Here is a 57463-nt window from a genome sequence, read left to right on the forward strand (position 1 = left end):
CGCGAGGCACCCAGGCGGTCGATGCTCCCGACGTCACTCCCCGGTGGTCACCCACCTGCGCCAGTCGTGTGCGGCCAGAGTAGCGGTCAGGCCCGCCCGACCCGAACTCGCCGACCCTGCACCGTGAAGCCCTCGCGCGCCAACAGGCCGGTCACCTGCACGATGAGCTCACGCTCGTGCACCTTGATGCGCTCGTGCAGGGAGTCCTCGGTGTCGTCGGGCTCCACGGCGACGACCCGCTGCTCGATGATCGGCCCGGTGTCGACGCCGGCGTCGACGAGGTGGCAGGTCGTGCCCGTCACGGTGACCCCGTAGGCGAGCGCGTCACGCACCCCGTGCGCGCCCGGGAAGCTCGGCAGCAGGGCCGGGTGGGTGTTCACGACGGGCGCGACCGCGAGGCTGCGGGGGCCGAGGATGCGCATGAAGCCCGCCGTGACGACGAGCCGCGGGTCGTGGGCGGCGAGGTCGGCGGCGAGCGCCTCGTCCCACGCGGCGCGGTCGGAATGATCGCGCACCGACCGCACGAAGGTCGGGATGCCGGCCCGCTCCGCCCGCTCGAGGCCGTGGCACGGGCGGTCGGCCCCCACCGCCGCGACCGTCACGCCGTACGCCGGGTCGGTCGTGGCGTCGAGGAGCGCCTGCAGGAGGGTGCCCGAGCCGGAGACGAGGACGACGACGGATGCCGTGGAGCCCGGCGCCGTGGGCGCGTGCAGGGCGTCGGGGTCGCCCCTGCCGTCGGAGCCCTCGGGTCGCGGCACGGCGTCGCTCGTCACGACGGGGAGTGTAGCGAGCGCGTCGGCCGCTCCCCCGTGACCTGGGGCGGTCGCAGACGGGGGGAGGCCGGGCGGGGGCGGAGGGTTCCGGCGGATGCGTGAGAATGGAGCGCATGCCCGACCCCGTCGACCAGGCCGTCGCCCACGCCCGCGCCAAGGCGGCGCGCACCCTGCCCGTGTTCGTGGCCATGCTGCTCGCGGTCGTCGCGATGTCGCTGCCGCTACCGCGCCGCTTCGTCGCCGTCGTGCCTCTCGTGCTCGTCGTCGTGCTGACGGTCCGGCTGCTGCGTTTCCTCACCGACCGCAAGGGCTCGGAGAAGGTGGTGCCGGCCATGACGCTCGTCGTGGCCGGGGTCCTGCTCGCCACCCTCGGGCTGCAGGGGCTGTTCTACCCGCAGGTGCGCGACTACGAGGCGTGCGTCGCCGGCGCGCAGACCTCCGAGGCGCTCGCGGCGTGCGAGCAGCTGCGCGACGGCGTCTTCTGGGGCGCCCGCGAGCTCGGCTGAGCCCGGCTCAGTCGTCCCTGTCGTCGTCGGCACCGTCGACGTCGTCGTCGGCGTCGTCGTCGTCGTCGGCGTCACCTCGCCCGTCCGTGGCGGCCGCCGCGTCGCGCTCGGCGCGGCGCTCGCGCAGCAGCGCCAGCCCGACCCAGAGGCAGGCGCCGCCGACGACCTCGGCGAGCAGGGCCGGGACGAACGGTGCGAGCGGCACCCCGACGGCGGCGAGCCGCTCGACCCCGAGGGCCCCGTTGGCGAGGGCGGTCAACGCGAGCACGACGACGACGGCCAGGGCTGCGGCCGTGGCGACGGCGGCGAACCGGGCGCGGGTGTTGCCGAAGAACTCGAGGGCCGCGTCGACCCACCGGCCGAGCAGCGCCCCGACGAGGACCGGCAGCAGCACGACCGCGAGCAGCAGGGGCGGGTAGGCGGCCTGCTCGGGCAGGGCCGCGAGCAGCGGGACGGCCGGGTTGAGGCCGGGGTCGGCGGCGACGGGTGAGACGACCGAGCCGGCGGCGAGCGAGAAGCCGGGGCCGGCGACGAAGCCGAGCGCCCACGTCGCGGCGTTGCCGAGCATGAGCAGCTGGCCGGCGACGAGCACGGCGGCCCCGACGAGGTTGACCCGGTAGTCGGCCTGCATCGAGACGACCGAGCCCACGGTGAGGACCACCCGGGCCACGACGACGGCGGCACCGAGCAGCAGCAGCACCCCGGCGCCGCGCCAGCCGATGCGCCACACGGCGGGCAGCCACGTCGGACCCCGGCGGAACCAGGCCCGCACGAAGCCGGGGGCGTCATCGTCGTCGGGTCGCAGCAGCAGGGCCCCGACCGCGGCGAGGGGGACCAGCGCCGCCCCGGCCACGGCCAGCAGGCCCGGCCCGACCGGGCCGCCGAGGGCGAGCACGGCGATGACGGCGGCGGCGACGACGTAGCCGCCGACGAAGCCGGGGACGAGCACGCGCGCGAGGGTGCGGTCGACGCGCGAGGCCGGCAGCACCTCCCGCTGGGTCGCGAAGAGGCGGCGCGCGAAGCGGGCCGTGACGTAGACGTCGAGCAGCAGGAGCAGCACCGGCGTCACCGAGACGGCCACGCCGTCGCCGACGACGGTCTGGCCGTGCCCGACGAACCACAGTGCGCTGCCGACGGACACGGCGGTGAACCAGCCCAGGCTGCTCTCGGGGGCCGCGATCCAGCCGACGAGGGCCGGCAGCACGACGATCGCCCAGGTGGCGACGGCCGCGAGCAGCCCGGTGCGGACGGCGGCCACGAGCCCGCCGCCGCGCTCGTCCGGCGCGCTCGCCCGCGGGCCGCGGGTGCCGGCGCGCGGGCCGGGGCCCGCCGCAGGGCGGGAACGGGGGCGGGTGGAGGACGGGGCGGACGGTGGCACGACCCCATGGTCACAAGAGCGGGCGGCCAGATCGAGCGCCCACGCCGGGCGACCGGCATCCGACTCGCCGAGGGCGGGTGGGACGCACCGTGCCCGCCCACCGGAGAGCGGTGGGCGGGCACGGTAGGAGCCCGGGTGGCCCTGACGGGCCGGCCGGGATCAGGCGCTGAGGCTCTTCATGATGTCGCGCATGAGGTCGGCGGCCTCGCTCGGCGTCTTGCCGACCTTCACGCCGGCGGCCTCGAGGGCCTCCTTCTTCGCCTGCGCGGTGCCCGAGCTGCCCGACACGATGGCGCCGGCGTGGCCCATCGTCTTGCCCTCGGGGGCGGTGAAGCCGGCCACGTAGCCGACGACCGGCTTCGTGACGTGCTCCTTGATGTAGGCGGCCGCGCGCTCCTCGGCGTCGCCGCCGATCTCACCGATCATGACGATGGCGTCGGTGTCGGGGTCGTTCTGGAACGCCTCGAGGCAGTCGATGTGCGTCGTGCCGATGACGGGGTCGCCACCGATGCCGACGGCCGAGCTGAAGCCGAAGTCACGCAGCTCGTACATCATCTGGTAGGTCAGCGTGCCCGACTTCGAGACGAGGCCGATGCGGCCGGTGCCCGAGATGTTCGCGGGGATGATGCCGGCGTTGCTGACCCCGGGGGTGATGAGGCCGGGGCAGTTCGGGCCGACGATGCGCGTCGTGCCCTTGGCCTTGGCGTAGTTGTAGAACTCGGCGGTGTCCTTGACGGCGACGCCCTCGGTGATGACGACGGCGAGCGGGATGCCGGCGTCGATCGCCTCGACGGCGGCGGCCTTCGTGAACTGGGCGGGCACGAAGATCACGGACACGTTCGCGCCGGTCGCCTCGATGGCCTCGGCCACCGTGCCGTACACGGGGACGGACACGCCGTCCTCGAAGTCGACGGTCGTGCCGGCCTTGCGGGGGTTGACGCCGCCGACGATGGTCGTACCGGAGGTGAGCATGCGCTGCGTGTGCTTCATGCCCTCCGAGCCGGTCATGCCCTGGACGATGACCTTCGAGTCAGCGGTGAGGAAGATTGCCATGGTTGCTCGATTCTCTTTTCCTGTGGCCCGGGGTCAGTTCGCGGCGGCGGCGAGCTCGGCGGCCTTGCGCGCGGCGCCGTCCATGGTCGCCTCGATGGTGACGAGCGGGTGGTCGCGCTCGGCGAGGATGCGGCGGCCTTCCTCGACGTTGTTGCCGTCGAGCCGCACGACGAGGGGCTTGGTCGCCGCGTCGCCGAGGGTGTCGAGGGCGCCGACGATGCCGTTGGCGACGGCGTCGCACGACGTGATGCCGCCGAAGACGTTGACGAAGACGCTCTTGACCTGCTCGTCGCCGAGGATGATGTGCAGGCCGTCGGCCATGACCTGGGCGCTCGCACCGCCGCCGATGTCGAGGAAGTTGGCCGGCTTCTGGCCGCCGAACTCCTCACCGGCGTAGGCGACGACGTCGAGGGTGCTCATGACGAGCCCCGCGCCGTTGCCGATGATGCCGACGGAGCCGTCGAGCTTGACGTAGTTGAGGCCCTTCTCCTTGGCCGCGGCCTCGAGCGGGTCGGCGGCGGCCTTGTCCTCGAGCGCCTCGTGGTCGGCGTGGCGGAAGTCGGCGTTGCCGTCGAGAGTGACCTTGCCGTCGAGGGCGACGATCTGGCCGTCCTCGGTCTTGACGAGCGGGTTGACCTCGACGAGGGTCGCGTCCTCGTCGCGGTAGACGGTCCACAGCTTCTGCAGCACGCCCGCGATCTGGTCCTTGTCGGCGGCGTCGAAGCCGGCCGCGTCGACGATCTCGCGGGCCTTGGCCTCGTCGATGCCCGTGTTCGGGTCGACGGCGACGCGGGCGAGGGCGTCGGGGCGCTCGACGGCGAGCTGCTCGATCTCCATGCCGCCCTCCTTGGAGCACATGGCCAGGTACGTGCGGTTGGCCCGGTCGAGCAGGATCGAGAAGTAGTACTCCTCGGCGATGCGGGCGCCCTGGGCGACCATGACGGTGCCGACCGTGTGGCCCTTGATGTCCATGCCGAGGATGGCCTCGGCCGCGGCCTGCGCCTCGTCGGGGCTCTTCGTCACCTTGACGCCGCCGGCCTTGCCGCGGCCACCGGTCTTGACCTGGGCCTTGACCACGGTGACACCGCCCGACCGCTGCCCGATCTCCTCGGCGGCCGCACGGGCCTGCTCGGGGGTGGTGGCGGTGGCGCCGGCGAGCACGGGCACCCCGTGCTTCTCGAACATGTCGCGGGCTTGGTACTCGAAGAGATCCACGGGTGGGGTTCCGTCCTCGTCGTCGATTGCGGTGCCCGACCGCACGACGACACCCGGGCGGGCCGAAGGCGTCCACCGGGCCGGGGGCCGGGCAGGCGGCCGCAGCCGGGACGGGTGCGACGGCGCGATCGAACGGGCTGTCGCTCGAACTGTAGTGGCCGCGAGACCCACCCGTGACCGCCGGGCGCGCCCCGCCGCACCCCTCCCGGCACGAGAGGGGCCAAGATCACACCCCCGTCCCACGGGTCGGCGGATGCCGGGTGGCGCGGTCCCGCTCGGCGATCCCGTCGGCGTGTGGTGGACGACCGCGAGTGGGGCACGGACCGGCCGGGGTACGGTCGGGGCGTGGGAGCGCGAGCACGCGAGGCGACGACGCCGCCGAAGGGGTCGGCCGTACCGGTCGGCCCGGTGGGCGCTGCCGGCCCACCCCGCCGGACGGCATCCTCAGGCCCTTACGTGCCGGCGGCGGGACGGGCCGGTCTGCGCGAGGCCGCCACCGGCGCGGCCCGGGCCCTGCTGAGCCCGACCGGGGTGGCGGGCGCCGCCGTCGAGGCGACGTGGATGGCGCTGCACCTCGGGCTCTACCCCCTGGGCCTGCTCGGGTCGCGCGACAGCACGGCCCGCGACGGCTACGGCCTGCGCGACCTGACCCCGTCGCAGCGCGGGCTCGCGGTGCAGGACGTCGAGGCCGCCCACACGCCGATCCTGCTCGTGCACGGCATGGTCGACAACCGCTCCATCTTCACCGTGCTGCGGCGCGGCTTGGTGCGCCGCGGTTTCGGGCGCATCGAGACCATCAACTACCCCATCCTCACCGGCGACATCCGGGTGGCGGCCGCCCGGCTCGGCGACGAGGTCGAGCGGATCGCCGCCGAGACCGGCTACGAGCGCATCCACGTCATCGGGCACTCCATGGGCGGGCTCATCGCCCGCTACTACGTGACCCGGCTCGGGGGCGACGCCCGTGTGCACACGCTCGTCACCCTCGGGACCCCGCACCACGGCAGCTACCTCGCCTACGCGTGGGGCAACCAGCTGACCCGGCAGCTGCGCCCCGGCAGCGGGCTGCTCACCGAGCTGGCGCAGCCGGTCCGCGACTGCCGCACCCGTTTCATCGTCTACTCCTCGGACCTCGACCAGGTCGTCGTCCCCCACCAGAACGCCGCGCTCCGTCACGACGACCTCGACGTCCGCAACGTCGTGCTGCATGGCGTCGGTCACATGAGCCTGCCCATCACGCGCACGGTCGTGAAGGGGATCTCCGAGGCTCTGGCCCACCTCGACACGTCGGGCGCCACCGTGACGCCGGGAGTCAGCCCGATCGTCCATGCGCCGCGGTCACGCGACGGATCCGCCCACGCCTGAAGCGGTTCCGCCGCGGTGCATTCGAGCGGCCGCGTCGTGCCGGGCTCGCTGACGGGCCTGTGGAGGACGCCGGCGCCCGGTCGCGCGGACGCCGTAACCTCGGCGGACGGCCATACCCCGTCGCGACCCGGAATCAACGCTCTCGGCCCGATTCGGCCGGTGCTTGATTTTTGAATAACGAAACGGTCACGGTACGGTCGACGCTGCCACCAACCAGTGAGGTTCCTTCTCCGTGTCCCATCGCGTGACTGATCGCAGCTACACCGGCCGCCACCGGCCCGTGACCCCCGCGTCCCCGTCGTCGTCCTCCCGCGGACGTCGCCTCGTCGTCCCGATCGCCCTCGTCGCCACCACCGTGGCCGGCGGGCTCGTGATCCGCCAGGCCGGTGCCGCGACGCTCGGCGCCGAGGCCGCAGGCGGCACCGCCGTCGTCGCGGGCCAGTCCCCGGATGCCGCCCGCGTGGCCGCCGCTGCCGGTGACCGGGGTGCCGGGGCCTCGCGCGACACCGCGCGCTCCGCCCTCGCCGCCCTGTCGTCGGCCGGCACCGCCGCCGGTGACGAGGCCGACGAGGCCGCCACGGCCGCCGCCGCCGCCGCGAAGAAGGAGGCCGCGGCCAAGGCCGCCGCCCAGGCGGCGGCGAAGAAGGCCGCCGAGAAGAAGGCCCGGAAGGAGGCGGCCGACAAGGCCGCCGCCGCCCGCGCCGCCCAGGCGCGTGCCGCCAGGGCCGCCGAGGCCAAGGCCCGCCAGAACTCGCACCGCTGGGTGCCGCCGGTCTCGGGCTACAACCTCACGTCGGGCTACGGCTTCCGCTGGGGCAAGATGCACCCCGCGCAGGACCTCGCCGTCGGCGTCGGCAGCAAGGTGCGCGCCCTCTCGAGCGGCACCGTCGTCTTCGCCGGCTGGGACAGCACCGGCTACGGCAACCTCGTGCGCATCCAGTACTGGGACGGCACCGTCTCGTACATGGCCCACAACAGCCGCCTGCTCGTGTCGGTCGGCGAGAGCGTCGAGCCCGGCCAGCTCGTCGCCTACAGCGGCAACACCGGCAACTCGACCGGCCCGCACGTGCACCTCGAGATCCACCCGGACGGCGGCGGTGCCGTCGCGCCCCGCGCGTGGCTGGCCGCGCGCGGCGTCAACCTCTGAGCCGACCGACCGCCGCACGGCGTGACCCCGCGGTGGCGCGGGGGCTCGCTCCCCGGCATCCGTTCGCCCGAACCGCAGAGCCCGCCCCCGACCGGGGGCGGGCTCTCGTGCGTCCCGACGCTGACCGGGCGCTCAGAGCTTGACGAGCGGGGCGTAGCGCAGCAGCAGGCGCTTGGTGCCCGTGTCGGCGCCGAAGTCGACGTGGGCCATGGACTTCTCGCCGTCCCCCTCGACCCGCACGACGGTGCCGAGGCCGAAGGAGTCGTGGCTGACCTTGTCGCCCGCGTGCAGCGAGATGACCGGCCGGGAGCCGGGGCTGCGTACGCCGGGGCGGGAGGCGAGGGTCGCGACGGCCGGCTGTCCGGCCCCGCGCGCGCCACTGAACGAGGGCCCGAGGCGCCGCCAGTCGACGAGGTCGGCGGGGATCTCGTCGAGGAAACGTGAGGCGGGGTTGTACTGCGGCGAGCCCCACGCGCTGCGGACCGCGGCGCGCGAGAGGTAGAGGCGCTCGCGCGCCCGGGTGATGCCGACGTAGGCGAGGCGGCGCTCCTCCTCGAGCTCCTTCGGGTCACCGAGCGAGCGCAGGTGCGGGAAGGTGCCGTCCTCGAGACCGGTGAGGAAGACGACGGGGAACTCGAGCCCCTTCGCCGTGTGCAGGGTCATGAGGGTGACGACGCCCTGCGCCTTCGCCTCGGGCGAGTCGGGGATGTCGTCGGCGTCGGCGACGAGCGAGACCTGCTCGAGGAACTCCTCGAGGGCGCCGGCGGGGCCGACGTCCTCCGGCTCGACCCCCGGCGGCAGCTCGCCACCGGACGCCTCGAGCTCGGTGGCGCGCCGCTCGTCGTACTCCTGCGCCACGGCGACGAGCTCGGCGAGGTTCTCGATGCGCGTCTCGTCCTGCGGGTCGTGGCTGGCGCGCAGCTCGGCGAGGTAGCCGCTGTCCTCGAGGGTCGCCTCGAGCAGGGAGGCGACGCTGTCGTCGGTCTCGTAGACGGTGCGCAGCCGCTCGAGCAGCGCCGTGAAGCCCTTGATGGCGGCGACCGACCGGGTGGCGATGCCGGGGGCGTCCTCGGCACGGCCCAGGGCGGCGACGAAGGGGATGCGCTCGCGCTCGGCGAGGGCGGCGACGCAGGCCTCGGCGCGGTCGCCGATCCCCCGCTTGGGGGTGTTGAGGACGCGGCGCAGGTTGACGGTGTCGGTGGGGTTGGAGACGACCCGCAGGTAGGCCAAGGCGTCCTTGACCTCGCGCCGCTCGTAGAACCGGGTGCCGCCGACGACCTTGTAGGGCAGGCCGACCCGGACAAGGACCTCCTCGATGGCCCGGCTCTGGGCGTTGGTGCGGTAGAACACGGCGACGTCGCCGGGCTTGACGCCCTGCTCCTCGAGGTCGTCGATCTCCTTGGCGATGAACGCCGCCTCGTCGTGCTCGTTGTCGGCGACGTAGCCGGTGATCATGGCGCCGTCGCCGGAGTCGGTCCACAGGTTCTTGGCCCGGCGGCCCTCGTTGCGGGCGATGACGGAGTTGGCGGCCCGCAGGATGCGCTGGGTCGAGCGGTAGTTCTGCTCGAGCAGGATGGTGCGCGCGTCGGGGTAGTCCTGCTCGAACTCGAGGATGTTGCGGATGCTCGCCCCGCGGAAGGCATAGATCGACTGGTCGGAGTCGCCGACGACGCACAGCTCCGCCGGCTCGACGGCGTAGGCGCCCTCGGGTCCCTTGACCTCGCCGACGAGCTCGCGGATGAGCTGGTACTGCGCCTCGTTGGTGTCCTGGTACTCGTCGACGAGGACGTGGCGGAAGCGGCGACGGTAGTACTCGGCGACGTCCGGGAAGGCCTGCAGGATGTTGACCGTCGTCATGATGATGTCGTCGAAGTCGAGCGCGTTCGCCTGCCGCAGGCGTCGCTGGTACTGGGTGTAGGCCTGCGCGACGGTGCGCTCGTAGTGGTCGCCCTCGGCCACCCGTCCGGCGTACGTCTCCTCGTCGACGAGCTCGTTCTTGAGGTTGCTCACCTGGGCGGTGAAGCTGCGCGCCGGGTAGCGCTTCGGGTCGAGGTCGAGGTCGCGCAGCACGAGGGCCATGAGCCGCTGGCTGTCGGCGGCGTCGTAGATCGAGAAGGTCGACTTCATCCCGACCTTGGCCGCCTCGCGGCGCAGGATGCGCACGCAGGCCGAGTGGAAGGTCATGACCCACATCGCGCGGGCGCGCGGGCCGACGAGGCCGGCGACGCGGTCGCGCATCTCGGCCGCGGCCTTGTTGGTGAAGGTGATGGCGAGCACCTGGCCCGGCTGCACCCCCCGCTCGCCGAGCAGCCACCCGATGCGGTGGGTGAGCACGCGGGTCTTGCCCGAGCCGGCGCCGGCCACGATGAGCAGCGGGGCCCCCTCGTGCACGACGGCCTCGCGCTGCTGCGGGTTGAGGCCCTCGAGCAGCGTGGCGGGGTCGACGTGACCGGCGGACGTACCCGGCGCGACCCCTCCCCGGGCGGCCGCCTCGGCCCACGTCGGCACGCCGCGTTCGGTGACCTCGCCACCCCGGCCGCCCCGGGCACCACCCGCGGTCGGGGCGTCCTGACCGGTCGTCAGCGCATGGATCGGGAGGTCGTCGAAGAGCGTGCTCATGATGGGCCCAGCCTACGTCCGCGCACCCACAGCCCCCGGCCACCACGCACAGGCCACCACGCACCGGCCGGAGCGCCGGTCCTAGGGTGAGGACCATGTCGAGCACCACGACGGCGAGCGCCGTGACCGTGACCGAACCGGGCGACCGCAGCGTGCTGCAGGTGCGCGAGCAGCCGGTCGCACCGCCCGGGTCGGGCGAGGTGCAGGTGGAGGTGGCCGCCGCCGGGGTCAACTTCATCGACGTCTACAAGCGCCAGGGCGTCTACCCGGTGCAGACGCCGTTCGTGCTCGGTGAGGAGGGGGCCGGCACCGTCACCGCCGTGGGCGACGGCGTCGACGGCCTCGCCGTGGGCGACCGCGTCGCGTGGTGCATGGCGGGCGGCAGCATGGCCACCGTCGTGAACCAGCCGGCGTCGGCCCTCGTCCCGGTCCCCGACGGCATCGGGCTCGAGCTGGCCGCGGCCGCCATGCTGCAGGGACTCACCGCCCACTACCTCGTCACGAGCACCCACGAGGTGAAGGCCGGCGAGACCGCCCTCGTGCACGCGGCCGCCGGCGGCGTGGGTCAGCTGCTCGTGCAGATGGTCACGGCGCGCGGCGCGACGGTCGTGGCCACCGCCGGCACCGACGAGAAGCTCGAGATCGCGAGGCGCCTCGGGGCGCAGCACCTCGTCAACTACTCCGAGACCGACGACCTCGCCGCGGCGGTGCGCCAGGTCGCGCCCGACGGTGTCGACGTCGTCTTCGACGGCGTGGGCCGCTCGACCTTCGACGCCTCGCTGGCCTCCCTGCGCCCGCGCGGTCTCATGGTGCTCTTCGGCGGCGCGAGCGGCCAGGTGCCGCCGTTCGACCTCCAGCGCCTCAACGGGGCCGGCTCCCTCTTCGTCACACGTCCCACCCTCGCCCACTACATCGCCGACCGTGCCGAGTACGAGTGGCGCGCCCGCGAGGTGCTCGGCGCCCTGGCCGACGGCAGCCTGACCCTCGAGGTCGGCGGTCGGTACCCCCTCGACCGGGCGGCCGACGCCTACGCCGCGCTCGAGGGCCGCGAGAGCACCGGCAAGCTCGTCCTCGTCCCGGGCGCATGAGCCGCACCCTCCTGCGCCACCCGAACATCCGCACCGGCAGCACGGGCAGCAGCGGTGGGCACGCCCCCGTCACCACCGCGCTGCTCGTCGAGGACGGGGTGGTCGTGGCCCTCGGCGACGAGGCCCTCGCGGCCGGTCGTTCAGGGGGCGCGGATGCCGTCGTCGACCTCCCCGGGGAGGCCGTCCTCCCGGGCCTGCACGACGCGCACATCCACACCGAGTGGCGCTCGCGCGACCTGTCGTCGGTCGACCTGCGCGAGGCCCGGTCGCTCGAGGAGGCCCTGTCGCTCGTGGCCTCCCACACGGCGACCCTCGGGCCCGACGAGTGGCTGCACAGCGGCCGCTGGAACCACAACCGGTGGACGGTCCCGGTCCAGCCCGACCGCCGGTCCCTCGACCGCGTCGCCCCCGACCGGGTCGCGGCGCTGTCGAGCGTCGACGGGCACACCGTCTGGGCCAACTCGCTCGCGCTGCGTCTGGCCGGCATCACCCGTGAGACGCCCGACCCCGTCGGCGGCGAGATCGTGCGTGACGCGGACGGCGAGCCCACCGGCATCCTGCGTGAGTCGGCGCAGGACCTGCTCGACGTCGTCCCCCAGGCCAAGGCGCCGCTGCGGCCGCTGCTCGAGCGCAACCACGACGAGCTGCTCGCGCTCGGTCTGACGAGCATCACCGACATCGACGGCGAGGAGTGCCGCGACGCCTACGTCGCGATGCACGCCGACGGCCGGCTGCGCCTGCGGGTCGCCAAGTGCGTGAGGGGCGACGACCTCGAGGTCGCCGTCGCCGACGGCCGTCGCAGCGGGCAGGGCGACGGCGTGCTGAGCGTCGGGCCGGTGAAGTTCTTCTCCGACGGGGCGCTCGGGTCGCACACCGCGCACATGACCGAGCCGTTCCTCGGGCACGAGGGCTGCGGCATCGCGGCCATGCCGTATCCCGTTCTGCTGCAACGGATCCGGCGTTCGCTCGCCCACGGCTTCGACATCGCCACGCACGCCATCGGCGACGAGGCGAACCGACTCGTGCTCGACGCCTTCGCCACCGTCCGCGCGGAGGGGCACACCGGCATCCTGCGCGTCGAGCACGCCCAGCACCTGCTCGCGGCGGACGTCCCGCGCTTCCGCGAGCTCGACGTCGTCGCGTCGATGCAGCCCAGCCACTGCACCGCCGACCTCGAGCTGGCCGACGAGATCATCGGTTACCGCCCGCTGCACTCCTACGCGTGGCGCACCCTGCTCGACGCCGGGGCCCGCCTCGCCTTCGGCTCCGACGCGCCGGTCGAGGACCCGAACCCGTTCCACGCCCTGCACGCGGCGGTGACCCGGCAGCGCGCCGACGGCCTCCCCCCGGGCGGGTGGCGCCCGCACGAGCGCATCACGCTCGACGAGGCGCTGCACGCGCACACCGTCGGGGCCCACGAGGCGGTCGGGCGGCACGACGTGGGCCGGCTCGTGCCGGGCCAGCTCGCCGACCTCGTCGCCGTCGACCGCGACCCGTGGTCGGTCGACCCGGCCGACATCCGCGACACGGTGGTGCTGCAGACGGTGGTCGGCGGCGAGACGGTCTTCACCCGCTGAGCGGCTCGCCCGGCGCGCCGGGCGGCTGCGTCACTCCCCCGGCGCGCCGGGGACGACGGCGAGCAGGGCCGTCGCGAAGAGCGTCAGCGCGCCGACGACGAGCAGGAACACGCCGATGACGGCCGCGCTGCCCGCCCCCTCGGCGGTCGAGGCGCGTCGTCGCCGACGGCCGACGACGACGGTGACCGTCCCGACGAGAACCCACACCAGCCCGATGAGCAGGCCCGCGAGCACCCCACCGTTCCACCGCATCCGCTACTCCCCCGCTCGCTCGTCCGACGGAACGTCAACGGCGGCAGTACCGTTCGCGGTGTCGGCGAGGGCCGTCAGCTCGGTCAGCTCGCGCCAGGACGAGCTGAGCGGGTAGCCGTCGAGCTCGTCGAAGGCCACCCACCGGGCGTCGGCGGTCGTGCCGCCGACGTCGTGCACGACGACGGGCGACGGCGACGGGCACGTCGCGCGGTGCACGATGCGCACGGCGTGGAAGTCCTCGAGCCGACCGTCGGGCGCACGGCCCACCCAGTGCTGCGACTGCACCGTCAGCAGCGGCCCGAGCTCGATGCGCTGGCCCGTCTCCTCCCACACCTCGCGGTGCAGCCCCTCGTCCGGTGACTCGCCGGGGTCGAGACCGCCCCCGGGCAGGCCCCAGTCGCCGGGCACGTTGGTGCGGGAGTTGAACTGGGTGAGCAGCACGTGCCGGTCGGTCGTGACGAGGGCGTAGGCCGCCACCCGCTGGAACGGCTCGCCGACCTCGTCGTCCCCGACGTCCGGGTCGCGTCGTGTCGACGGCACCTCGGGCGGGATGCCGGTCAGCGGGGTGACCTCGTACGTGAGCTCGAGCGCGCCGCCCTCGGCCAGCCGCGCGGACCGGGCGCGCAGAGCACGCAGCCCGTGGCGGGCCAGCACCGCCTCCGGGTGCTCGCCGTGCGCGAGCGGGGCCACGACCTGCTCGCGGTCGCCGACGACGCCGACCACGAGCACGCCGCCGGTGACGTTGCCGCTCACCGGTGCACCAGGGCGGTCGCCCGCTCGTACTCGTCGACCGCGCGGGCGGCGACGGACCCCCACGCCTGCGCCGGCGGGTGGGTCACGTTCCAGTCGCGCAGCCGGGCGACCTCGGCGGGGTCGCGGGCCAGCCTGGCGATGACCGCGCTCATGGCCGGGTCGCCGTCGACGACGAAACCGTTCGTGCCGTGGGTGACGAACTCGCCCACTCCTGAGCCCTTTCGGCCGATCACGGGCAGACCGACGGTGCGCGCCTCGAGGGCGGCGATGCCGAACGACTCGAGGCGGGCCGGCGAGAGGTAGACGTCGCTCGCGGCGTAGCGCTCGCGCAGCGCGTCGCGCGACACGCGGCCCGGCAGCGACACCCAGCCGAGCGACCGCTCCCGCACGAGGCGCTCGACCTTGGGCCGGTCGGGCCCGTCGCCGAGGATGGTGAGGGTGAGCGAGCCGGGACCGGCCTGGTGCTCGGCCTCCGCGACGAGCTCGACGAGCGCGGTCGGCCGCTTGCGGGCGGCCAGTCGCATGGCGGTGACGAGGCGCAGCGGCCCTGGCCGTCTCTCGACCGCCCCGACCGACCAGCGCTCGACGTCGATGCCGTTGGGCAGCACCCCGACGACGGCCGCCGGGCCGACGAGACCGCGCAGCGGGGCGGCCGCGACGTCGGACACCGCCGACATCGCGACACCACGCTTGGCCCACCACCCGACGAACCGGGCGGCTCGGAAGAGCGGGGTGGCCGAGGCCAGCATGCAGTGCCACGTCATCGCCGTCGGCAGGCGCAGGCCGAGGGCCACGCGCGTCGCGTCCCACGCGAAGGGCGACACGACGCCGGTCTGCACGTGCACGACGTCGAAGGCACCGCCGGCGAGCCGGCGCCGCAGCTCGCGCGGCGCGCGCGGGTTGACCGGCAGCTCCCACGGCATCCGGGCGGCGAGGCGGTGCACCCGGATCCCGTCGACCACCGTCACCGCCCCGTGCCGCTCGCTTTGCGGGCCCGGCGTCGCGGTGAACACCTCGACCTCGTGCCCGATGCCGACGAGGGCACGGGCGAGGTCGTGCGTCTGCACCTCGATGCCGCCGAGCCGGGGCAGGTAGCAGTCGGAGAGCAGGGCCACCTTCACGGGGTCCACCCTGTCATGGGCCATGATGGCGCTCGATGCGACCCACACCCCCGCCCCCGACCCGCCGCACCGTCGTCGCGTTCCACGCCCACCCCGACGACGAGGCCCTGCTCACCTCGGGGACGATGGCGCGGGCCGCCGCCGAGGGGCACCGGGTCGTGCTCGTCGTCGCCACCGACGGCGGCCTCGGGCTCGCCGCCTCCGAGTACGGCGGTGAGGGGTCTGGCGAAGGGTCGGGTGGAGGCCGGGCGGCCGACCTCGGCGACACCCGCCTGTCCGAGCTCCGCGCCAGCGCCGACGCCCTCGGCGTCGCCCGCGTCGAGACCCTCGGGTACGCCGACAGCGGGCTCGGGCCCGAGCTGCACCCCGACCCCCCGGGCCGGGTGCGGTTCGTGCGGGCCGACCCCGCCGAGGCGGCAGGTCGGCTGGCCGGCATCCTGCGTGAGGAGCGGGCCGACGTCCTGCTGCACTACGAGCCCAACGGGGGCTACGGCCACCGCGACCACCGTCGCGTCCACGAGGTCGGCACGCTCGCGGCGCGACAGGCGGGCACGCCGCGAGCGCTGCAGGCGACGGTGCCGCGCGACACCATCTGCCGGGCCATCGACCTCGCCGCCAAGGTCTACCGCTTCCCCCCGGAGTTCGACCGGTCGAGCTTCGACACGGCGTTCTCGGCGCGCAGCGAGATCACCCACCGGATCTCGGTGCGACGCCACATCCGGGCGAAGCGCGCGTCGATGCGCGCCCACGTTTCTCAGGCGAGCGCCGACGGGGGCGCCGACCGCACCCTGGCCGCCTTCCTGCGCATCCCCCGCCCGCTCTACGACCTCGTCTTCGGCCGCGAGTGGTACGTCGACGCCGCGGCGCGGCCGGGTGACCCCGTGCGCCGCGACATCTTCGAGGGGCTGCCGCCCCGCGACGGGACCCGCTAGCCCAGGGGCCGGACGAAGACGAGCGCCATCGGGGTCTGCTCGGAGCCCTGGCCGAGCGGGTTGTCGGCGAACATCGCCTCGTACCGGGAGCGGTCGCCGGCGGCGTCCTGACCGAGCGCGTTGCGCCCGATGTCGTTGGCGTCCATGACGACCGTGCCGGCGTACGTCGAGCGCCACGGCTCCGGCACGCGGGCGCGGATGGCGGCCGACAGGCGTGCCGCGACCTCGTCGGGGTCCTTCGGGGCCAGCTTGGCCGACACGTTGGCCGGGTAGACGGAGTACTCGGTGGGGCCGTCGATGGCGCGGATGTCGCCGCCCACGAGCTCGTAGAAGAGGCCGCGACGGCCGACGAGCTTGCCGGCGAAGCCGCCCGCCGAGGCGTAGAGGACGCGCGCGAGGCCGGCCTCCTCGATGGCGAGCTGCATCGTGAAGGGCGAGCCGAGGCCGATGCCGGCGGGCGTGCGCGTCACGTAGCGGCTCAGCACTCGCGCGGCGCGCCCGACCTTGATGTCCCAGATGAAGAACGAGCGGCCCTGGGTGATGGCGACGATCTTCTCCGAGATGAAGAGGTGCCACGGCCCGCTCGTCGGCCCCTCGTGCTCGGGGCCGGCCGCCGGCAGCCCGTCGAAGAAGCGCTCGACGTACGCGAGGGTGCGGGCGTCGAGGTCGTCGTCGCGCCCGAACAGCTCGGTGCGCAGCGGGTAGCGCCGCACGACGGTGCCGTCGTCGAGGGTGAGGTCGAGCTGCTTGCGGGCGTTGGGCTCGTAGTCGGTCTTGACGTGCACCGGGGCGGCCTCGGCGTCGTCGGCGGGGCGGTCGTCGACGAGCTCCTGCATCCACAGCTCGAGGTTGAGCAGGCGCCAGACGACGTCGGTCGTCGTGCCGTGCGAGCCCTTGATCCAGCCCTCGAACGCGTGGAGAACCTCGGTCTGGTCGACCCACGGCCGGTTCGCGAACGGCTCGGACAGGAAGATCCCGTAGACGTGGTTCTTCAGCCGCATGAACCACTCGTCGGCGGGCACGGCCGCGAGGCCACCGGATGCCGGTTCGCGCCGGTCGGTGACCGACGCGGGCAGCCGGTCGCGCACCGCCTCACGCAGCACCCTCGCGCCGCGACCGCCCGAGACGAGGGCGTCGTCGCCGAGGTCGGCGGCGAAGCGCACGAGGCCCGTGTCGAGCCAGGGCTGGCGGGTGCGGACGCCGTGGCGCCGGCCCACCCGCTCGTCGACGAGCAGCTGCTCGCGCAGGGCGCCGTGGCGCAGGCTGTCGGCGAGACGACCGGCCCGGGTCGCCGGTGTCGGCGCCGCGGGGGCCGACGGGGTGGCCGACGTGCGGCCACCGTGCCGACCGACGAACGTGCGGTCGAGCAGGGTCGTGACGGGCACGTGGCCGCGGCCGGGCACCCGGGCGGCGAGCGCGGGCAGGCCGACGCGGGCGACGGCGCCGACCGAGCCCGCGGCCTCGCGGGCCGCGGCGAGGACCCCCGCGGGGCCGCCTGACGGACGACCGGCGACCGCGGACGGCCGCGCGCGGAGGTGGGCGACGACCTGCTCGGGCCGTCCGGAGAGCAGGTCGAGCCCGCCCGTGCCGGACAGCAGGGCCGCGACCTGCCCGGACGCCTCGCGGGCCACGCGGTAGCGGACGTAGGCGTCGACCGAGTCGACCGGCTCCTCGAGGGTGCGCACGAGGTCGGACAGGTCGTTCTTGAACTCCGTCGGGGTCGGCGTCAGCACGTGCGGCCGACCCTCGTGACGGCAGGCCCGCGTGACTGCTTCGACGGCGCGCTCGTCGTCGCCCCCGTGCTCGGGGAAGACCGCGGAGAAGGTGGCGGGGGACGCCCCCGCACCGGCGGCGGACCCGGTGTCGGCGAGATCGTCGACGGCGAGCGCCACGGCGCCCGAGGCCAACCCGCCCGACACGCCGACCCCCACCGGTGCGGGGGCGCGCAGGCGTCGACGGACCGAGTCGGCGAGGCGCGACCGCAGCTCGGCCGGCAGGCCCGCCTCCCAGTGACGGGCCGGTGTGGCCACGGCGACGTCGTCGAGGAGCGTGGAGAAGCGGCGTCGCTCGACGCCGGCGTCGGAGACGGTGACGACCTCGCCCGGGGCGAGGCGCTCCACCCCGGCGACGAACGTCGAGCGCTCGTCGCGCGGGCGGCCGAGGAGGTAGTCGCACACGGTGCGCTCGTCGACCGCGCGGGCCACGGCGCCGCTGTCGAGCAGGGCGGTGAGACGGCTGGCGAACACCCAGCCGGTCGGGTGGCCGTCGCCGGCGTCACCGGCGACCTGGGCGAGGTGGAGGGACCGCAGGCCGAGGTGGTCGCGAGCGAGCGTGAGCCGACCGGCATCCGGGTCGACGACGGCGACGGCGAAGGCACCCTCGAGGCGGTCGAAGCCGCTCTCGCCCCACTCGACGAAGGCGGCGAGCACGACCTCCCAGTCGGCCTCGCCCTCGAAGGTGTGGCCGAGGCCCTCGAGGTCACGTCGGACGTCGACCCGGTTGTAGACCTCGCCGTCGAGGGCGACGGCGAAACGCCCGCTGCGGCCGACGACGGGTGCGCTCAGCCCGACGGGTCCGAGGGTCGCCGTCTCCGCGCCCTCGCTCCCGTCGCCGGCCTCGTCCCACGGGCACCGGCCGAGCCGGTCGAGCAGCGACGGGTCGGCCGTCAGGCCATGGTGTCCGGCGATCCCACACATGCGCCCAAACCTATCGGTCGCACGAGCGGGCCCGACGCAGGCTCAGCGCGCGCCGGTCACTCCCACTCGATGGTGCCCGGCGGCTTGCTCGTGACGTCGAGGACGACCCGGTTGACCTCGTCGACCTCGTTCGTGATGCGCGTCGAGATGACGGCGAGCACGTCGTAGGGGACGCGGGCCCAGTCGGCCGTCATGGCGTCCTCGGAGGCGACGGGGCGCAGCACGACGGGGTGGCCGTAGGTGCGGCCGTCGCCCTGCACGCCGACCGAGCGCACGTCGGCGAGGAGCACGACGGGGCACTGCCAGATGTCGCGGTCGAGGCCGGCCCTCGTCAGCTCCTCGCGGGCGATGGCGTCGGCGCGGCGCAGCAGGTCGAGGCGGTCGGCGGTCACCTCGCCGATGATGCGGATGCCGAGGCCCGGGCCGGGGAACGGCTGGCGCCACACGATCGTCTCGGGCACGCCGAGCTCGAGACCGACCTGGCGCACCTCGTCCTTGAAGAGCGTCCGCAGCGGCTCGATGAGCTTGAACTGCAGGTCGTCGGGCAGGCCGCCGACGTTGTGGTGGCTCTTGATGTTTGCCGCGCCCTCGCCGCCGCCGGACTCGACGACGTCCGGGTAGAGCGTGCCCTGCACGAGCCACTTGACGGGGTGCTGCTCGTCGCCACGGTCCTTGACGACGTCGCGGGCGGCCTGCTCGAAGACGCGGATGAACTGGGCGCCGATGATCTTGCGCTTCTGCTCCGGGTCGGTGACGCCGGCGAGCGCCGCGAGGAACTGCTCGCGGGCGTCGACGACGACGAGGTCGACACCGGTCGCCTCGACGAAGTCCTGCTCCACCTGCTCGGCCTCGCCCTCGCGCAGCAGGCCGTGGTCGACGAAGACGCAGGTCAGCTGGTCGCCCACCGCCCGCTGCACGAGCGCCGCGGCCACGGAGGAGTCGACGCCCCCCGAGAGGGCGCAGAGGACGCGGTCCTCACCCACCGCCTCGCGCACGGTCTCGACGAGGCCCTCGACGACGTTCGACGCCGTCCAGTCGGGCGCGATGCCGGCGCCCTTGCGCAGGAAGTTCTCGAGCACGCGCTGGCCCTGCTCGCTGTGCAGCACCTCGGGGTGCCACTGCACGCCGTAGAGGTGGCGCTCGTCGTCCTCGAAGGCGGCGACGGGGGTGCCGGGGGTCGAGGCGGTGACGGCCATGCCGTCGGGGGCGACGGTCACCGAGTCGCCGTGCGACATCCACACCGTCTGGCGGGTCGGCTGCCCCGAGAAGAGGGTCGAGTCGACCCCCGAGATGTCGGCGTCGGTCTTGCCGTACTCGCGGGAGCCGGTGTGGCTCACGGTGCCGCCGAGGGCCTGCGCCATCGCCTGGAAGCCGTAGCACATGCCGAAGACGGGCACGCCCGCCTCGAGCAGCTCGCGGTCGAGGGCCGGGGCCCCGTCGGCGTAGACCGAGCTCGGCCCGCCGGACAGGATGATCGCCGCGGGCTCGCGGGCCAGCAGATCGGCGGCGCCGGTCGTGTGCGGCACGACCTCGCTGTAGACCTGCGCCTCGCGCACCCGCCGGGCGATGAGCTGGGCGTACTGCGCGCCGAAGTCGACGACGAGGACGGGGTGGCTCTGCAGGTCGGTCGGGTGCTCGTCGCTCACGCCAGCCAGCCTATCGGCCGGTCCGGATGCCGTTCACCTCGCCGCCGCGGCCCGCTCCCGTCGCCGCCGGTACGTTTGTCCCATGGTGACGATCGCTGACTTCGTGACTCAGGCGCCGGTCCCGGACGACGTGGTCGAGCGGTACCGGGGCCGGGTGCCCGACGAGCTCGTGGAGATCTGGCGGACGTACGGCTACGGGACCTTCGCCCACGGATTCCTCCGGGTCATCGACCCGGCGCTCTACGAGGCGAAGGTCGGTGACTGCATCGGCAAGACCCAGGGCGACGGCGTCGCCATCCCGATCATGGCTACCGGGCTCGGGGACCTCGTCACGTGGGAGCCCAGCGTCGGCGTCATCGGCATCCTGTACCGCGAGCACCGCACGGTGGGACTCGCCGGCACCCTGGACAACTTCCTCTTCATCGTCGACCTCGACGGGCCCGAGGAGCTCTCGGACTCCCTCCACTGGGACCTGTTCCCGGAGGCGGTCGAGGCGCACGGGCCGCTGCCCTACGACGAGTCCTTCGTCTTCGTCCCCCTGCTGTCGATGGGCGGCAAGGCGAGGGTGGAGAACCTGCACAAGCGCTCGACCATCGAGTCGATCCAGGTCGCGGTCGACCTCCAGGGCGTCATCGGGCACTGAACGGCCGCCGACCCGGCCGCCGACCCGGCCGCCGACCCGGCCGCCGACCCGGCACCGACCCGGCACCGACCCGCGGGGTCAGCGGGCGGCGTCGTCCGCGACGTAGGCCCGGCTGAGCAGGGCCTCGGTCTCACGGGTGTTGCGCTTCTCCGCGATCCACGGCACGACGGGCACGAAGCCGGCGAGCAGGTTCTTGCCGATGCGCTCGATCCCCCACGCCGCCTTGACGCCGAGGTTGGCGACGCTGGCGGCGTAGAGCATGTAGAGCACGCCGTGGATCGGGCTCCACGAGCGGGTGAGGAAGTTGTCCATGTCGAGCGCGTACTTCATGACCATCTCGACGACGAGGACGACGAGGGCGACACCGGCGATGAACGCCATCACCTGGTAGGCCTTGAGCGCCGAGCGGATCTGCTTCGGCTTGGCCAGGCTCGACGGGTACGTGCTCACGCTGCGACCTCTTCCCGGGGGGCGACGGTCTCGGGCGCGCCCTCCTGCTCTGCTCGGTACATCTTCCACCACATCCAGATCGCGAAGACCCCGAACACCCACCACTGCACGGCGTACGCGGCGTTGCGCAGGTTCAGCGGCGCGTCGAGCGACGGCGGCGGCACCCGCTGCAGGTCGGTGGCGACGACCGACCCGTCGACCCGCTCGGCAGAGGCGAAGACAACGGCGTTGTAGAGGTCACCCGGCCACTCGTTGACGAGCGAGGCGAGGTCGACCGACCGGCGCTGCTCGCCGGGCAGGGCCGGCCCGGTGCGGGGGGACTCCCCCGGCCCGAGCGTCCCGTCGACCGCCACCGTGCCGGTGGGCGGGGTCGGGGCGGTGGTCGGGGTGCCCGGGGTCAGCCCGCGCAGCACGGCGACCGTGCCCTCGGCGGTGACGAGCGGGGTGACGACCCAGGAGCCGTCGGTGCCGTCGAGCCGGCGCTCGACGACGACGAGGCTGCGGGCCGCGTCGTAGGTGCCGGTCGCGGTGACGGGCCGGTTCGACAGCGGGGCCGTGAAGGCGGCGTGCGGGTCGAGGACGTCCTGCAGCGGGGCCCGCTCGAGCACCCCGGCGGAACGGACCGCCTCCTTGAGGCCCTCGTCGCGGGCGACGCCGAGCTGCCAGAGGCCGAGCAGCACGCAGGCCGCCACCGCGACGAGCAGCAGCGCGGTGTACCCCACCCAGCGGGGGGTGAACAGGCCTCGCAACACGGCTTCAGGGTAGGTCACCGGCTCTGGCACACTCGACGCCCATGTCTGCCGAGCACCGACCGCTGCACCGACCGCTGCACCGCCCCTCGCACCGACCCGTGCCCGCGCGACCGACCCTGCTCGCCCGCGCGGTGGCCGTGGTGGCCGTGGTGGCCGTCCCCCTCCTCGGCCTGCTCGCCGCGTGCGGCAGCCCCGCGCCGACCCGCCCCTCCGAGACGGTGACGGTGTGGGTCGACCCGACACCGGCGCCGAGCCCGTCGGGCGACGGTGGGGCGCCGAGCCCGGTGCCGACCCGCTCGGCGGTCGCCACGAGCAGCGGCCCCGGCCCGGTCTCGGTCGGGCCGCTGCGGGGCGCACCCGGCGACTACGACGAGGCGGCCCGACGTGTGTCCGGCGCCGGGGTCGACGGCGCCGTGACGACCGCGTTCCGCAGCCCGTCGGGCAACCTCGCGTGCACCGTCGCCGGCGGCGGCAGCCAGCTCGCCTGCGAGGTCGGCCAGGGCCGCCCGAAGCCGCCCGCCGCCGCCCCGTGCCCCGCCGGCGGCCCGACCACCGTGGGCCGGGTCGAGCTCACCGGCGACGGCGCCCGGCTCGTCTGCAACGGCGACACCGAGGTGTCGGGCACGCCCCCGACCCTCGCCTACGGCCGCAGTGCCCGGATGCCGGGGACGCCCTTCGCGTGCGTGAGCGAGCAGGCGGGGGTGACGTGCGTCGACACCGCGCGCCGCGACGGCCTCTTCCTCGCCCGCAACACCCTCGCCACCTGGTGACCCGCGGCGCTGCCGGGCTCACGCCGCATCGGTATGACCCGACCCCGTCGGGCGGTGCGAGGGGGTCTGGGCCGGTTCGCCCCGGCATCCGACGCTGGCCTCCCGCTGTGACGCGGGTCACGATCCGGTAACGATGCCTGACGCCCTCTCGCGTGCGGCGCCCGCCGCACTTGACTGGACCATCGCGCTCGGGGGCGGCCGCGAGGTCGCCCGTCCGCGATGCCCGGCGGAGCGCGAACCGGCGCCCGCGAAGCGGTCACGCGAACCGTGACCCGTAGAGGGGATGGCACACACGTGAGGGACTCACTCAGATCGACACGGGGGCGCCTGCTCGCCCTCGTGGCCGGCGGCGCCCTCGTCGCCGGCGCAGGGTTGGCGGCTCCCGCCTCGGCCGTCGAGGCGGTCGACGGTGCGGCCGGGAGCGCGCTCGGGAGCGCGGGTGGCAGCGCCGCCTCCCGCGGCACCGAGCACGACCTGCGCCCACCGCAGGCGGTCAAGCAGGACGCCCTGCGCCAGAAGGCGCTGCAGGACCGGCTCGAGGGCAAGCCGAGCGCCCAGGGCAAGGTGGCTCGGGTGGGCGGCGCGGACGCCACCGCCCGCGGCGCCCAGGGCAACGGGGCCAAGGGCCAGTACGTCCAGCTCGAGCGCGAGGGGACGGACAAGATCTTCGTCGTCATCGTCGAGTTCGGCGACGAGCAGTACCCCGATCCCCGCTTCCAGGGCCCGCCGCCCGACGGCAGCACGACCGACGTCACCGGTCCCCTGCACAACGAGATCCCGAAGCCCGACCGCACGGTCGACAACTCCACGCTCTGGCTGAAGGACTACAGCCGCGCGCACTACGAGGACATGTACTTCAACCGCATGGCCGAGTACTACGAGCGCCAGTCGTCGGGCCGGTACTCCGTCGAGGGGGCCGTGACCGACTGGGTCAAGGTGCCCTTCAACGAGGCGCTCTACGGCCGCAACTACTGCGGTGGCATCGTCTGCGCGACCTCCCGGGCACTCGTGCGTGACGCCCTCGCGGTGTGGGTGCAGAACCGGCTCGACGCCGGCCAGACGATGGCCGAGATCACGGCCTACCTCAAGACGTTCGACCAGCAGGACCGCTACGACATCGACGGCGACGGCAACTTCGACGAGCCCGACGGCGTCATCGACCACTTCCAGATCGTGCACGCCGGCGGCGACGAGGCCGCGGGCGACCCGAACCAGGGCACCGACGCCATCTGGAGCCACCGCTCCGCCGCGAACCTGCAGGCCGGCGGCCCCCTCGGCGCCGGTGTCGACGTCGGCACCAACGGCGGCCTCGTCACGAGCCCGCTCGTGCCGAACAACTCCACGGGCGTCTGGGTCTACGACTACACGGTGCAGCCCGAGAACGGCGGCCTCGGCGTCTTCGCCCACGAGTACGGCCACGACCTCGGCCTGCCCGACCTCTACGACACCTCCGGCAACACCGGCGGCGCCGAGAACAACACGGCGTTCTGGACCCTGATGTCGAGCGGCGCCAACATCGGCGACGGCTCGCGCAACGGCATCGGCGACGCCCCGACCGACATGGGCGCCTTCGAGCTCTACCAGCTCGGCTGGCTGCAGCCCCAGGGGAGGAAGGGCCCGTTCTACGACGTGGCCCGGGCCGGTGAGCGCTCGATGCACCGGCTGGGCTCGAACGTCCCCGCCGCGCGGGGGGCCAAGAACCAGGCCCTCTTCACGCTGCTGCCCGACAAGCAGGTTCCGCTCGAGCTCGGTGAGCCGTACGCGGGCGAGCGCATGTACTGGTCGACGCAGGGTGACGAGATCGAGACGACGATGACCCACGCGGCCACCGCCGGGACGGTCACGGCCCAGGTGAACTTCGACATCGAGCCCGACTGGGACTACGCCTACCTCGAGTCCTCGCCCGACGGGCAGGCGTGGAGCACCGTCCCGACGAACCTGTCGACGAACGGCGACCCCAACGGCCAGAACGAGGGCAACGGGATCACCGGCACGACCGAGGGCGCCTGGGTGCAGCTGAGCGGCACCCTGCCGGCCGGCACGACCCAGATGCGCTTCCGCTACTGGACCGACGTCGCCGCCACCTACCCCGGCATCAAGATCGACCAGGTCGCGCTCGACGGCACGGTCGTCGGCACGGCGGAGACGGACACCGAGGGCTGGACGTTCGACGGCTTCGTCACGACGACGGGCGACGAGGTGCAGGAGTTCTTCAACGCCTACATCGCCGAGAACCGGCAGTACGACGGCTACGACACGAGCCTGCGCACCGCCTACAACTTCGGCTTCCAGGACACGGCCCCCGACCGGGTCGAGACCTACCCGTACCAGAACGGCATGCTCGTCAACTACTGGGACGGCTCGCAGACCGACAACAACGTCGGTGACCACCCCGGCTCCGGGCTCGTGCTGCCGGTCGACGCCCACCCGGCGTTCTCGCACTGGCCCGACGGCACGCTGATGCGCAACCGCATCCTCTCGTACGACTCGACCTTCGGTATGGAGCCGACGCAGGCCATCACGCTGCACAACAACGGGATGACCGGTCGCATCGCGAGCAAGCGGGCCATCCCGGAGTTCGACGACACGAAGACGTGGTGGTACGACTCCGACCAGCACGGCGCGACGGGCTCGCACCCCGGCCGCTACCAGCCGGGCTGGTACTCCGTCGACCCGCCGAAGACGGGCACGACCATCCGCGTCGTCGGCTCCGCCGACAAGGGCGCGGTGCTGACGGTGCGGGTGCAGCCGAAGGGCTGACCGCCCGCCGCACCCCGGGGCCCGCCGACCGACTGGTCGGCGGGCCCCGCTGCGCCACGTAGGATCGGGGTCCGAGAAGACGAGACCTGACCCACCCGACGACCGAGGGGCCGCCGTGGCGCAACTGCTGCTTGTGCATCTGCTCGCCGCCGCCCTCGCGCCGGTGCTCGTCAAGGTGCTGCGCAACCGCGCCTTCCTCGTCCTGGCCCTCGCCCCGCTCACCGGGTTCGTCTGGCTGCTGACCCAGTCCGGGGCCGTGCGCGACGGATCGCAGCCCGAGCAGCGCATCGCGTGGGTGCCGGGGCTGGGCCTCGACCTCGACTTCCGCCTGACGACCCTGTCGTGGCTGCTCGGCCTGCTCGTCACCGGGGTCGGGGCGCTCGTGCTGCTCTACTGCCGCTGGTACTTCAGCGCCGACGACCCCACCCTGTGGCGCTTCACGTCGGTCTTCACGGCTTTCGCCGGCGCCATGTTCGGGCTCGTGCTCACCGACAACTTCCTCGTGCTCTACGTGTTCTGGGAGCTGACGACGGTCTTCTCCTACCTGCTCATCGGGCACAACCCGGCGAGCTCGACGAACCGCCGCGCGGCCATGCAGGCGCTCATGGTCACGACCCTGGGCGGTCTGGCGATGCTCATCGGCATCATCGCCCTCGGGGTGCACCACACGTACTCCATCAGCGGCCTGCTCGCCGACCCGCCCGCGCTCGACGCCGTGACGGTCGCCGCCGTCGTGCTGCTGCTCGTCGGGGCCCTGTCGAAGTCGGCCCTCGTGCCCTTCCACTTCTGGCTCCCCGGGGCGATGGCGGCCCCGACCCCGGTGAGCGCCTACCTGCACGCCGCGGCCATGGTGAAGGCGGGCATCTACCTCGTCGCCCTCCTCGCCCCCGTCTTCGCCGGCGCCCCCGCGTGGCACGCCCTCACGACCGGGCTGGGCCTGTTCACCATGCTCGTCGGCGGCTGGCGGGCCCTGCGCCAGCACGACATCAAGCTGCTGCTCGCCTACGGCACCGTGAGCCAGCTCGGCTTCATCGTCGCGGTCGCCGGCCTCGGCACCCGCGCCTCCGCCCTCGCCGCCATCACCCTCGTGCTCGGCCACGGCCTCTTCAAGTCGACCCTCTTCCTGACGGTCGGGGTCATCGACAAGGCCACCGGCACCCGCGACCTGCGCGAGCTGTCCGGCGTGGGCCGCCGCCTGCTGCCCGTCGCGGTCCCCGCCTGCCTCGCCGCCCTGTCGATGGCGGGCGTCGCCCCCCTCGCCGGCTTCGTGTCGAAAGAGGGCGCGCTCGAGGCGCTCTGGTCCGGCGCCCGCGAGGGCGAGCCGCTGCCCGGGGCCTGGGGCTGGGTCGCGCTCGTCACGATGGTGCTCGGCTCCGCGCTCACCGCCGCCTACACCGCCCGGTTCGTCTGGGGCGCCTTCGCCCGCAAGCCCGGCCGGCCCGACTCGAAGGTCAAGGCGCCGCACCCCGGGTTCGTCGCGGCGCCGCTGCTGCTCGGCGTGGCCTCGCTCCTCGTCGGCCTCCTCGCCCCGCTCGTCTCCCCCTACGTCATGCCCTACGCCGACGAGTTCACGGTCGGCGAGCAGCCCGACTCCCTCTCGCTGTGGCACGGCCTCACGGTGCCGCTCGTGCTGTCGCTGCTCTCGCTCGTGGTCGGTGCCGTGCTCTTCGTCGGTCGCGACCGGGTCGCCCGCGCGCAGTCCGGCGTCCCTGCCATCGTCGACGGCGAGCGCGGCTACGCCCGGGTGATGCGCTGGGTCGACCGCGGCGCGGTCGAGACGACGGCCGTCACGCAGCGCGGATCCCTGCCGATCTACCTCACCGGCATCCTGCTCGTCTTCGTCGCGCTGCCCGGCCTCGCGGCGGTCACCCGCGGGTCGATGCCGACGGTGCGACTGTGGGACACCCCGGCGCAGGCCGCCGTCGGCGCCGTCATCGTGGCCGCCTGCGCCACCGTGCTCGTGACCCGCCGCCGACTGACCGCCGTCATGCTCGTCAGCGTCACCGGCTACGGGATCTCCGTCCTCTTCATCCTCCACGGCGCCCCCGACCTCGCCATCACGCAGATGCTCGTCGAGACCGTCGGTCTCGTCGTCTTCGTGCTCACGCTGCGCCGCCTGCCCTCGAAGTTCACCCGCCACCCCGACTCCCCCGCGCGCACGTGGCGCATCGCCCTCGGGCTCGCGGTCGGCACGTCGGTGGCGGCCATCGCGCTCGTGGCCTCCGGGGCGCGCAACGTGGCACCCGTCTCGACCGACTTCCCCACCGAGGCGTACGCGTTCGGCCACGGCCAGAACATCGTCAACGTCACCCTCGTCGACATCCGCGCGTGGGACACCCTCGGCGAGGTCTCGGTGCTCGTCGCCGCCGCGACCGGCATCGCCAGCCTCATCTTCGTGCGCACCCGCAACACCCGTCTCTCGCTCGCGAGCGCCAAGGTCGCGGATGCCGGTGGGTCGGGCTCCGCGTCCGCGCGCGGCACGTGGCTGCACGGCGGTCGCACCCTGCGCAAGGAGAAGCGGTCGGTCATCTTCGAGGTCGTGACCCGCCTCATCTTCCACATCATGCTGGCGGCCTCGATCTTCCTGCTCTTCTCCGGCCACAACCAACCGGGCGGCGGCTTCGCCGGCGGCCTCGTCGCCGGTCTGGCCCTCGTCGTGCGCTACCTCGCCGGCGGCCGGTACGAGCTCGACGAGGCCCTGCCCGTCGACGCCGGTCTCGTCGTCGGCGTCGGCCTGCTCGTCGCCGTGCTCTCGGCGGTGGCGCCCCTCGCCTTCGGCGGCACGGTGCTGCAGACCACGTCCCTCGACTTCTCGATGCCGGTGTGGGGCGAGGTGCACATCGTCACCTCGGTGCTCTTCGACATCGGCGTCTACCTCATCGTCGTCGGCATGATGCTCGACATCGTGCGCAGCCTCGGCACGGGCATCGACCGCCAGATCGCCGACGAGCAGCGCCAGCCACAGGAGGCCGACGCATGACCACCCTCATCGAGGCGACGCTGCAGCCCAGCCTCACCCTCGTCGTCATCGTCGCCGTGCTCGTCGCCGCCGGCGTCTCGCTCGTGCTCGACCGCAGCCTCGTGCGCGTGCTGCTCGGGCTGCTGCTCATCGGCAACGGCGTCGCCGTCCTCTTCATGGTCGTCAGCGGCACCGCCGGCAAGCCCGCCTTCGTCGGCTCGGCCGCCCCCGACGAGATGAGCGACCCGCTGCCGCAGGCCATGGTGCTCACCGCCATCGTCATCAGCCTCGCCACCATCGGCTTCCTCCTCGCGCTCAGCTACCGGCTGTGGCAGATCTCCGGCACCGACGACGTGCCCGACGACGCCGAGGACGCCCGCATCCAGCGCCGGGCCGAGCTCGACGAGGTGTCCGAGACGTACGACCCGTCGCAGGTCTCGACGACGACCTCCGACGAGCTGGCGGCGGCCGACGAGCGCCACGAGGCCAGCGAGGCGGCGCGGTGAACGGCTACGCCACCCTCGTCCCGCTGCCCGTGCTGCTGCCCCTGCTCGGGGCGGCGCTCACCCTGGCCTTCCGCCGCAGCGCGCGGCTGCAGCGCCTCACGAGCGTCACCGTGCTCAGCGCCGTCGTCGCCGTCGCGGCCCTGCTCGTCTGGCGCACCGACGTCGACGGGCCGCAGGTGCTGTGGCTCGGCGCCTGGAAGGAGCCGCTCGGGGTCGCCCTCGTCGCCGACCGGCTCAGCGCCCTCATGCTGCTCGTCTCGAGCGTCGTCACGCTGCTCGTGCTCGTCTTCGCCATCGGCCAGGGCAACGCCGACGACGAGGAGGAGACGCCGCTCTCGATCTTCCACCCGACCTACCTCGTGCTCACGGCCGGCGTCGCCAACGCCTTCCTCGCCGGCGACCTGTTCAACCTCTTCGTCGGCTTCGAGATCCTGCTCTTCGCCTCGTACGTGCTCATCACCCTCGGCGGCACCGCCTCGCGCATCCACGCCAGCACGACGTACGTCGTCGTCAGCCTGCTCAGCTCGGCCCTGTTCCTCGTCGCCATCGCCGGCATCTACGCGGCGACCGGCACGGTCAACCTCGCCCAGCTCTCGATCCGGCTCGGGGAGATCCCCGACGGGGTTGCCCTCGCGCTGCAGCTGTCGCTGCTGACGGCCTTCGCCATCAAGGCGGCGGTCTTCCCGATGTCGGCGTGGCTGCCCGACAGCTACCCGACCGCCCCGGCGCCGGTGACCGCGGTGTTCGCCGGGCTGCTCACCAAGGTCGGCGTCTACGCCATCATCCGCACCCAGACGCTCCTCTTCCCCGACTCCCCGCTGCAGGGGCTGCTCATGTGGGCGGCGCTGCTGACGATGGTCATCGGCATCCTCGGCGCGGTGTCGCAGTCGGGCCTCAAGAGGATCCTGTCGTTCACCCTCGTCAGCCATATCGGCTACATGATCTTCGGCATCGCCCTCGCCACCCCGGAGGGCATGGCCGGCGCCATCTTCTACGTCGCGCACCACATCACCATCCAGACCGCGCTGTTCCTCATCACCGGTCTTGTCGAGCGCCTCGGCGGCACGACGTCGATCGACCGCCTGGGCGGGCTGGCCCTCGCCTCCCCCGTGCTGGCAACGCTGTTCTTCGTCTCGGCGATGAACCTCTCCGGCATCCCGCCGCTCTCGGGGTTCCTGGCCAAGATCGGGCTGCTCGACGCCGGCATCGCGGTGGGCACCCCGCTCGCGTGGCTGCTCGTCGTCGGCGGCATCGTCACGAGCCTGCTCACCCTCTACGCGCTGTCGAAGGTGTGGAGCCAGGCGTTCTGGCGCAGCGTCGCCGAGGCACGTCAGACCGACCCGACGACCGACGAGGCCCCCGCCACCGTCGAGCCGAGCGGCGACCACGAGGTGCAGGTCTCGGGCGGGTCGACCGGGGCGCGCACCCGTGGCGCCCGGAGCGGCGGCACGGCCACCGTCGCGCTCGACGTCGACCCCACGACGGGTCGACGGGTCGACACCGGTCCCCGTGCCCTGCCGCCCCTCATGCTCGCCGCCACCGCGGCCATGACCGTCGTCGGGCTGCTCATCACCGTCTTCGCCGGGCCCCTGTTCGGCTACACGCAGCGCTCGGCGGCCGACCTCATGGAGCGCTCGCCGTACATCAGCAGCGTCCTCCCGCCGGAGGTGCGCCGGTGACCACCGAGACCACGCAGCCGGATGCCGGGGGGCCGGCCCCGCCCGCCCCCACCGGCCCGCAGAAGCGACGTCGCGCCTTCCAGCCGCGCGCGGTCATCGCCGTGACCGTGGCCTGGCTGCTGCTCTGGGACCGCCTCTCGTGGGGCAACCTCCTCAACGGCATCCTCGTCGGGCTCTTCGTCACCCTCGCCTTCCCGCTGCCCTCCATCGAGTACACCGGGACCTTCCGGCCGCACCGCGTGCTGCTCATCGTGGTGCGCTTCCTCGCCGACCTCGTGGCGTCGTCGCTGCAGGTCATGCGCCTGGCCCTCGGCCCGCGCCGCCCGCGCAACGCCGTCATCGAGGTGCAGCTGCGCACGCGCTCCGACTTCTACCTCACCCTCACCGCCGAGCTCGTGGCACTCGTGCCCGGGACGGTCGTCGTCGACGCCCGCCGCTCCCGCTCGGTGCTCTACCTGCACGTCCTCGACGTCGACAAGCCCGGGGGCATCGAACGGCAGCGCCAGAACGTCCTCGACATCGAAAAGCGAGTCGTCCGGGCCCTCGGCTCGCGCGAGGAGATCGCCGCCGTGTGCACCAGGGAGGACTCGTGAACGTCGTCACCGCCATCGGCATGACCATGCTCGGCGCCGCCGCGCTGCTGCTGCTCGTGCGCATCTACCGCGGCCCGAGCAACCTCGACCGCATCGTCGCCTCCGAGGTGCTGCTCATCATCGTCATCGCCGGCATCGTCATGGACGCGGCGCGCAACCGCTCGACGACGAGCCTGCCGCTGCTCATGGTCCTCGGCCTCGTCAGCTTCGTCGGCGGCGTCGCCGTCACCCGGTTCATGGCCGGCAACGTCGACGACGGCACCGACGACGAGCCGCCACCCGCCACCGCCGAGCAGCAGGCGTGGCAGACCTCGCGGGGCGCCGCCGAGCGCGCGGCCGAGGAGCAGTCATGAGCTGGACGGGCGTCCTCGACGTCGCCGGGGCGGTCTGCCTGCTGGCCGGCGCCTTCCTCTGCCTCGCGGGGGCCATCGGCATCCTCCGCTTCCGCGACACCCTCTCGCGGCTGCACGCGGCGACGAAGCCCCAGACGCTGGGCCTGATCATGCTGCTGCTGGGGCTCGCGCTGACCCTGCGCACCTGGGCGGCCGTCACCTCGCTCGTGCTGCCCACCTTCACCCAGTTCTTCACCTCCCCCGTCTCGGCCCACCTCGTGGGCCGGGCGGCGTACCGCACCGGCAACGTCGACAAGGAGGGGCTCGTCACCGACGAGCTGAGCGAGGCCCTCGACCGCCAGGGGTGGGACCCGACCAAGTGAGCGACCCGGCATCCGGCCCCTCGTGCGGCGGCGGACGGATAACCGGGTGAGGGCGACCCCCGCACGATCGTAGGATCGACCGAGTGATTCGCCTCCCCCTGGACGACCCCGGCACCCCGGTGCTCGACAGCCCGACCGCCTACCTCACCTGGGTCGCGAAGGGACAGCGGCGCACCCTCGTCGTCGCGGTGCTGTTCGGCGTCGTGTGGCTGGTCAGCCAGGCGCTCTTCCCGGCGGTCGTCGGGCGGGCCATCGACCAGGGCATCATCGGCGGCGACCTCGGACGCCTGGCCCTGTGGTGCGCGGTGCTCGTCGGGCTCGTCCTCGTCAGCGCGGCCTCGGGCGCGGTGCGGCACCGGTACGCCGTCACGAACTGGATGCAGGCGGCGTTCCGCTCGGCCCAGCTCGTCGGCCACCACGCCGCCGACACCGGTGAGTCGCTGACCCGCACCGTCCCCACCGGTGACGTCGTCGCCGTCGTCAGCAGCGACGCCATGCGCATCGGCGGGCTCTACGACGTCTTCGCCCGCTTCGCCGGTGCGGTCGTCAGCTACGTCGTCGTCGCGCTCGTGCTGCTGCAGGCGTCGACGCCGCTCGGGCTCGTCGTGCTCATCGGCGTGCCGGTGCTCGTCGGTGCCCTCGCCTTCGTCGTGCGGCCGCTGCAACGCCGCCAGCTGCGCCAGCGCGAGGAGGCCGGCACCCTCATCGGCCTCGGCGCCGACACCGTCGCCGGGCTGCGGGTGCTGCGCGGCATCGGCGGCGAGCACACCTTCCTGCAGCGCTACCGCGCGCAGTCGCAGGCGGTGCGCGTCGTCGGCAACCGGGTGGCCGGCTACCAGGCCGCCCTCGACGCCGCGCAGGTGCTGCTGCCGGGCGTCTTCGTACTCATCGTCGTGTGGCTCGGCGCCCGCTTCGCCGTCGACGGCCAGATCACGCCGGGGCAGCTCGTCGCCTTCTACGGCTACACCGCCTTCCTCGTCATCCCGCTGCGCACCGCCACCGAGATGGTCGACCGCGCCACCCGCGCCCACATCGGGGCGGGCAAGCTGCTGCGCGTGCTGCGGGTGCGCCCCGACCAGACCGACCGCCCGGATGCCGTGGTGGCCGGGGAGGGCGCCACCGACCTGCCCGCCGGGCCGGCGGCGCTGTACGACCCCGTCACCGGCGCGCGCATCGAGCCGGGGCGGCTCACCGCGGTCGTGTCGGCGCGACCGGAGGACAGCGCCGCCCTCGCCGACCGCCTCGGCCGCTTCGGTCGCTACGCCGGCGACGTCCGGCTCGGGGACGTGCGCCTCGCCGACGCGCCGCTCGCCCAGGTGCGCCGGCGCATCGTCGTCAGCGAGCACGACCCCCGGCTCTTCACCGGCACGCTGCGCGACGAGCTCGACCCGACCGGCCGCCACGACGACGCCGACCTGCTCGCCGCCCTCGACGTGGCCAGCGGCGGCGACGTGCTCGAGGCGCTGCCGGGTGGACTCGACGGAGAGGTCGAGGAGCGCGGCCGCGCCTTCTCGGGCGGCCAGCGCCAACGGCTCGCCCTCGCCCGGGCCCTGCTCACCGACGCCGACACGCTCGTGCTCGTCGAGCCGACGAGCGCGGTCGACGCGCACACCGAGGCGAGGGTCGCGGCGCGGCTCGCCGCCGCCCGGGCCGGGCGCACGACGGTCGTCATGACCGTCAGCCCCCTCGTTCTCGACCAGGCCGACGAGGTGCTGCTGCTCGAGTCCGGCCGGGTCGTGGCGACCGGCACCCACCACCGGCTCATGAGCGAGCTCCCCGCCTACCGTCGCGTCGTCGTGCGCGGGGAGGACGACTGATGGCCCTGACGATCGAGCCCACGACCAGGGCCCTGCCCGTCGCCGACACCGCATCGGTGCGGGCACACACCCGCGAGCTCGTGCGCCGGCACCGCAGGCGGCTGCTCGTCGTCGTGCTGCTGCACGCCGTCGCCGCCGTGGCCGGCCTCGTCGCCCCGCGCGTGCTCGGCCTGCTCGTCGACGAGATCGACGGCGGCCGGTCGGTCGCCGTCGTCGACCGGCTCGCGCTCTGGATCGCCGGGGCCGTGGTGCTGCAGACCGTCGTGACGTGGTTCGCCCGCCGGGCCTCCTTCGTGCTCGGCGAGACCGTGTTCGCCGAGCTGCGTGAGCAGTTCATGGACCGCGTCGTCGAGCTGCCGCTGTCGACGGTCGAGCGCGCCGGAACCGGTGACCTCGTCTCGCGCACGACGAACGACGTCGAGGCGCTGTCGCACGTCATCCGGTTCGGCGTCCCCGCGATCTTCGTCGGCGCCGTCACCACGGCGATCACCGTCGTGGCCGCGTTCCTCACGGACTGGCGGGTCGCGCTCGCGGTGCTGGTCGGCATCCCCCTGCTGTGGGCGTCGACGCGGCGCTACCTGCGGCACGCCGCGGACGGGTACCTGCGGGAGCGGGCGACGTACGCGGTGCTCAACGGCGTCGTCACGGAGTCGGCCGACGGCGGCCGCACGGTCGACGCGCTCGGGCTGCGTGGGCGCCGCCGGCGCCGCATGGACGCCGCCCTCGCCGACTGCTACGACGCGGAGCGCTACACCCTCGGTCTGCGCATGCGCTGGTTCCCGTCGGTCGAGATCGCCTTCTTCGCGCCCGTGGCGGTGACGCTGCTCTGGGGCGGGTGGCTCATCAGCCGTGACCTCGCGACGGTCGGGACGGTCACGGCCGTCGCCCTCTACGTGCAGCAGATGGCCGGCCCGCTCGACGAGCTCGTGTCGTGGCTCGACGAGATCCAGGTCGGCGCGACGTCGCTGGCCCGCGTCATCGGCATCGCCGACGTGCCGCCCGACCGGGCCGCGACCGGGGAACGCCCGACCGACGACGAGCTCGAGGTCAGCGACGTCCACTACTCCTACCGCTCGGGCCGGGACGTGCTGCGCGGCGTGTCGCTCGACCTGCGCCCGGGCGAGCGGCTCGCGGTCGTCGGGCCGTCGGGGGCGGGCAAGTCGACGCTCGGTCGGCTGCTCGCCGGCATCGACGGCCCGCGCGAGGGCCGGGTGGCGGTCGGCGGGGTGAGCCTCGTCGACCTCGAGCTGGCCGAGCTGCGGGGCCAGGTCGCCCTCGTGACCCAGGAGCACCACGTCTTCGTCGGCACGCTCGACGACAACCTGCGCCTGGCGCGGCCGGAGGCGACGCGCGAGCAGCTGCTCGAGGCGCTCGCCGCCGTCGACGCCCTCGACTGGGCGCAGCGGCTGCCGTCGGGGCTCGACACCCGGGTGGGGTCGGGCGGGTTCGCGCTGTCGCAGCCGCAGGCACAACAGCTGGCCCTGGCCCGTCTCGTGCTGGCCGACCCGCACACGCTCGTGCTCGACGAGGCGACGTCGCTGCTCGACCCGCGGGCCGCACGCCACCTCGAGCGGTCGCTCGCGGCGGTGGTCGACGGGCGCACGGTCGTGGCCATCGCCCACCGGCTGATGACCGCGCACGACGCCGACCGGGTCTGTGTCGTCGAGGACGGCCGGGTCAGTGAGATCGGTTCGCACGACGAGCTGCTCGCCGCCGACGGGGCCTACGCGTCGCTGTGGCGGTCGTGGCGTGACGAGCGGGAGCCGGCGTCGGCCGACTGAGCGTGCGCGTCGGGCTCGTCAGGCGCGGCCGCCCGCGCGGGACGCGGCGTTCTCGCCGAGGGCGACGGCGAGGTCCTCGAGGAAGCGGGCCAGCTGCGGCCGCTCGCTGTCGGGGTGTCGCTCGTAGGCGACCGACAGTGCGGTCTCGTACTGCTCGAGGACCCAGCCGATGGCGTGGCGACCGGCCGGGGTGAGGTGCAGGACGACGCTGCGGCGGTCCTCGGGGTGCGGCTCCCGGGTGAGGAAGCCGGCCTTCCACAGGGCGTCGGTGGCGCCCGTCGTCGACCCCGTCGTGATGCCGAGCAGCTCGGACAGCTGCTTGGGCGTGAGACCGGGCATCTCGGCGAGGTGGTTGAGGGCGGAGAGGCCGGTCGGGTTGATGCCCAGCTCGGCCGCGAGGGACCCGTGCATGCGGTTGCTGCCGACGAGGGTGTGGCGCAGCGCGGCGAGCACCTCGTCACGCGCCCAGAGCTCCCCCTCGGCGGGGGTGGAGGGGTTTTGCTCGGTTGCCATGCTGCTTTCCTTCCGAAACGACTGCGGGCGAACCGTACCGCGTCGTGAGGTCCCTGTCCGCCGAACCGACTGTCCTGCAACGGTTGTGTCGTTCGGCACGCTCGGTCGGTGAGGTCGAAACCGGCCGTCCAATGTGGTTTGGTTGCCGAGCAACTTGACCGACGAGACAGATTCCCGTTACATTCTGACCCGGCGCCCACGGGCGCCACCCGACCGGGAGGCGGCGACGTACGCGGCGCCCGACGGACGGGATGTGGTCCGGGGGGAGGGTCCGGCGGCACACGTGCCGCAGGAGCCGACGGACCGAGGGAGCACCACCAGTGGGTCCCGGCCGGGGGAGACGGTCGGGCCCCAGCGGGGAACGGATGCCGTGGTCGGTCGCCGGGGGGCGACGGGCCACGGCATCGCGCTGTCCGGGCTTGGTGAGAACGGGTCAGGGCTGCGATCGGACCTCGACCGGCGTGCCGTTGACGACGTCGACCCGCCACTCCCCCGCCGGCGTCCGCTCCAGGGTCGTGAGCAGCCCGTTCGCGATCGTCGGCATCGGGCGGCCGGCCAGGCGCGCGAGGGTGTAGCGGATGATCGAGCCGTGGGCGACGACGACGACGTGCGCGTCACCGTGGTCACGCGCCACGCGGTCGAGCCCGGCGACGCCGCGCAGTACGACGCTCTCGAGCGGCTCGACGCTGGGGTCGCTCTTCTTCTCCGTCTCGTCGGGCTGCCCCTCGTGGCGTCCGTAGTCGCGCTCCACCAGCTCGTCGTACGCGGCGCCGAGGCGGAGGCCCAGACCCTCCGCGACGATGCCGGCCGTCTCGCGGGCCCGAAACAGGGGCGACGACACGACGGCCGACCATTCGATCCCGGACGCCTGCAGGACCGGCACGAGGTCGCGCGCCTGCTGACGTCCGGTGTCGTTGAGCGGGGTGTCACTGCTGCCCTGGAAGAGCCCCAGCCTGTTCCAGTCCGTCTGGCCGTGCCGGATGATCGCGTAGGTCACGGACGCCATCCTCCCCGACCGGCCGCGGCGCGTTGCCGGAGGCCGGGGCCTCGCCGTCAGACGGAGGGCGCCTGAGCCTCGTCGATCAGCTGCTGCAGCCGTCGCTCGAGGGCGCTGGCGGGTGCGGTGGTGGGGTCGACGGGCAGCGTCCAGAGCATGGTCGGGAAGGGGTGCGTCGAGCGCCGGGGTCGCTGAGGCTGGCTTGGCTGTCGAGGCGGGCGCGGAGGGGCGCCGGGGAGCAGCGACGGCGCCTCGGAGTCGTAGACGTGGCCGGTCCCGGTCGTGACCCGCACCGTGTGTCCACTCCGGCCGGTGCCGCGGTCTGCCCCACGGCGGTCGGGGGGCAGGGTGGTGCTGGTGAGGTCAGGGTGCTCCTTGGTCAGGTTGCACGCGACGCACAGGCCCTGACCGTTGCTGGCCGAGGTGGGTCCGCCGTCGGCGTACGGGGTGACGTGGTCGATGTGTCGGGCGGGGGCGTTGCACCACGGGGTGCGACAGGTCGCGGCGTCACGGGTGAGGACGAACCGGCGTAGCCCGTCGCTGAAGAGGCGCCGTCGGGAGTTCATCGCGACGAGCTCGCCGGTGTCCGGATGGACGAACAGCCTACGGATCCAGACCTTCCCGGCCCGGGACAGACCACCCCCACCATCCGAAACCTGACCGCCGCCGTGGTCGTCCAAGTCTGCGGGTCGCAGGTAGTCCCGGGCCCAGCCGGCGGGCACGGTGCCGTAGCCGAGCAGCTGCGCGGGGGTGTCGGCGCCGTCGCCGGTGTTGAAGAGGGCGTCCAGTCCGATGACGAGCTGCACCTCGACGTCCACCCCTGCCCTGCCGGTTGGCTCCGGCGTTGATGCGTCTTTGCCGCGGTCGCAACCTCCGAGCCGCGCATCACGCGGACGCGGCCTTCCGGCCGGCCCAGCATCGCCGGCGCCGCTGCCGTCGGCGGGCTCGTGGACGTCGGACCCGGCGGGCCCGCCAGGCGGCGCACCAGCCTCGTCCGGCGTGCCGAGAGGGTCGGACGTCTCTCCCGAGCCGGCCGAGCCGGCCGCAGCAGCCGTGGCGTCACGGTCAGTCGCTTGCGCCCCGGCCGTCTCTCCGGCGTCGGCGGTAGCGCTGTCGGCGGAGTACCCCGGGGTGTCGTCCTGTTCGCTGGCGACACGGCCGAGGACGCGGTCGACGAGGGTGTCGGCCATGACCTGACTCCTGCCCCGCTCGTCACCCGCCGCCTTCGCCGACGCTGCGGCCCCGGTCAGCGCCGCGTACGCCGCGACGGCTTCGGCGGCGGGGAGCAGCGCGGTCAGGTAGGCCATCGTGTCCGGGGCCGCTTTCACTGTGACCCGCCGCTCCGACTCGGCCTTCCGGGCCCGCCGCAGCACACTCTCCGGATCCAGCCGGTAGGCGACCGCCCGGACAAGACGGTTCAGCTCCCGGTCACCCAGACCGCCGAGACGGTCGCCATAGGTGTCGTGCAGCTCCTGGTCCAGCTGCCGGCGGTGCTCGAGCGAGAGGATCGCGGCTTCTTTGGTGATGTTCAGGGCCCGCCACTCGCTCAGCACCCCGGCCTCGAGCAGGGCCAGCGTGTGCGGCATGTCGTGCGTCAGAGAGAGGGAGAACCGGATGCCTTCGGCGCCTTTGAACGGCGAGAGGTGCCGGGCGAGTGCGACCTGGGCCGCGACCCCGCCCTTCGCGATCAGGTTGCGACGTGACGACGACGGTCGTCGCTCCGGCTCACCCGAGTCACCCGAGCCGTGCCCAGCCGCTGCGCCGAGATCGGCATCGTCGGACGCCGCCTTCCCGCGGTTGTCGGTGTGAGCGCCGAACTCCAACGCCGCCGCCCACGAGGCCAGGTCGGCCTTCTCCCGCGCGTCAAGCCAGCCGTCGAAGTCGTTCGCGTCCAACGCCGCGTCCGACTGCGCCCGCCACCCGAGCGATGCCTGCTCCTGCGAGGCCACGAAGCCCGCCGTCACCCGCACCTGCGCCGCCGCAGCGGCGGCCTTGACCCGCTCCAACATCGTGAGCACGTCGATGCGCTGCGCGTCGGACAGGCAGGGTACTTCCGCTGGTGCAGGGCCCACCTGCTCGTCGTTGGCGACGGGTGCCGCGGCCTGTTCGACACGTGCGAGGACCGCGAGCAGGCCCTCGAGCCCACCCACGGTCTCTGCCGCATCGCTATCGAACATGTGTTCTATTCTAGCAGTCACAGGGTGTCCACGGAAGGGTCGTGCACAAGCCAGATGTGCTGGCCGACAGCCGGATCCAGGAACCGCCGAGTCGGCGGGAGCGAACGTGCGCCTCTATTCAGTGCACGCCACGGCGCAGCCGCGATAGAGCCCTGGCAGCATCGCGCCCCGTCCGCATCTGCGATGGAAACCGCGCAGATCACGAGGGGCCCGGCTCACGGCCGGACTAGGGAAGGACCGGCACGCTCACGAGGACCGATCGCCTCGACGGGTTGCGTGCGCGGCGCCGCGGGATGCCCGGGGCCGCCAATCGCCTCACCCGTCGGCCTCGCCGCGGACACCACGGGCCGACGTCGACGACGCCGGCCCGATACGAATTAGTTGTACGGGGAGACGACGACCTCGACGCGCTGGAACTCCTTGACGTCGGAGTACCCCGTCGTCGCCATGGCCCGCCGCAGCGCCCCGATGACGTTCGTCGTGCCGTCAGCCCGCCGACCCGGGCCGAACAGGGTCTCCTCGAGCGAGGCCTGGCTGCCCAGCTCCATGCGCACGCCGCGCGGCAGCTCGGGGTGATGCGCCTCCGGACCCCAGTGGAACCCCGCCCCCGGCGCGTCGCTCGCGCGCGCGAGTGCGGCACCGAGCATCACGGCATCCGCACCGCAGGCGATGGCCTTGACGATGTCGCCGGACGTGCCGACGCCACCGTCGGCGATGACGTGGACATAGCGTCCGCCCGACTCGTCGAGGTAGTCGCGCCGCGCCGCGGCGACGTCGGCGACCGCGGACGCCATCGGGGCGTGGATGCCGAGGGTCTTGCGGGTCGTGTGCGCCGCTCCCCCGCCGAAGCCGACGAGCACACCGGCCGCACCGGTGCGCATGAGGTGCAGCGCCGCCGTGTACGACGCGGCGCCGCCGACGATGACCGGCACGTCGAGCTCGTAGATGAACCGCTTGAGGTTGAGCGGCTCGGTGCGCCCGCTGACGTGCTCGGCCGAGACGGTCGTGCCACGGATGACGAAGAGGTCGACACCGGCATCCACGACGCTCTTCCAGTGCTGCTGGGTGCGCTGCGGCGACAGCGCGCCCGCGACGGTCACCCCCGCCTCACGCAGCTCGCGCAGCCGCTCGGTGATGAGCTCGCCGCGGATCGGCTCGGCGTAGATCTGCTGCATGCGTGAGGTCGCGACCTCGGCGTCGAGCCCGGCGATCTCGGCGAGCAGCGGGGTGGGGTCGTCGTAGCGCGTCCACAGGCCCTCGAGGTCGAGCACCGGCAGCGCGCCGAGCTTGCCGAGCGCGATGGCGGTGTCGGGCGAGACCACCGAGTCCATCGGCGCCGCCATGACCGGGATGTCGAAGTGGTACGCGTCGATCTGCCACGAGACCGAGACCTCCTCGGGGTCGCGCGTGCGCCGCGAGGGCACCACCGCGATGTCGTCGAAGGAGTAGGCGCGACGCCCGCGCTTGCCTCGGCCAATCTCGATCTCGGTCACGCGGGCGATCCTATCGAGGCGGCCGGATGCCGGGTCGCCCCGCCCGCGGGCACGCCCGGTGGGTGCCGGCCGGGGTCAGGGCAGATGCTCAGGGTTTGCGGGCCAGGACGTTGAACTCGTTGTAGACGAAGGCCCTGCCGGCCGACCGCGGGAACGGGAACGAGAAGCTGCGCTCGACGACGAGACCGTGCCGACGGGCGAGTCGCTCGAGGGCGGCGAAGTCGGTGAAGTGGATGTGCGTCGGGTCGCTGGCATACCCGCGCTCCTGCGGGGTGATGAAGTGGACGCGGCCGCCGGGGCGCACGAACGGCAGGTAGGTGCGCAGCATCGCGTCGGCGACGTCGGGCTCGATGTGCTCGACGACGTGCGACAGGATCATGCCGTCGAACGAGCCGGGCACCGCCTCGGGCGCCTGCGGCCACTCGTCGGTCGTGTAGGCCGTCAGGCCCGTGCTGCGGCAGTGCTCGACGAACATCGGGTTGTGGTCGACCCCGACGCCGTTGCCGTCGAGCTGGCGCAGGGTGCGCCCGAGACCGCACCCCACGTCGAGCACCCGACCGAGCCCGAGCCGACGGATGTTCCACCGGTACGCCGCCTGGACGGGGAGGACCCGCTTCCACCACACCTGCTGCAGGTCGACGAGGCGGTCGGCGTACTCCTGCCCCTTCGTCAGCTCACCGTGCGACCGTCTCGGCTGGTTGTGCTCGACCATGCCGGAACCCTCTCAGGCGTTGCCGTAGTTCGGGGCCGGCGCCACGCCCTGGATGTCGTGCGGGTGGCTCTCCTTGAGCGAGGCCGACGTGATGCGCACGAAGCGGCCCTTCTCCTGCAGCTCGGGCACGGTGCGCGCCCCGACGTAGAACATCGACTGGCGCAGCCCGCCGATCATCTGGTGGGCGACCGCCGAGAGCGGTCCGCGGAAGGCCACCCGACCCTCGATCCCCTCGGGCACGATCTCGTCGTCGGACTCGATCTCGGCCTGGAAGTACCGGTCCTTGGAGTAGCTCTTCTTGCCGCGCGAGCTCATCGCGCCGAGCGAGCCCATGCCGCGGTAGCGCTTGAACTGCTTGCCGGCGACGAAGATCAGCTCGCCGGGGCTCTCCTCGCAGCCGGCGAGCAACGACCCGACCATGACCGTCTCGGCCCCGGCCACGATGGCCTTGGCGATGTCGCCCGAGTGCTGCAGGCCGCCGTCGGCGATGACGGGCACCCCGGCCGGCCGGCAGGCGAGCGCCGCGGCGTGCACGGCCGTGACCTGCGGTGCCCCGACGCCGGTGACGATGCGGGTCGTGCAGATCGAGCCCGGCCCGACGCCGACCTTGACGGCGTCGGCCCCCGCGTCGACGAACGCCTGGGCGCCCTCGCGGGTCGCGACGTTGCCGCCGATGACCTGCACATGGCGGGTGGCGGGGTCCTTCTTCAGCCGCTCGACCATCTCGATGAGCAGTCGCACGTGGCCGTGGGCGGTGTCGGCGACGAGCACGTCGACGCCGGCCTCGACGAGGGTCGTGGCGCGCTCCCACGAGTCGCCGAAGTAGCCGATGGCCGCCCCGACGAGGAGGCGTCCGTCGGCATCCTTGCTCGCGTCGGGGAACTGCTCGCTCTTGACGAAGTCCTTGACGGTGATGAGCCCGACGAGGTGGCCCTGGTCGTCGACGAGGGGCAGCCGCTCGCGCTTGTGCTGGCGCAGCAGCACGGTGGCGTCGTCGCGGCTGATGCCCTCATGACCGGTGATGAGCGGCATCGGCGTCATGACGTCGCGCACCCGCGTCGTGGCCCACTCGGCGACGGGCGTGAAGCGCAGGTCGCGGTTGGTCACCATGCCGATGAGCAGCTTCTCGCCGTCGACGACCGGCAGGCCCGACACTCGGTACTCACCGCAGATGGCGTCGAGCTCCTCGAGGGTGCGGTCGGGGCCGATGGTGATGGGGTCGCTGATGCGGCCGGTCTGGGTCCGCTTGACGAGGTCGACCTGGTAGGCCTGGTCGGCGATCGAGAGGTTGCGGTGCAGCACCCCGAGGCCCCCCTGGCGGGCCATCGCGATGGCCATCCGCGCCTCGGTGACGGTGTCCATCGCCGCCGACACCATCGGCGTGCGGATCGACAGCTCGCGCGTGAGCCGGCTCGTCGTGTCGATGTCGTTGGGGGCGAGGTCGCTGTACCCGGGCAGCAGCAGCACGTCGTCGTAGGTCAGCCCCAGCTCGGAGAACGGGTTGGGCTGGTCCGAGGGGGCAGAGCTCATGCGCCGATTCTAGGCACCGCCGGGGGCCGGACCGACCTGCACCCGGATGCCGGCCCGGCTAGCGTGGGCGTCCGAGGTGGCCGCCGCGCCGGGCGCCCCCGATCCGAGGTGGGCCCATGTCGCCGTTCCGTTCCGCACCGCAGTCCCCCTCCCGACCGCGGCGACGTCGTCGCCTCGCCGGGGCGCTCTGCGTGACCCTCGCCGCCGGAGCCGCCTTGGCCCTGTCACCGGCCGGCACGACGGCCGCGGCCGCGGAGGCGCAGTGCTCCGACTTCACCCGCAAGGTCTACACCACCCTCGACCCGACCCGCGGCGCCCAGCTGATGACGACGGTGCTCGGGGAGTCGCTCGCGGGCGACGCCCGTGGCCTGACCGTCCCCGCCACCGGCACCCTCAGTGCCGCGCCGGAGCCCGGCACCGGCCTCGTCCCCGTGACGCGCCTGCTGCGTGAGTCGGACGGCCAGTACCTCTACCGCACGACGGCCGACGGCGTCGCCGCGGCGGTCGCGGCCGGCTACGTCAGCCAGGGCACCGCGTTCCACGCCGCCACGACGGGCGGGAGCTGCCTGCGCCCCGTCACCGAGCTCGTCAAGGGCGAGGCGCACCGCTACGTCAGCACCCCGGCCGAGCGGTCGTCGCTCGTCGCCTCCGGCTGGCGCAACGCCGGGGTCGTCTTCCATCTCGGCCGGGGCACGCTCGCCAAGGTCTTCACCGTCGCCGTCATCCCCGACACCCAGCAGGAGACGAAGACACCCGGCGACCCGCGCTTCCTCGACCGGTCCCGCTGGCTCGTCGCCAACCGCGACCGGCTGGGCCTCGCCTTCGTCACCCACACCGGCGACGTCACCGACTGGGACACCCCGGACCACTACATGTACGCCACCGCGAGCGCCGCCCTCGCGCCGCTCGACGGGGTCGTGCCCTACTCGCTCAGCATCGGCAACCACGACACCGCCGCGGTCGGCCCCGGTGGCAGCGCGGCGGACCCGACGATGACGAAGGTGCTCGTGCGCGACACCCGCACCTTCAACGCCTACCTCGGCCGGGGCACGGCCGCCCTCGGCGGGCGGTTCGAGGCGGGCAAGGTCGACAACACGTACAGCACCTTCAGCGCCGGTGGCCTGCGCTGGCTCGTGCTCAACCTCGAGCTGTGGCCGCGGGCCGCGGCGGTGGCGTGGGCCAAGGGCGTCGTCGCCGCCCACCCGCGCCACAACGTCATCGTCAACACACACAGCTACCTCGACGCCACCGGCGCCCTCGTCCAGTCGCCGGGCTACGGCGCGACCAGCCCGCAGTACCTCTACGACCAGCTCGTCTCGACCAGCCCCAACGTCAAGATCGTGGTCAGCGGGCACACCGGCACGTCGTTCGCCCGCGTCGACCGTACGCCGTCGGGCAACGTCGTCAACAGCTTCCTGCTCGCGATGCACGACGGCCGCACCAACCCCGTCCGCCTCCTCGAGGTCAACACGACGACGGACGAGGTCGCCTCCTACGTCTACGGTCCGTACACCTCGACGGTCTTCGACGCCTTCGCCACGCCCCCGCGGCCGGCCGGATGGGTGCGCTGAGGGTCCCGCTCCCTCGCCCTCGTACCGGATGCCGTGGGGCCGGGCTCGGCCGTGACGGCGTGGCCCCACTCGGCGCCCTTCCCCCGGGTGGCGGCGTGGTCACGGCCGTGCGCGGTGTCGGGCGTCGTGGCCGAACGGCCCTTCGACGTGCCGCCGGCGGCCTCGGTCCGTCCCTTGCCCTTGCCCGGCTTGCCCTTGCCTGCCTTGCCGCGGTCGCTGCCCGTCGTGGGCCCGGCACCACGGGCGAGAGTCTCCGGCAGCGCGGTGGCGGGCTCGGGGCGCTTCTTCACCTGACCCGGTGCGTCGGCCCTGCCCTTGCCGTCGCCTTTGCCCTTCCCGTCCCTCTTCCCGCTGCGGTCGTTCGCCGACGCCGCGACGGGCGGGGCGTCCGTACTGCGCTGTGTCTCGGCCTGCTTGACCCTCTCGACCGTCGCGGCCTCGGCCGCCACCCGGCCGGGCGGCGTCTGACCGGACCGGCCCGCGACCCGCGCCTGGGTGCGGCCCGGGGTGGCCCGGCGCTCCCCGACCGAGTCCGCGGCCGGGACGTCGCCGTCCTCGACGTAGGCACCGACCCGCTCGCGGGCTGACGGCGCGGTGGCCGTCGCGAACACCCGCACCGGGTTCGACGTCGCCCTCGCGTCGGTCCCCACGTACTGCGCGACGGAGGTCACCTCGACCCCGTCCGCTTCGCCACCGGACGTCTGCGAGCGGTCGAACGCCGCTGAGACAGTCTTCTGAACGGCGCTGTCGAGGCGTGGGGACAGGCCCGAGCCGCGCGAGAGGTCACGTTCACCGGCATCCCGCGTCGTGCCCGGTCGCTCTGGCGCGGTGACGACGGCGCGACTGCGGTCGGCGGCGACGCTGCTGCCGTCGGGGCCGGGCAGGTCACCCGCGGCGGCGGCCCCGACGCCCGAGGCGGCGAGGACGGCGACGGTGACGGCCGTGACGGTCCGTCGCCCGTGACGGCGGCGACGTCGCACCGGGACGGGGTGGTCGGCGTGGTCGGCGAGCGCCGACAGCAGCCCGACGACGGGGTCACCCGCGGCGCCCGGGCAGGGGCTGCGGGAGCCGAGCAGGTCGAGCAGCTCGTCGTCGGCGACGACCGGGCCGCGGGGGACGCTCCTGGTCACGGCTGCTCCCCCGTCCCGGCCCGCTCGGAGAGCATCGTGCGGAGGCGGGCGAGAGCCCGGTGCTGCGCGACGCGCACGGCGCCGGGCGTCATGCCGAGCGAGGCCGCGGTCTCCTCCGTCGACATCCCGAGGGCCACGCGCAGGGTGAGGATCTCGCGCTGCTGCTCGGGCAGGCGGCCCATGAGGGCGAGCGCGAGGCCGGCCTCGTCGCTGACGATGGCGGCGGCCTCGGGCGTCGGCGCGTCGTCGACGGCGTCGGGCACGTCGGCGACCGGCGTCGGGCCGCGCATCGCCGTGCGTTGCACGTCGGCCACCTTGCGGGCGGCGACGGTGTAGACGAAGGCCTCGAAGGGCGCGCCGCGGTGCTCGTAGGTGGGCAGTGCCGTGAGAACGGCCATGCACACCTCCTGGGCGACGTCCTGCGCGGTGTCCTCGGCTCCGAAGCGGCCGAGGCGGACGCGGGCGTAGCGCACGACGAGGTCCCGGACCCGCCCGAGGAGGGCGTCGCGGGCAGCCCCGTCGTGCGCCGCCGACCGGGCGAGGTCGGACAACGTCGTGGGTGCGTCCACCTCCACCATCGCCGCCGTGGCGCCTCGCGTTACGGCGAAGCGGGCGGACCAGCCTCGTGACATGCCTGCTCGGACCCCTCGATCAGTCGTTCCCCACGCGTTGTGCGGGTGCGTACCCCACGGCGGGTGCTCCTATCCGGGTCCCAGGACCGCTGGGACCCGGTGAGCGCCCGACAGCGTATGCGCGCCGGAGGGTGAGAGACCAATCCCGAGGGGTGGGACGCGCCCGTTCGCGCGGACGCGAGCCATGCGATCCGCAGGGAGATTCCTTAACAAACCTTGAAGATCAGGTCCTTTCGAGCCCGACCCGCGCGCGGCTAGCGTCATGACCACGATCTCGCGAGTCGAGAACCGACGCAGAATCTTGGGGAGACACGACGATGGCCGAGATCACTCGCCTGCCGGGACCGGTGGCGGACCTCTGGGACTGGCAGCTGCAGGGCGCCTGCCGCGGGACGAGCCCCGAGGTGTTCTTCCACCCCGAGGGCGAGCGCGGCCCCCGCCGTCGCAACCGCGACGCCGAGGCCAAGGCCGTCTGCGCCGCGTGCCCCGTCATGCGCCAGTGCCGCTCGCACGCCCTCGAGGTGCGCGAGCCGTACGGCGTCTGGGGAGGGCTCACGGAGGCCGAGCGCGAGCGCCTCTACGAGGGTGAGCTGCCGCCGGCGGCCGCCGCCTCCTGAGGCGACACACGACCTCCCGGCCGCCCCACGACGGGGTGGCGGCGGCCGGGGCGAACGAGCAAAGGGCCGCTCCCCACCGGGGAGCGGCCCTTCGTCGTGTCACGCAGGGTCATACAAGGTCACACAGGGTCATGCAGGTTTCCGAGACCGGTCAGTGACCGTGCCCGTGCCCGTGGCCGCCGGCCTCGGGCTGCTCGTCCTCGGGCTTGTCGACGACGAGCGTGTCGGTCGTGAGGATCATCGACGCGATCGACTCGGCGTTGCGCAGCGCGGAGCGGGTGACCTTGACCGGGTCGATGACACCGGCGGCGATGAGGTCGCCGTACTCGCCCGTGGCGGCGTTGAGGCCCTGGCCGAGGGGAAGCTCGGCGACCTTCGAGGTGACGACGTAGCCCTGCAGGCCCGCGTTCTCGGCGATCCACCGCAGCGGCTCGGCGACGGCCTTGCGCACGATCGAGGCACCGGTGGCCTCGTCGCCCGTCAGGTCGAGCGCGTCGATGGCCGTGGCGGCGTGGATGAGGGCGGTGCCGCCACCGGCGACGATGCCCTCCTCGATGGCCGCGCGGGTCGCCGAGATGGCGTCCTCGATGCGGTGCTTCTTCTCCTTGAGCTCGACCTCGGTGTGCGCGCCGACCTTGATGACGCAGACGCCGCCGGCCAGCTTGGCCAGGCGCTCCTGCAGCTTCTCGCGGTCCCAGTCGCTGTCGGTACGCTCGATCTCCGACTTGATCTGGTTGACGCGGCCGACGACCTCGGACTCCTCGCCGGCGCCGTCGATGATCGTCGTGGCGTCCTTGGTGAGGACGACGCGACGGGCCTGGCCGAGCACGGTGAGGTCGGCCTGGTCGAGCGAGAGCCCGACCTCGGGGGCGATGACCTGGCCACCGGTGAGCACGGCGATGTCCTGGAGCATGGCCTTGCGGCGGTCGCCGAAGCCGGGCGCCTTGACGGCGGCGACGTTGAACGTGCCGCGGATCTTGTTCACGACGAGCGTCGAGAGGGCCTCGCCGTCGACGTCCTCGGCGATGATGAGCAGCGGCTTGCCCGACTGGACGACCTTCTCGAGCACCGGGAGGACCTCGGCGACCGAGCTGATCTTGCCCTGGTTGATGAGCACGTAGGCGTCCTCGAGGACGGTCTCCATGCGCTCGGTGTCGGTGACGAAGTAGGCCGACAGGTAGCCCTTGTCGAACTGCATGCCCTCGGTGAACTCGAGCTCGGTGTTCGTCGTCGAGCTCTCCTCGACGGTGATGACACCGTCCTTGCCGACCTTGTCGAAGGCCTCGCCGATGAGCGTGCCGAGCGTGGAGTCCTGCGCGGAGAGGGTGGCGACCGAGCTGATCTCGTCCTTGCCCTCGACCTCACGGGCGTTCTTCAGCAGCTCGTCGTTGACGGCGGTGACGGCCTTGTCCATGCCGCGCTTGAGGGCGGCGGGGGCGGCACCGGCGGCGACGTTGCGCAGGCCCTCCTTGACCATGGCCTGGGCGAGCACGGTCGCGGTCGTCGTGCCGTCACCGGCGACGTCGTTGGTCTTGGTCGCGACCTCCTTGGCGAGCTGCGCGCCGAGGTTCTCGTAGGCGTCCTCGAGCTCGATCTCGCGGGCGATGGTGACGCCGTCGTTCGTGATCGTCGGGGCGCCCCACTTCTTGTCGATGACGACGTTGCGGCCCTTCGGGCCGAGCGTCACCTTGACGGCGTTGGCGAGCGCGTCGACGCCACGCTCGAGAGACTTGCGGGCGGAGTCGTTGAACTCCAGCTTCTTGGCCATGACTGTCCTTGTCCTTGCGAAGATCGGTAGTGGTGGTACGGGGGCGCAACGCGACACACCCCAGCGAGACCCCGAGGGGGCTCACCGGGGTGCGGTCGCGGATCGCCGGTCGGCGAGACGCGCGGGGGCGTCGGTCAGCCGACGACCGCGAGCACGTCGCGGGCCGAGAGGATGAGGTACTCCTCGCCGGCGTACTTGATCTCGGTGCCGCCGTACTTGCTGTAGATGACCTTGTCGCCGACCTTGACGTCGAGCGGCACGCGCTCGGTGCCGGTGTCGTTGAAGCGACCGGGGCCGACGGCCAGGACCTCGCCCTCCTGGGGCTTCTCCTTGGCGGTGTCGGGGATGACGAGGCCGGACGCGGTGGTCTGCTCGGCCTCGAGGGACTTGACGACGATGCGGTCTTCGAGCGGCTTGATGGAAACCGACACGGTGGTGACCTTCCCTTCGGGACTGTCGGTGTGGCGGTCGGCGGGTCTCCCCGACGACGGGCGCCACGACGGACGATGACTCTGACTGGTGGCTCTCGGGCAACCGGCCGCCGTCGCGGGGGTCGACAGGCTCCGTCGAGCTTCTGGCACTTTCGAGGTGAGAGTGCCAACAGGAAGAAATCTAGGTAGCGGTTAGCACTCGGTCAAGTCGAGTGCCAGCCCGGGCGCGCCGCAGCCACCCCGACCGCACCCACCACGCCCACCACGCCCAGGACCCCGGGTGGCAGGATGCCGGGATGGACGCCGCGATGGTCGACCGCCTCGCCGGTGGCGAGGGATGGGGCCTGCTGCAGTCGCTGCCCCCGTACGAGCCGTCGCAGTCGCTCGCGCTGCAGGACCGCCTCAGGGCGGCCGGCTTCGACGCCGACCTCGTCGCCGCGGCTCTGAGCCAGTCGCGGCTGCGGGCCAGGGCGGCCGAGAAGTTCGGGGAGTTCGCCGACGGGATGCTCTTCACCCCCGACGGCCTCGAGCAGGCGACCCGGCTGGCCGTGGCCGCCCGGCACGCCCAGCGCTTCCGTGCCGCGGGCGTCGAGCTCGTGCACGACCTCGGCTGCGGCCTCGGCGCCGACGCCATGGCCGTGGCGGGGCTCGACCTCGCCGTGGGCGCCGTCGACGCCGACCCGGTGACCGCCCGGGTGGCCGCGGTCAACCTGCGCCACTGGGCGTCGGCCCGGGTCGAGTGCGCCCTCGTCGAGGACGTCGTGCTTCCCGTGGGCCCCGAGGCCGGCCGGCAGGGCGTGTGGCTCGACCCCGCCCGGCGCACGCCCGGCGTGGCCGACGTCAACGGCCGCACCCGACGGGTGTTCTCCCTCGACGCCATCTCGCCGTCGTGGCAGGAGGTGCTCGCGCTCGCCGGGCAGGTGCCCGCCACCGGCGCCAAGCTCTCGCCCGGCCTGCCGCACGGCGCCGTGCCGCCCGGCTGCGAGGCGCAGTGGACCTCGTGGCGCGGCGAGGTGCTCGAGGCGACCGTGTGGTGGGGCCCGCTCGTGCACTCCCCCGGTCGCACCGCGGCCGTCTGCTCCGACAGCGTCACCGACACGATCACCGAGTCGGAGGCGGCGCCCGGCCGCGACGTCGCGACGGCGGCCTCCGTGGGCCGGCTCGGCGAGTGGCTCTACGAGCCCGACCGGGCCGTCATCCGGGCGGGCCTCACCGGCGCGCTCGTCGCGGCCGTCGACGGCGAGGAGCTCGACCCCGGCGTGGGCTACGTCGCCGGCCACACGGCATCCGACGTGCGGTGGGCCAGGCGCTACCGGGTGCTCGAGGCGATGCCCCTGTCGACGAAGGCGCTGGCGCGCTGGCTGCGCGACCGCGGGTACGACCGCGTCACGGTCAAGAAGCGGGGTGTCACCCTCGACGCCGACGTGCTGCGGCGCCAGCTGAAGATGACCGGCCGTGGCCGCGGCGGGTCGGAGGCCACCCTCGTGCTCACCCGCGTGCGCGGCGCCCAGGTCGCGCTCGTCGTCACCCCCGCCTAGAGGCCGTCGGATGCCGGGCGGCCGGCGTCACGCCGACGCGAGCGCCGCGCGGTAGAGCGGGTGCAGGGCACCCCAGGTCGCGTCCCAGTCGGGCAGGGCGTCGCCGTCGGCCGCATCGTCGTGGGAGAGGTCGGCCTCGAGGCGACGCACGTAGGTGTCCCACCCGGCGGCGTACCCGGCGGCCGGACCCTCGGGCAGCCCCTCGTGGCACAGCCGCAGGCGCGCTCCCCCGGGGTCGGCCGCCACCTCGACCGTCACCGTGGTGTCGTGGCCGCCGACGGGCCAGCGCCAGACGAACGACTCCGGCGGGGTGCAGTCGGTGAGCGTGCACGCCGGCGTGTCGTCGTCGTCGAAGTGGATCGTGAACTCGCCCCCCGGGCGCAGGTCGCCGGTGACGCGGGCGAACCACCGCGCCAGCCGGTCGGGCTCGGTGCACGCCGACCACAGGTCGGGAGCGGTCGTGGGGTAGAGCCGGTCGATCTCGACGGTGACGGAGCCGCCCGTGCGGTGCACCGCTGCGAGCATCTCGTCGAGGGGTGTGGCCATGGGTCCTCCCGGGGTCGGCGCCGACCTGCCCCTGACCGAGGGGCCGACGGGGTACCGCCAGCGTACCCAGTCGGTTACGTACCCGTCCAGTTACATCCACAGCGGCAGCATCGTCGGCCCGCCGACACCGAGGATGCCGGTCTCGGACCGACGCTGCCGGGTGGCGGCCGCGGTCGCCGCCTCGAGCGCCCCCTGCCGGTCGAGGCCGTCGGCGAGGGCCGCCGCGAGGGTTCCGGCGAAGGTCTCGCCGACCGGGGGCCGGTCGGCGTCGGGCCGGTCGCCCTCGGGCTCGTCGACCGGCTCGCGGTCGACGCCCTCGGTGCCCCAGCGACAGCCGTGCGGCCCGAAGGTGACGAGCAGCGACTCGGGCAGCAGGGACGAGTCGGCGAGCAGGCGCATCCCGGTCTCGTCGACGACGACGGGGTCGGCCGCGGCGACGACGTCCGGCGGCAGCGGGAGGAAGGGGGCCAGGTGGACGACGAGGCGGGCACCGGCCCGCTGCGCCGCCCGAGCGGTGTCCATCACCGTCGTCCGGCCCACCCCGGGGGACACGAGCACGACGTCATCGGCACCGAGCTGCAGCGCGCGCGGAGTCAGCGACTCGTGGGGCACGGCGAGGTTGGCCCCCGGCACGGCCACCGTCGTCGACGCCGCGTGCTCGTCGAGGGTGACGTGCACGGTTCCGGTGGGGCTCCCGGTGTCGCGGTGCACGGACGTGGTCACCCCCGCCTTCTCGAGCCGTCGCACGCACTGCCGACCGGCGTCGTCGTCGCCCACCGCGCCGACGACGAGCACGTCCGCCCCGGCCGCGCGGGCCGCCAGCGCCTGGGTCATGGCCGCCCCTGCGGCGACCCGGCCGCCGTGCAGGCCGACGACGTGCTCGCCGGGGCCGGGGTGCCGCTCGACGTGGGTGACGACGACGACCTCGAGCGCCCCGACCACGACGATGCGCCCGCGGGCGGTCACCGGTCGGCCCCAGCCGCGCCGGCGAGGGTCTCGCGCCACAGCCGCGCGTAGCGCGGGCCGTCGACGCCCAGGGCGACGTCGACGCGCGTCGGGGCCTCGCCGTGCGGGTCGTGGGCGAGGTCGCCGCTCCAGTCGCGACGGTCGACGATGGTGCGCCCGCGCGACCACGTGCCCGCGAGCTCGACGCGCAGGGGCAGGGGGCGGGTGCTCACGCCGGCCGGGTCGATGACCGCGCACACCGCCCCGGCGTCGCCGATCGTGGCCGCCGAGGTGGCGAAGCGCTCGCACTGGAAGGCGACGAGCCGGCCGCCCAGCTCGGCGGCCCCGCGACCCCCGGCCTCGACGAGGGTCGCGGCCTCCTCGGCGCTCACGACCGGCTCGTAGAAGACGTCGAGGCCGTACATCGTCAGGGGGATGCCGAGGTCACCGGCCGCGTCGAGCACGATCGCCGCGGCCTCCGGGTCGTGGAAGACGTTGAACTCCGCCGATGCCGTCGCGTTGCCGACGTCGGCGGCGCCGCCCATGAAGACGATCCGCTCGATGCCGGACGAGACCTCGGGATGGGTGCGCAGCAGCAGGGCGACGTTCGTCAGCGGCGCCAGGGGGACGAGGGTGAGCGGCCGCCCGTCCGCGGCGGCCTCGAGGCACAGGTCGCGCAGCAGCGCGACGGCGTGCCGCGGGTCGGGCGCCAGGGTCGGCGCCGCCCACCCGAGGTCGCCCATGCCGTCGTCGCCGTGCACGTGCCGGGCGTCGACGGGGGTCTCGAGCAGCGGACGGTCGGCCCCGCGCGCGACGGGGACGTCACGGCATCCGGCCGCCTCGAGCGCGACGAGGGTGTTGCGCACGACGTCGTCGACGGGGGCGTTGCCGCCCACGCACGTGACACCGCGCAGGTCGAGCGCCGGGTGGAGGGCGGCGAGCAGCAGCGCGCACGCGTCGTCGACCCCGGTGTCGACGTCGAGCACGACCGGGACCGGGTCGGGGACAGGCCCCGACGTGGGGCTCGGGGTGGGGTGCTCGGGCTGCGGGGCGGGGTCTGTCGTCGACGTCACGCCCGCACGCTACCCGCGCGGCACGACCAGGGCCCGGGGGCGGGAAGGCCCACGGACACGGCGGTGTTGACCACGGTGATGACCCCAGTCAACTCGTCGCCGAGCCCCGTCCCTCCCGTCACCGACCTGCGCCCGGCCCGACGCTGGGTGCCGCGGCACGTCGTCGTCACGCGCTCAGCGGCCGAGCGACCGCACACCGCCGAGATCCTGCGCCGCGTCGAGGCGGCCGGCGTCACCGACGTGCAGCTGCTCACCGCCGACCGCATCACCTCGCCGCGGGGGCTCTCGGAGCGGGAGGCCTACGCGCGCGCGAAGGACACCCTGGCCGTCGTCGTGGCGCCACCGTCGCAGCTGCGCCCCCAGCCCATCCCGCCGTCGGCCGACTGGCGGCTCGACCTCGCGAAGGGCTGCCCGGCCCACTGCCAGTACTGCTACCTCGCAGGCTCGCTGACAGGTCCGCCGATCACCCGCGTCTACGCGAACGTGGACGACGTCCTCGCGCCCATCCGGTCGCTCACCGGCAGCGGCTCGGTGACGACGGGCGACGCCGACCGCGCCGGCGAGGGCACGACCTTCGAGCTGTCGTGCTACACCGACCCACTCGGCATCGAGCACCTCACCGGCTCGCTCGCCGCCGCCGTGACCGAGGTCGGCACCGGGCTGCACGGCGACGGTGCCTCGCTGCGCTTCACGACGAAGTTCGACGACGTGGCGCCGCTGCTCGCACTGCCGCACGGCCGGCGCACGCGAGTCCGCTTCTCGCTCAACGCTTCCGGGGTCGAACGCTTCGAGGGTGGCACCGCCCGGATGCCGGAACGGGTGGCCGCCCTCGGCCGCGTCGCCCGGGCCGGCTACCCCGTCGGGCTAACCATCGCGCCCGTCATGCCCGTCGACGGCTGGCGCGAGCAGTACGCCGCGCTGCTCGACGCCGTCGCCCTGGCCCTCGCCGGCGTCGACGACCTCGACGTCACCGCGGAGGTCATCACGCACCGCTTCACGCCGGGCAGCAAGGAGGTCATCCAGGGCTGGTACCCGCGCACCCGGCTCGACCTCGACGAGGACGGTCGGCGGGCCAAGCGCTCGACGTTCGGCGGCGTCAAGTACGTCTACCCGGGCGAGACGATGCGCGAGCTGCGGGGCTGGTTCACGGACGAGCTCGACGCCCGCCTGCCGCAGGCCCGGCTCCTCTACTGGACCTGACGTCCGGCCGACGCCCAGCCGGCGCGGCTAGGGTCGCCGGGTGACCCACCACTGCACCCCGTCACCCCGCCCCCTCGTCACCGCCCTCGCCGTGGCTGCCCTGGCCGCTCTCGGGGCGTGCTCCGGTGGGTCCACCCCAACGGCGCCCGGTGCGTCGGCGGTCCCGACCGGACCGGCGGGCTCCTCCCCGGCGACCGCGGTGCCGACCCGCAGCGCCACGTCGACGACCGACGCGCCGTCGAGCCCGTCCGGCTCCACCAGCCCGTCCAGCCCGTCCAGCCCGTCCAGCTCGACGGGTGCGGCCACCGTGACGGGCACCACGAGCAGTGCGGGCGGGGCGCCGGCGCCGACCACGACGGCATCCACCTCGTGCGCGGAGCGTGTCGTCGACGGGCTCTCGGCCACGCAGCAGGCGGGTCAGCTGCTCATGGTCGGTCTCGACTCCGGCGCGTCGCGCACGAGCCTCGACGCGCTCGTGCAGCAGCGCCACCTCGGCGGCGTCATCCTGCTCGGCGGGTGGACCTCCGGCGCCGCTCGCGTCGAGGCGACGACCTCGCACCTCGAGAGCCTCGCGGGCGAGAGCACCGGCGGGCTCGGCCTGCTGCTCGCCGCCGACCAGGAGGGCGGCCAGGTGCAGCAGCTGCGGGGCAGCGGCTTCGACCGGATGCCGTCGGCCCTGACCCAGGGCACGTGGAGCGCCGACCGGCTCACGTCGGAGGCCACCGGGTGGGCCCGGCAGCTCAAGGCCGCGGGCATCAACGTCAACCTCGCCCCCGTGGCCGACACGGTGCCGACGGGCATCGGCACGAAGAACGGACCCATCGGCCGCTACGGGCGCCAGTACTCGAGCGACCCGGCCCAGGTCGGTGAGAGCGTCGGGGCGTTCGTGGCGGGGATGCGCGCGGGCGGCGTCGCCTCGACCGTCAAGCACTTCCCCGGCATCGGCCGCATCACCGGCAACACCGACACGACCGCGAGCGGCATCACCGACCGCACCACGAGCGCCACCGACCCCTACCTCGAGCCCTTCGCCGACGGCATCCGTGACGGCGCCGACCTCGTCATGGTCGGCTCGGCGGTCTACCCGAGGATCGACGGGTCGACGAACGCCGTCTTCAGCCGGGCCGTGGTCACCGGCGTCCTGCGCGACCGCCTCGGGTGGCAGGGCGTGACGATCACCGACGACGTGGGCGCGGCCGCGGCGGTCGCCGACGTCCCCGTCGCCCAGCGGGCGGTGCGCTTCGTCGAGGCCGGCGGCGACATCGTGCTCACCGCGGTGCCGAGCACCGTGGGCCCCATGCACGAGGCACTCAAGGCGGAGATGAGCAAGGATGCCGGGTTCGCCGCGCAGGTACGTGCCGCCGCCGTGCGGGTGGTGGCCCTCAAGGCCCGGCTCGGCCTCGCCTCGTGCGGCTGAGACCGGGTCGTCAGCCGGCGTCCGTCCGCAGCAGCAGCCGCATGACGAGGGCGTCGACACCGTCGGGCTGGTAGTAGCGACGGCGCACCGAGATGACCTCGAAACCGGTGCTGTCGTAGAGCCGCCGGGCCGCGTCGTTGTCGGCTCGCACCTCGAGCAGCAGGGCCTCGGCGCCGCGCGCGGTGGCCCGGCGCACGAGCCCGTCGAGCAGGACGCGGCCGAGCCCCCGGCCGCGGTACGCCGGCAGGGTGGCGACGGTCATGACGTCGGCGACGTCGCCGGCGACGTCGATCCCGGCGTACCCGGCGGGGGCGGTTGCGCCCGAGTCCGTGGTCACCTCGGCGACGACGTACTCACGGCGGGGGCGCTGGGCCAGCTCGGCCCACCACGTCGCCTCGGTCCACGCCTCGGGGCCGAACAGCTCGCGCTCGACGCCGGCGAGGGCCGAGAGGTCGGTCCAGCGCAGCTCGCGCAGGCGGGGCTCCGGGTTCACCCGGGCGGCGCCGTGCCGACAGCGGGGGCGACGGCGGGGGCGGCATCAGGCCGGCGGAGGTAGAGCGGCTCGAGGCCGTCGAAGCCTCCCACGGCGTCGACGCGCTGCAGGGACGCGGCGTCCTCCTCCCGACCGGCGGCGCGCAGGCGCCGGGCGGCGAGGTCGGCGAGGGCCCCGGCGCTGACGTCGAGCGGCAGCCCCGACCCGCTGAGGGACTCGGGCCACAGGCCCGGCCCGCGGCCCGCGGCGGGCAGCGCGCGCCACTCGTCCGGGAGGTCGACGGCCTTGGCCACCACGGGGCCCTCGAGCCGGTGGGCGCCGTCGTCGTCGAGGTCGTAGCGGGCGGCGTAGACCTCCTTGCGGCGGGCGTCGGTGGCGACGAGCAGCCCGCCGCGGTGACCGCCCAGCCAGGCCTCGTGCGCGAGGGCGTCGTGGCTCGTCAGCCCGCGCACGGGGACGCCGAGGGCGAAGCCGACGGTGCGGGCGGTGACGATGCCGACGCGCAGCCCCGTGAACGGCCCCGGCCCGATGCCGCACACGACGTCCGTGACGTCACCGGGCTCGCGGCCCACGTCGGCGAGCACGGCCCGGATGCCGGGGGCCAGGTGCTCCGTGTGGGCGCGGGCGTCGAGGGTGCTCGACTGCGCCAGCACCGCGGCACCGTCGTGCAGGGCCGTCGTGATGGCCGTCGTCGAGGTGTCGATCGCGAGCAGGAGCACGTCGTCAGGCTACCGGGGCGCGGGCCCGGCCCCGACCGACCCGTCGCCCTCGGCGAGGGCCGCCACGACGACGTCCCACCGGGCGCCGACGCCGACGACCCGGGCGGTGCGGGCGGGCTCGCCGGTGAGCGTGATCTCGAGGCGCTCGTCGCTCAGCTGCTCGGCCAGCCCCGCGCCCCACTCGACGACGGTGACGCTCGTGTCGAGGTCGGCGTCGAGGTCGAGGTCGTCGAGCTCGAGGGCGCTGCCGAGCCGGTAGGCGTCGACGTGCACGAGCGCCGGCCCATCGACGAGCGACGGGTGGACCCGCGCGATGACGAAGGTCGGGGAGGTGACGGGGCCGCGGACGCCGAGCCCCTCACCGAGGGCCTGGGTGAAGGTCGTCTTGCCGGCGCCGAGGTCACCGGTGAGCACG

General features: G+C 73.9%; 50 protein-coding genes and 1 riboswitch (1 of these 51 running past the window's edge). Of the genes, 22 read left to right on the forward strand and 28 right to left on the reverse strand.

Annotated features, from left to right (window positions below):
• Window position 1: 1 nt before the first annotated feature.
• A riboswitch (ZMP/ZTP riboswitch) is annotated at window positions 2-78 on the reverse strand.
• An 8-nt stretch (window positions 79-86) separates the two neighbouring features.
• Entirely contained in the window at window positions 87-713 is a 627-nt protein-coding gene (purN, locus tag DFJ68_RS08840) for a phosphoribosylglycinamide formyltransferase (protein WP_211333469.1), read from the reverse strand.
• Window positions 714-886: 173 nt separating this feature from the next.
• Here purN and DFJ68_RS08845 point away from each other — a divergent pair, with 173 nt between their 5' ends.
• Entirely contained in the window at window positions 887-1279 is a 393-nt protein-coding gene (locus DFJ68_RS08845; RefSeq protein ID WP_121035236.1) for a hypothetical protein, read from the forward strand.
• A gap of 7 nt (window positions 1280-1286) precedes the next feature.
• Here DFJ68_RS08845 and DFJ68_RS08850 read toward each other — a convergent pair whose 3' ends face one another.
• The 3 genes from DFJ68_RS08850 to sucC form a co-directional block, all read right to left on the reverse strand.
• On the reverse strand, window positions 1287-2657 hold the full coding sequence (locus tag DFJ68_RS08850) for a cell division protein PerM (RefSeq protein WP_147431536.1): 1371 nt from the start codon (window positions 2655-2657) through the stop codon (window positions 1287-1289).
• 159 nt (window positions 2658-2816) lie between these two features.
• Window positions 2817-3710: a succinate--CoA ligase subunit alpha gene (sucD, locus tag DFJ68_RS08855; protein ID WP_121032465.1), complete on the reverse strand. Its 894-nt coding sequence runs from the start codon at window positions 3708-3710 to the stop codon at window positions 2817-2819.
• Between the two features lie 33 nt (window positions 3711-3743).
• Window positions 3744-4925, reverse strand: a complete 1182-nt coding sequence (gene sucC / locus DFJ68_RS08860) for an ADP-forming succinate--CoA ligase subunit beta (protein WP_121032467.1) — start codon at window positions 4923-4925, stop codon at window positions 3744-3746.
• 345 nt (window positions 4926-5270) lie between these two features.
• Here sucC and DFJ68_RS08865 point away from each other — a divergent pair, with 345 nt between their 5' ends.
• Together DFJ68_RS08865 and DFJ68_RS08870 are read left to right on the forward strand one after the other, a co-directional pair.
• Window positions 5271-6290, forward strand: coding sequence for an esterase/lipase family protein (locus DFJ68_RS08865; RefSeq protein WP_245963552.1), 1020 nt, complete (start codon window positions 5271-5273; stop codon window positions 6288-6290).
• 232 nt (window positions 6291-6522) lie between these two features.
• Entirely contained in the window at window positions 6523-7437 is a 915-nt protein-coding gene (locus DFJ68_RS08870) for a M23 family metallopeptidase (protein WP_245963553.1), read from the forward strand.
• 132 nt (window positions 7438-7569) lie between these two features.
• Here the strand turns inward: DFJ68_RS08870 and pcrA are convergent, their stop codons facing one another.
• Window positions 7570-10056 carry a DNA helicase PcrA gene (gene pcrA / locus DFJ68_RS08875; RefSeq protein WP_121032471.1) on the reverse strand — a complete coding sequence of 829 codons (2487 nt, stop codon included), beginning with the start codon at window positions 10054-10056 and terminating at the stop codon, window positions 7570-7572.
• 95 nt (window positions 10057-10151) lie between these two features.
• Here pcrA and DFJ68_RS08880 point away from each other — a divergent pair, with 95 nt between their 5' ends.
• Both DFJ68_RS08880 and DFJ68_RS08885 read left to right on the forward strand, forming a co-directional pair.
• A complete protein-coding gene (locus tag DFJ68_RS08880; RefSeq protein ID WP_121032473.1) occupies window positions 10152-11144 on the forward strand; it encodes a quinone oxidoreductase family protein in 993 nt (330 codons plus the stop codon).
• Window positions 11141-12721 (forward strand): amidohydrolase, encoded by a 1581-nt coding sequence (locus DFJ68_RS08885; RefSeq protein ID WP_121032475.1) that lies wholly within the window; start codon window positions 11141-11143, stop codon window positions 12719-12721. Before DFJ68_RS08880 ends, DFJ68_RS08885 begins: the two co-directional genes overlap by 4 nt.
• A gap of 30 nt (window positions 12722-12751) precedes the next feature.
• Here DFJ68_RS08885 and DFJ68_RS08890 read toward each other — a convergent pair whose 3' ends face one another.
• The 3 genes from DFJ68_RS08890 to DFJ68_RS08900 are packed head-to-tail and all read right to left on the reverse strand — an operon-like array spanning window position 12752 to window position 14847.
• A complete protein-coding gene (locus tag DFJ68_RS08890; protein ID WP_121032477.1) occupies window positions 12752-12973 on the reverse strand; it encodes a hypothetical protein in 222 nt (73 codons plus the stop codon).
• A gap of 3 nt (window positions 12974-12976) precedes the next feature.
• Entirely contained in the window at window positions 12977-13726 is a 750-nt protein-coding gene (locus DFJ68_RS08895) for an NUDIX domain-containing protein (protein WP_121032479.1), read from the reverse strand.
• The gene (locus tag DFJ68_RS08900; protein WP_121035238.1) at window positions 13723-14847 is read right to left on the reverse strand and encodes a glycosyltransferase; all 1125 of its coding nucleotides are present in this window, start codon (window positions 14845-14847) and stop codon (window positions 13723-13725) included. The genes DFJ68_RS08895 and DFJ68_RS08900 overlap by 4 nt, the downstream gene beginning before the upstream one ends.
• Window positions 14848-14882: 35 nt before the next feature.
• On the opposite strand from DFJ68_RS08900, the gene DFJ68_RS08905 reads away from it, so the two are divergent.
• Window positions 14883-15779, forward strand: coding sequence for a PIG-L deacetylase family protein (locus DFJ68_RS08905; RefSeq protein ID WP_121032481.1), 897 nt, complete (start codon window positions 14883-14885; stop codon window positions 15777-15779).
• Here DFJ68_RS08905 and DFJ68_RS08910 read toward each other — a convergent pair.
• Both DFJ68_RS08910 and guaA read right to left on the reverse strand, forming a co-directional pair.
• The gene (locus DFJ68_RS08910) at window positions 15776-18475 is read right to left on the reverse strand and encodes an asparagine synthase-related protein (RefSeq protein ID WP_121032483.1); all 2700 of its coding nucleotides are present in this window, start codon (window positions 18473-18475) and stop codon (window positions 15776-15778) included. The two genes, DFJ68_RS08905 and DFJ68_RS08910, sit on opposite strands and share 4 nt — an antisense overlap.
• A 56-nt stretch (window positions 18476-18531) precedes the next feature.
• Window positions 18532-20121 carry a glutamine-hydrolyzing GMP synthase gene (gene guaA / locus DFJ68_RS08915; RefSeq protein WP_121032484.1) on the reverse strand — a complete coding sequence of 530 codons (1590 nt, stop codon included), beginning with the start codon at window positions 20119-20121 and terminating at the stop codon, window positions 18532-18534.
• Window positions 20122-20203: 82 nt separating this feature from the next.
• Here guaA and DFJ68_RS08920 point away from each other — a divergent pair, with 82 nt between their 5' ends.
• Entirely contained in the window at window positions 20204-20764 is a 561-nt protein-coding gene (locus DFJ68_RS08920; RefSeq protein WP_121032486.1) for a GAD-like domain-containing protein, read from the forward strand.
• A 78-nt stretch (window positions 20765-20842) separates the two neighbouring features.
• Here the strand turns inward: DFJ68_RS08920 and DFJ68_RS08925 are convergent, their stop codons facing one another.
• Window positions 20843-21214: a DUF3817 domain-containing protein gene (locus tag DFJ68_RS08925; protein WP_121032488.1), complete on the reverse strand. Its 372-nt coding sequence runs from the start codon at window positions 21212-21214 to the stop codon at window positions 20843-20845.
• Window positions 21211-21966: an SURF1 family protein gene (locus DFJ68_RS08930; protein ID WP_245963554.1), complete on the reverse strand. Its 756-nt coding sequence runs from the start codon at window positions 21964-21966 to the stop codon at window positions 21211-21213. Before DFJ68_RS08930 ends, DFJ68_RS08925 begins: the two co-directional genes overlap by 4 nt.
• 41 nt (window positions 21967-22007) lie before the next feature.
• Here DFJ68_RS08930 and DFJ68_RS08935 point away from each other — a divergent pair, with 41 nt between their 5' ends.
• From DFJ68_RS08935 to DFJ68_RS08980, 10 genes are all read left to right on the forward strand, one after another.
• Window positions 22008-22736, forward strand: coding sequence for a hypothetical protein (locus DFJ68_RS08935; protein ID WP_121032493.1), 729 nt, complete (start codon window positions 22008-22010; stop codon window positions 22734-22736).
• 294 nt (window positions 22737-23030) lie between these two features.
• Window positions 23031-25496, forward strand: coding sequence for an immune inhibitor A domain-containing protein (locus DFJ68_RS08940; RefSeq protein ID WP_121032495.1), 2466 nt, complete (start codon window positions 23031-23033; stop codon window positions 25494-25496).
• Between the two features lie 115 nt (window positions 25497-25611).
• Window positions 25612-28476 carry a Na+/H+ antiporter subunit A gene (locus DFJ68_RS08945; RefSeq protein ID WP_121032497.1) on the forward strand — a complete coding sequence of 955 codons (2865 nt, stop codon included), beginning with the start codon at window positions 25612-25614 and terminating at the stop codon, window positions 28474-28476.
• The gene (locus DFJ68_RS08950; protein WP_121032499.1) at window positions 28473-28961 is read left to right on the forward strand and encodes a Na(+)/H(+) antiporter subunit C; all 489 of its coding nucleotides are present in this window, start codon (window positions 28473-28475) and stop codon (window positions 28959-28961) included. Before DFJ68_RS08945 ends, DFJ68_RS08950 begins: the two co-directional genes overlap by 4 nt.
• On the forward strand, window positions 28958-30640 hold the full coding sequence (locus tag DFJ68_RS08955; protein WP_121032501.1) for a Na+/H+ antiporter subunit D: 1683 nt from the start codon (window positions 28958-28960) through the stop codon (window positions 30638-30640). Before DFJ68_RS08950 ends, DFJ68_RS08955 begins: the two co-directional genes overlap by 4 nt.
• Entirely contained in the window at window positions 30637-31233 is a 597-nt protein-coding gene (locus tag DFJ68_RS08960) for a Na+/H+ antiporter subunit E (RefSeq protein WP_121032503.1), read from the forward strand. The genes DFJ68_RS08955 and DFJ68_RS08960 overlap by 4 nt, the downstream gene beginning before the upstream one ends.
• Window positions 31230-31586: an MrpF/PhaF family protein gene (locus DFJ68_RS08965; RefSeq protein WP_211333304.1), complete on the forward strand. Its 357-nt coding sequence runs from the start codon at window positions 31230-31232 to the stop codon at window positions 31584-31586. Before DFJ68_RS08960 ends, DFJ68_RS08965 begins: the two co-directional genes overlap by 4 nt.
• Window positions 31583-31948: a monovalent cation/H(+) antiporter subunit G gene (gene mnhG / locus DFJ68_RS08970; RefSeq protein WP_121032505.1), complete on the forward strand. Its 366-nt coding sequence runs from the start codon at window positions 31583-31585 to the stop codon at window positions 31946-31948. The genes DFJ68_RS08965 and mnhG overlap by 4 nt, the downstream gene beginning before the upstream one ends.
• An 83-nt stretch (window positions 31949-32031) precedes the next feature.
• Complete coding sequence (locus DFJ68_RS08975; RefSeq protein ID WP_121032507.1) at window positions 32032-33765, forward strand: ABC transporter transmembrane domain-containing protein; 1734 nt, start codon at window positions 32032-32034, stop codon at window positions 33763-33765.
• Window positions 33765-35546 (forward strand): ABC transporter ATP-binding protein, encoded by a 1782-nt coding sequence (locus tag DFJ68_RS08980; protein ID WP_121032509.1) that lies wholly within the window; start codon window positions 33765-33767, stop codon window positions 35544-35546. Before DFJ68_RS08975 ends, DFJ68_RS08980 begins: the two co-directional genes overlap by 1 nt.
• 18 nt (window positions 35547-35564) lie before the next feature.
• Here the strand turns inward: DFJ68_RS08980 and DFJ68_RS08985 are convergent, their stop codons facing one another.
• The 6 genes from DFJ68_RS08985 to guaB all read right to left on the reverse strand — a co-directional run bounded on the left by DFJ68_RS08985 (window position 35565) and on the right by guaB (window position 42968).
• A complete protein-coding gene (locus tag DFJ68_RS08985; protein WP_121032511.1) occupies window positions 35565-36059 on the reverse strand; it encodes a MarR family winged helix-turn-helix transcriptional regulator in 495 nt (164 codons plus the stop codon).
• 433 nt (window positions 36060-36492) lie between these two features.
• On the reverse strand, window positions 36493-37065 hold the full coding sequence (locus DFJ68_RS08990; RefSeq protein WP_121032513.1) for a histidine phosphatase family protein: 573 nt from the start codon (window positions 37063-37065) through the stop codon (window positions 36493-36495).
• 47 nt (window positions 37066-37112) lie between these two features.
• On the reverse strand, window positions 37113-39233 hold the full coding sequence (locus DFJ68_RS18475; protein WP_121032515.1) for an HNH endonuclease: 2121 nt from the start codon (window positions 39231-39233) through the stop codon (window positions 37113-37115).
• 377 nt (window positions 39234-39610) lie between these two features.
• The gene (locus DFJ68_RS09000; protein ID WP_121032517.1) at window positions 39611-40726 is read right to left on the reverse strand and encodes a GuaB3 family IMP dehydrogenase-related protein; all 1116 of its coding nucleotides are present in this window, start codon (window positions 40724-40726) and stop codon (window positions 39611-39613) included.
• A gap of 88 nt (window positions 40727-40814) precedes the next feature.
• Complete coding sequence (locus DFJ68_RS18480) at window positions 40815-41438, reverse strand: class I SAM-dependent methyltransferase (RefSeq protein WP_121032519.1); 624 nt, start codon at window positions 41436-41438, stop codon at window positions 40815-40817.
• 12 nt (window positions 41439-41450) lie between these two features.
• On the reverse strand, window positions 41451-42968 hold the full coding sequence (gene guaB / locus DFJ68_RS09010) for an IMP dehydrogenase (RefSeq protein WP_121032521.1): 1518 nt from the start codon (window positions 42966-42968) through the stop codon (window positions 41451-41453).
• 191 nt (window positions 42969-43159) lie between these two features.
• Between guaB and DFJ68_RS09015 the strand changes: the two genes are divergently transcribed.
• Window positions 43160-44539 (forward strand): metallophosphoesterase, encoded by a 1380-nt coding sequence (locus DFJ68_RS09015; RefSeq protein ID WP_121032523.1) that lies wholly within the window; start codon window positions 43160-43162, stop codon window positions 44537-44539.
• Here the strand turns inward: DFJ68_RS09015 and DFJ68_RS09020 are convergent.
• On the reverse strand, window positions 44467-45669 hold the full coding sequence (locus DFJ68_RS09020) for a hypothetical protein (protein ID WP_121032525.1): 1203 nt from the start codon (window positions 45667-45669) through the stop codon (window positions 44467-44469). The two genes, DFJ68_RS09015 and DFJ68_RS09020, sit on opposite strands and share 73 nt — an antisense overlap.
• Window positions 45666-46247, reverse strand: a complete 582-nt coding sequence (locus DFJ68_RS09025; RefSeq protein WP_121032527.1) for a sigma-70 family RNA polymerase sigma factor — start codon at window positions 46245-46247, stop codon at window positions 45666-45668. The genes DFJ68_RS09020 and DFJ68_RS09025 overlap by 4 nt, the downstream gene beginning before the upstream one ends.
• A gap of 371 nt (window positions 46248-46618) precedes the next feature.
• On the opposite strand from DFJ68_RS09025, the gene DFJ68_RS09030 reads away from it, so the two are divergent.
• Complete coding sequence (locus DFJ68_RS09030; protein WP_121032529.1) at window positions 46619-46918, forward strand: WhiB family transcriptional regulator; 300 nt, start codon at window positions 46619-46621, stop codon at window positions 46916-46918.
• Between the two features lie 151 nt (window positions 46919-47069).
• Here the strand turns inward: DFJ68_RS09030 and groL are convergent, their stop codons facing one another.
• Window positions 47070-48686, reverse strand: a complete 1617-nt coding sequence (gene groL / locus DFJ68_RS09035; RefSeq protein ID WP_121032533.1) for a chaperonin GroEL — start codon at window positions 48684-48686, stop codon at window positions 47070-47072.
• A 134-nt stretch (window positions 48687-48820) separates the two neighbouring features.
• A complete protein-coding gene (groES, locus tag DFJ68_RS09040) occupies window positions 48821-49117 on the reverse strand; it encodes a co-chaperone GroES (RefSeq protein WP_121032535.1) in 297 nt (98 codons plus the stop codon).
• A gap of 296 nt (window positions 49118-49413) precedes the next feature.
• Here groES and DFJ68_RS09045 point away from each other — a divergent pair, with 296 nt between their 5' ends.
• The gene (locus DFJ68_RS09045) at window positions 49414-50655 is read left to right on the forward strand and encodes a THUMP-like domain-containing protein (protein ID WP_121032537.1); all 1242 of its coding nucleotides are present in this window, start codon (window positions 49414-49416) and stop codon (window positions 50653-50655) included.
• 27 nt (window positions 50656-50682) lie between these two features.
• Here DFJ68_RS09045 and DFJ68_RS09050 read toward each other — a convergent pair whose 3' ends face one another.
• The 3 genes from DFJ68_RS09050 to DFJ68_RS09060 all read right to left on the reverse strand — a co-directional run bounded on the left by DFJ68_RS09050 (window position 50683) and on the right by DFJ68_RS09060 (window position 53219).
• The gene (locus DFJ68_RS09050; protein WP_121032539.1) at window positions 50683-51201 is read right to left on the reverse strand and encodes an SRPBCC family protein; all 519 of its coding nucleotides are present in this window, start codon (window positions 51199-51201) and stop codon (window positions 50683-50685) included.
• A gap of 90 nt (window positions 51202-51291) precedes the next feature.
• The gene (locus tag DFJ68_RS09055) at window positions 51292-52167 is read right to left on the reverse strand and encodes a PfkB family carbohydrate kinase (protein ID WP_121035240.1); all 876 of its coding nucleotides are present in this window, start codon (window positions 52165-52167) and stop codon (window positions 51292-51294) included.
• Complete coding sequence (locus DFJ68_RS09060) at window positions 52164-53219, reverse strand: nucleoside hydrolase (RefSeq protein ID WP_121032541.1); 1056 nt, start codon at window positions 53217-53219, stop codon at window positions 52164-52166. The genes DFJ68_RS09055 and DFJ68_RS09060 overlap by 4 nt, the downstream gene beginning before the upstream one ends.
• Before the next feature lie 78 nt (window positions 53220-53297).
• Here DFJ68_RS09060 and DFJ68_RS09065 point away from each other — a divergent pair, with 78 nt between their 5' ends.
• The gene (locus DFJ68_RS09065) at window positions 53298-54419 is read left to right on the forward strand and encodes a spore photoproduct lyase family protein (RefSeq protein ID WP_121032543.1); all 1122 of its coding nucleotides are present in this window, start codon (window positions 53298-53300) and stop codon (window positions 54417-54419) included.
• A 40-nt stretch (window positions 54420-54459) separates the two neighbouring features.
• Window positions 54460-55836: a glycoside hydrolase family 3 N-terminal domain-containing protein gene (locus tag DFJ68_RS09070; RefSeq protein WP_245963555.1), complete on the forward strand. Its 1377-nt coding sequence runs from the start codon at window positions 54460-54462 to the stop codon at window positions 55834-55836.
• A 10-nt stretch (window positions 55837-55846) separates the two neighbouring features.
• Here the strand turns inward: DFJ68_RS09070 and rimI are convergent, their stop codons facing one another.
• The 3 genes in view from rimI to tsaE are tightly spaced (at most 9 nt apart) and all read right to left on the reverse strand, a layout consistent with a single transcriptional unit that may run on beyond the window.
• Window positions 55847-56329, reverse strand: coding sequence for a ribosomal protein S18-alanine N-acetyltransferase (gene rimI, locus DFJ68_RS09075; RefSeq protein ID WP_245963556.1), 483 nt, complete (start codon window positions 56327-56329; stop codon window positions 55847-55849).
• Window positions 56326-57048 carry a tRNA (adenosine(37)-N6)-threonylcarbamoyltransferase complex dimerization subunit type 1 TsaB gene (tsaB, locus tag DFJ68_RS09080; protein WP_121032545.1) on the reverse strand — a complete coding sequence of 241 codons (723 nt, stop codon included), beginning with the start codon at window positions 57046-57048 and terminating at the stop codon, window positions 56326-56328. Before tsaB ends, rimI begins: the two co-directional genes overlap by 4 nt.
• A 9-nt stretch (window positions 57049-57057) precedes the next feature.
• Window positions 57058-57463 carry the 3' portion of a tRNA (adenosine(37)-N6)-threonylcarbamoyltransferase complex ATPase subunit type 1 TsaE gene (tsaE, locus tag DFJ68_RS09085; protein WP_121032547.1) on the reverse strand. It continues 89 nt past the right edge of the window, so only the last 406 of its 495 coding nucleotides appear in the window; its start codon lies off the right edge, out of view; its stop codon occupies window positions 57058-57060.

This window comes from Terracoccus luteus, assembly GCF_003635045.1.
GTDB lineage: Bacteria > Actinomycetota > Actinomycetes > Actinomycetales > Dermatophilaceae > Terracoccus > Terracoccus luteus.

Excerpts from the sequence above, each read along its gene's own strand:
- DFJ68_RS08845 (WP_121035236.1), top strand. The coding sequence starts at position 887 with ATGCCCGACCCCGTCGACCAGGCCGTCGCCCACGCCCGCGCCAAGGCG.
- sucD (WP_121032465.1), bottom strand. The coding sequence starts at position 3,710 with ATGGCAATCTTCCTCACCGCTGACTCGAAGGTCATCGTCCAGGGCATG.
- pcrA (WP_121032471.1), bottom strand. The coding sequence starts at position 10,056 with ATGAGCACGCTCTTCGACGACCTCCCGATCCATGCGCTGACGACCGGT.
- DFJ68_RS08880 (WP_121032473.1), top strand. The coding sequence starts at position 10,152 with ATGTCGAGCACCACGACGGCGAGCGCCGTGACCGTGACCGAACCGGGC.
- DFJ68_RS08885 (WP_121032475.1), top strand. The coding sequence starts at position 11,141 with ATGAGCCGCACCCTCCTGCGCCACCCGAACATCCGCACCGGCAGCACG.
- DFJ68_RS08890 (WP_121032477.1), bottom strand. The coding sequence starts at position 12,973 with ATGCGGTGGAACGGTGGGGTGCTCGCGGGCCTGCTCATCGGGCTGGTG.
- DFJ68_RS08905 (WP_121032481.1), top strand. The coding sequence starts at position 14,883 with ATGCGACCCACACCCCCGCCCCCGACCCGCCGCACCGTCGTCGCGTTC.
- DFJ68_RS08910 (WP_121032483.1), bottom strand. The coding sequence starts at position 18,475 with ATGTGTGGGATCGCCGGACACCATGGCCTGACGGCCGACCCGTCGCTG.
- DFJ68_RS08920 (WP_121032486.1), top strand. The coding sequence starts at position 20,204 with ATGGTGACGATCGCTGACTTCGTGACTCAGGCGCCGGTCCCGGACGAC.
- DFJ68_RS08935 (WP_121032493.1), top strand. The coding sequence starts at position 22,008 with ATGTCTGCCGAGCACCGACCGCTGCACCGACCGCTGCACCGCCCCTCG.
- DFJ68_RS08950 (WP_121032499.1), top strand. The coding sequence starts at position 28,473 with ATGACCACCCTCATCGAGGCGACGCTGCAGCCCAGCCTCACCCTCGTC.
- mnhG (WP_121032505.1), top strand. The coding sequence starts at position 31,583 with ATGAGCTGGACGGGCGTCCTCGACGTCGCCGGGGCGGTCTGCCTGCTG.
- DFJ68_RS08980 (WP_121032509.1), top strand. The coding sequence starts at position 33,765 with ATGGCCCTGACGATCGAGCCCACGACCAGGGCCCTGCCCGTCGCCGAC.
- DFJ68_RS08985 (WP_121032511.1), bottom strand. The coding sequence starts at position 36,059 with ATGGCAACCGAGCAAAACCCCTCCACCCCCGCCGAGGGGGAGCTCTGG.
- DFJ68_RS08990 (WP_121032513.1), bottom strand. The coding sequence starts at position 37,065 with ATGGCGTCCGTGACCTACGCGATCATCCGGCACGGCCAGACGGACTGG.
- DFJ68_RS18475 (WP_121032515.1), bottom strand. The coding sequence starts at position 39,233 with ATGTTCGATAGCGATGCGGCAGAGACCGTGGGTGGGCTCGAGGGCCTG.
- DFJ68_RS18480 (WP_121032519.1), bottom strand. The coding sequence starts at position 41,438 with ATGGTCGAGCACAACCAGCCGAGACGGTCGCACGGTGAGCTGACGAAG.
- guaB (WP_121032521.1), bottom strand. The coding sequence starts at position 42,968 with ATGAGCTCTGCCCCCTCGGACCAGCCCAACCCGTTCTCCGAGCTGGGG.
- DFJ68_RS09025 (WP_121032527.1), bottom strand. The coding sequence starts at position 46,247 with ATGGTGGAGGTGGACGCACCCACGACGTTGTCCGACCTCGCCCGGTCG.
- DFJ68_RS09030 (WP_121032529.1), top strand. The coding sequence starts at position 46,619 with ATGGCCGAGATCACTCGCCTGCCGGGACCGGTGGCGGACCTCTGGGAC.
- groL (WP_121032533.1), bottom strand. The coding sequence starts at position 48,686 with ATGGCCAAGAAGCTGGAGTTCAACGACTCCGCCCGCAAGTCTCTCGAG.
- DFJ68_RS09045 (WP_121032537.1), top strand. The coding sequence starts at position 49,414 with ATGGACGCCGCGATGGTCGACCGCCTCGCCGGTGGCGAGGGATGGGGC.
- DFJ68_RS09050 (WP_121032539.1), bottom strand. The coding sequence starts at position 51,201 with ATGGCCACACCCCTCGACGAGATGCTCGCAGCGGTGCACCGCACGGGC.
- DFJ68_RS09065 (WP_121032543.1), top strand. The coding sequence starts at position 53,298 with ATGACCCCAGTCAACTCGTCGCCGAGCCCCGTCCCTCCCGTCACCGAC.